42 protein-coding genes (1 of these 42 cut by a window edge) are annotated in these 57,671 nt (G+C 52.6%); 36 read left to right on the forward strand and 6 right to left on the reverse strand.

Going from position 1 to position 57,671, the window contains the following annotated elements; translation table 11 throughout:
- The 3 genes from IAE55_RS20120 to IAE55_RS20130 all read left to right on the forward strand — a co-directional run.
- On the forward strand, positions 1-2,553 hold the 3' portion of the coding sequence (locus tag IAE55_RS20120) for a X2-like carbohydrate binding domain-containing protein (RefSeq protein ID WP_200633699.1). The gene continues 1,803 nt to the left of window position 1, outside the view; only the last 2,553 of its 4,356 coding nucleotides appear in the window; the start codon falls outside the window, past its left edge; it ends in the stop codon at positions 2,551-2,553.
- A 168-nt stretch (positions 2,554-2,721) separates the two neighbouring features.
- Positions 2,722-3,306 (forward strand): TetR/AcrR family transcriptional regulator, encoded by a 585-nt coding sequence (locus IAE55_RS20125; RefSeq protein WP_145156616.1) that lies wholly within the window; start codon positions 2,722-2,724, stop codon positions 3,304-3,306.
- Between the two features lie 222 nt (positions 3,307-3,528).
- Positions 3,529-4,734 (forward strand): MFS transporter, encoded by a 1,206-nt coding sequence (locus tag IAE55_RS20130; protein WP_200633700.1) that lies wholly within the window; start codon positions 3,529-3,531, stop codon positions 4,732-4,734.
- A 196-nt stretch (positions 4,735-4,930) separates the two neighbouring features.
- Here IAE55_RS20130 and IAE55_RS20135 read toward each other — a convergent pair whose 3' ends face one another.
- Positions 4,931-5,893 carry a C45 family peptidase gene (locus tag IAE55_RS20135; RefSeq protein WP_145156618.1) on the reverse strand — a complete coding sequence of 321 codons (963 nt, stop codon included), beginning with the start codon at positions 5,891-5,893 and terminating at the stop codon, positions 4,931-4,933.
- A 286-nt stretch (positions 5,894-6,179) separates the two neighbouring features.
- Complete coding sequence (locus IAE55_RS20140) at positions 6,180-7,220, reverse strand: LacI family DNA-binding transcriptional regulator (RefSeq protein ID WP_200633701.1); 1,041 nt, start codon at positions 7,218-7,220, stop codon at positions 6,180-6,182.
- A gap of 520 nt (positions 7,221-7,740) precedes the next feature.
- On the opposite strand from IAE55_RS20140, the gene IAE55_RS20145 reads away from it, so the two are divergent.
- The 18 genes from IAE55_RS20145 (at position 7,741) to IAE55_RS20230 (ending at position 36,918) form a co-directional block, all read left to right on the forward strand.
- Positions 7,741-8,664: an ABC transporter permease gene (locus IAE55_RS20145; RefSeq protein WP_116231782.1), complete on the forward strand. Its 924-nt coding sequence runs from the start codon at positions 7,741-7,743 to the stop codon at positions 8,662-8,664.
- Between the two features lie 17 nt (positions 8,665-8,681).
- Complete coding sequence (locus IAE55_RS20150) at positions 8,682-9,563, forward strand: carbohydrate ABC transporter permease (protein WP_200633702.1); 882 nt, start codon at positions 8,682-8,684, stop codon at positions 9,561-9,563.
- 56 nt (positions 9,564-9,619) lie between these two features.
- On the forward strand, positions 9,620-11,218 hold the full coding sequence (locus IAE55_RS20155) for an ABC transporter substrate-binding protein (RefSeq protein ID WP_105443787.1): 1,599 nt from the start codon (positions 9,620-9,622) through the stop codon (positions 11,216-11,218).
- 154 nt (positions 11,219-11,372) lie between these two features.
- Positions 11,373-12,836 carry a glycoside hydrolase family 32 protein gene (locus IAE55_RS20160; protein ID WP_200633703.1) on the forward strand — a complete coding sequence of 488 codons (1,464 nt, stop codon included), beginning with the start codon at positions 11,373-11,375 and terminating at the stop codon, positions 12,834-12,836.
- Positions 12,837-12,922: 86 nt separating this feature from the next.
- Positions 12,923-13,813: an ROK family protein gene (locus IAE55_RS20165; protein ID WP_200633704.1), complete on the forward strand. Its 891-nt coding sequence runs from the start codon at positions 12,923-12,925 to the stop codon at positions 13,811-13,813.
- Positions 13,814-14,410: 597 nt separating this feature from the next.
- Complete coding sequence (locus tag IAE55_RS20170) at positions 14,411-18,244, forward strand: GH32 C-terminal domain-containing protein (RefSeq protein WP_442793342.1); 3,834 nt, start codon at positions 14,411-14,413, stop codon at positions 18,242-18,244.
- A 338-nt stretch (positions 18,245-18,582) separates the two neighbouring features.
- The gene (locus tag IAE55_RS20175; RefSeq protein ID WP_200633705.1) at positions 18,583-19,332 is read left to right on the forward strand and encodes an SDR family NAD(P)-dependent oxidoreductase; all 750 of its coding nucleotides are present in this window, start codon (positions 18,583-18,585) and stop codon (positions 19,330-19,332) included.
- A 135-nt stretch (positions 19,333-19,467) separates the two neighbouring features.
- Positions 19,468-19,887, forward strand: coding sequence for a MarR family winged helix-turn-helix transcriptional regulator (locus tag IAE55_RS20180; protein ID WP_076169578.1), 420 nt, complete (start codon positions 19,468-19,470; stop codon positions 19,885-19,887).
- A gap of 172 nt (positions 19,888-20,059) precedes the next feature.
- A complete protein-coding gene (locus IAE55_RS20185; protein WP_200633706.1) occupies positions 20,060-20,512 on the forward strand; it encodes a VOC family protein in 453 nt (150 codons plus the stop codon).
- 242 nt (positions 20,513-20,754) lie between these two features.
- On the forward strand, positions 20,755-24,666 hold the full coding sequence (locus tag IAE55_RS20190) for a hypothetical protein (protein ID WP_200633707.1): 3,912 nt from the start codon (positions 20,755-20,757) through the stop codon (positions 24,664-24,666).
- Positions 24,667-24,686: 20 nt separating this feature from the next.
- Complete coding sequence (locus IAE55_RS20195; protein ID WP_200633708.1) at positions 24,687-27,344, forward strand: RHS repeat domain-containing protein; 2,658 nt, start codon at positions 24,687-24,689, stop codon at positions 27,342-27,344.
- A complete protein-coding gene (locus IAE55_RS20200) occupies positions 27,317-29,965 on the forward strand; it encodes a polymorphic toxin-type HINT domain-containing protein (protein WP_200633709.1) in 2,649 nt (882 codons plus the stop codon). Before IAE55_RS20195 ends, IAE55_RS20200 begins: the two co-directional genes overlap by 28 nt.
- A gap of 12 nt (positions 29,966-29,977) precedes the next feature.
- On the forward strand, positions 29,978-30,376 hold the full coding sequence (locus IAE55_RS20205) for a YxiG family protein (protein WP_200633710.1): 399 nt from the start codon (positions 29,978-29,980) through the stop codon (positions 30,374-30,376).
- 417 nt (positions 30,377-30,793) lie between these two features.
- Complete coding sequence (locus tag IAE55_RS20210) at positions 30,794-31,342, forward strand: CPCC family cysteine-rich protein (protein WP_200633711.1); 549 nt, start codon at positions 30,794-30,796, stop codon at positions 31,340-31,342.
- A gap of 1,016 nt (positions 31,343-32,358) precedes the next feature.
- A complete protein-coding gene (locus tag IAE55_RS20215; protein ID WP_076168631.1) occupies positions 32,359-32,838 on the forward strand; it encodes a sigma-70 family RNA polymerase sigma factor in 480 nt (159 codons plus the stop codon).
- Positions 32,839-32,865: 27 nt separating this feature from the next.
- The gene (locus IAE55_RS20220; protein ID WP_200633712.1) at positions 32,866-34,323 is read left to right on the forward strand and encodes a DUF4179 domain-containing protein; all 1,458 of its coding nucleotides are present in this window, start codon (positions 32,866-32,868) and stop codon (positions 34,321-34,323) included.
- A gap of 180 nt (positions 34,324-34,503) precedes the next feature.
- On the forward strand, positions 34,504-36,303 hold the full coding sequence (locus IAE55_RS20225) for an ABC transporter substrate-binding protein (RefSeq protein ID WP_200633713.1): 1,800 nt from the start codon (positions 34,504-34,506) through the stop codon (positions 36,301-36,303).
- 159 nt (positions 36,304-36,462) lie between these two features.
- Positions 36,463-36,918, forward strand: a complete 456-nt coding sequence (locus tag IAE55_RS20230; protein ID WP_200633714.1) for a GNAT family N-acetyltransferase — start codon at positions 36,463-36,465, stop codon at positions 36,916-36,918.
- Between the two features lie 90 nt (positions 36,919-37,008).
- Here IAE55_RS20230 and IAE55_RS20235 read toward each other — a convergent pair whose 3' ends face one another.
- From IAE55_RS20235 to IAE55_RS20245, 3 genes are all read right to left on the reverse strand, one after another.
- Complete coding sequence (locus IAE55_RS20235; protein ID WP_200633715.1) at positions 37,009-38,415, reverse strand: sensor histidine kinase; 1,407 nt, start codon at positions 38,413-38,415, stop codon at positions 37,009-37,011.
- Complete coding sequence (locus IAE55_RS20240) at positions 38,405-39,076, reverse strand: response regulator transcription factor (protein ID WP_200633716.1); 672 nt, start codon at positions 39,074-39,076, stop codon at positions 38,405-38,407. Before IAE55_RS20240 ends, IAE55_RS20235 begins: the two co-directional genes overlap by 11 nt.
- Before the next feature lie 390 nt (positions 39,077-39,466).
- A complete protein-coding gene (locus tag IAE55_RS20245; protein WP_200633717.1) occupies positions 39,467-40,555 on the reverse strand; it encodes a low temperature requirement protein A in 1,089 nt (362 codons plus the stop codon).
- Positions 40,556-41,022: 467 nt separating this feature from the next.
- Here IAE55_RS20245 and IAE55_RS20250 point away from each other — a divergent pair, with 467 nt between their 5' ends.
- The 7 genes from IAE55_RS20250 (at position 41,023) to IAE55_RS20280 (ending at position 46,884) form a co-directional block, all read left to right on the forward strand.
- Positions 41,023-41,964 (forward strand): alpha/beta hydrolase, encoded by a 942-nt coding sequence (locus tag IAE55_RS20250; protein WP_145949272.1) that lies wholly within the window; start codon positions 41,023-41,025, stop codon positions 41,962-41,964.
- A 21-nt stretch (positions 41,965-41,985) separates the two neighbouring features.
- Positions 41,986-42,552, forward strand: a complete 567-nt coding sequence (locus IAE55_RS20255; protein ID WP_200633718.1) for an NADPH-dependent FMN reductase — start codon at positions 41,986-41,988, stop codon at positions 42,550-42,552.
- Positions 42,553-42,579: 27 nt separating this feature from the next.
- Positions 42,580-43,578 (forward strand): type I glyceraldehyde-3-phosphate dehydrogenase, encoded by a 999-nt coding sequence (locus IAE55_RS20260; RefSeq protein ID WP_145156635.1) that lies wholly within the window; start codon positions 42,580-42,582, stop codon positions 43,576-43,578.
- Positions 43,579-43,766: 188 nt separating this feature from the next.
- Positions 43,767-44,708 carry a ring-cleaving dioxygenase gene (locus IAE55_RS20265; RefSeq protein WP_200633719.1) on the forward strand — a complete coding sequence of 314 codons (942 nt, stop codon included), beginning with the start codon at positions 43,767-43,769 and terminating at the stop codon, positions 44,706-44,708.
- 237 nt (positions 44,709-44,945) lie between these two features.
- Positions 44,946-45,269 (forward strand): hypothetical protein, encoded by a 324-nt coding sequence (locus IAE55_RS20270; protein ID WP_200633720.1) that lies wholly within the window; start codon positions 44,946-44,948, stop codon positions 45,267-45,269.
- A gap of 29 nt (positions 45,270-45,298) precedes the next feature.
- Positions 45,299-46,252: an FAD:protein FMN transferase gene (locus IAE55_RS20275; protein ID WP_200633721.1), complete on the forward strand. Its 954-nt coding sequence runs from the start codon at positions 45,299-45,301 to the stop codon at positions 46,250-46,252.
- The gene (locus IAE55_RS20280) at positions 46,249-46,884 is read left to right on the forward strand and encodes a ferric reductase-like transmembrane domain-containing protein (RefSeq protein ID WP_234489717.1); all 636 of its coding nucleotides are present in this window, start codon (positions 46,249-46,251) and stop codon (positions 46,882-46,884) included. Before IAE55_RS20275 ends, IAE55_RS20280 begins: the two co-directional genes overlap by 4 nt.
- Before the next feature lie 83 nt (positions 46,885-46,967).
- Here IAE55_RS20280 and IAE55_RS20285 read toward each other — a convergent pair whose 3' ends face one another.
- Positions 46,968-47,870 carry a DUF4261 domain-containing protein gene (locus tag IAE55_RS20285; protein WP_200633722.1) on the reverse strand — a complete coding sequence of 301 codons (903 nt, stop codon included), beginning with the start codon at positions 47,868-47,870 and terminating at the stop codon, positions 46,968-46,970.
- A gap of 322 nt (positions 47,871-48,192) precedes the next feature.
- Here IAE55_RS20285 and IAE55_RS20290 point away from each other — a divergent pair, with 322 nt between their 5' ends.
- From IAE55_RS20290 to IAE55_RS20325, 8 genes are all read left to right on the forward strand, one after another.
- Positions 48,193-48,579 (forward strand): DUF5684 domain-containing protein, encoded by a 387-nt coding sequence (locus IAE55_RS20290; protein WP_076168600.1) that lies wholly within the window; start codon positions 48,193-48,195, stop codon positions 48,577-48,579.
- A 274-nt stretch (positions 48,580-48,853) separates the two neighbouring features.
- Entirely contained in the window at positions 48,854-50,458 is a 1,605-nt protein-coding gene (locus IAE55_RS20295) for a spore germination protein (protein ID WP_325168669.1), read from the forward strand.
- Between the two features lie 14 nt (positions 50,459-50,472).
- Complete coding sequence (locus IAE55_RS20300) at positions 50,473-51,690, forward strand: Ger(x)C family spore germination protein (RefSeq protein ID WP_200633723.1); 1,218 nt, start codon at positions 50,473-50,475, stop codon at positions 51,688-51,690.
- Positions 51,691-51,740: 50 nt separating this feature from the next.
- A complete protein-coding gene (locus IAE55_RS20305) occupies positions 51,741-52,832 on the forward strand; it encodes a GerAB/ArcD/ProY family transporter (RefSeq protein ID WP_200633724.1) in 1,092 nt (363 codons plus the stop codon).
- Between the two features lie 83 nt (positions 52,833-52,915).
- The gene (locus IAE55_RS20310; protein ID WP_200633725.1) at positions 52,916-54,193 is read left to right on the forward strand and encodes an erythromycin esterase family protein; all 1,278 of its coding nucleotides are present in this window, start codon (positions 52,916-52,918) and stop codon (positions 54,191-54,193) included.
- A 280-nt stretch (positions 54,194-54,473) separates the two neighbouring features.
- Entirely contained in the window at positions 54,474-55,154 is a 681-nt protein-coding gene (locus tag IAE55_RS20315; protein ID WP_145022235.1) for a response regulator transcription factor, read from the forward strand.
- A gap of 14 nt (positions 55,155-55,168) precedes the next feature.
- Positions 55,169-56,896: a sensor histidine kinase gene (locus IAE55_RS20320; protein WP_325168670.1), complete on the forward strand. Its 1,728-nt coding sequence runs from the start codon at positions 55,169-55,171 to the stop codon at positions 56,894-56,896.
- Positions 56,897-56,898: 2 nt separating this feature from the next.
- Entirely contained in the window at positions 56,899-57,588 is a 690-nt protein-coding gene (locus IAE55_RS20325; RefSeq protein ID WP_234489718.1) for a hypothetical protein, read from the forward strand.
- Positions 57,589-57,671 lie beyond the last annotated feature (83 nt).

A 57,671-nucleotide genomic window follows, 5' to 3' on the forward strand; every position in this document is an offset into this window, starting at 1 on the left:
GACCGGCCGGCGGGGGACTATAAAGGGGATGTTCATTTTACCGAAACGGACGGGGACTACTTCGAGTATTCCTTTAACGGCAGCGGTATTGACCTGATTACGGAGAAGGATCCGGAGCAAGGGGATGTAGACGTCTACTTGGACGGAGCGGCTGAACCGGAAACGGTCAGCACGTATACGGAAGGCAGCAAGCAGGCGCAGCAGGTGGTGTACACCGTATCGGGGCTTACGGAAGGTCCGCATACGATCAAGGCGGTTAAAAAAACGGGCACATATATGCTGCTGGACGCGCTGAAGGTGACGACAGGCCATCTGATCGCCCCGGTGTCCGCCAGCTATGACAGGGAGGCGGCTAATCCGTCCGACCTTACCGTGAATCTGACGCTGGGGAGCGGGTCGCTTACGGCCATTCAGAACGGCGCCGATGTGCTGAAGAACGGCAGCGATTATACGGTAAGCGGCGGCACGGTAACCATCAGCAAAGCTTATCTTGCCAAGCAGCCGGAGGGTCCGGCAGCATTGAGATTTAGGTTTGAAGGCGGGGACAGCGAGGCGCTGAGCGTGGACATCCGCGGCAAAGCGGCGCAGAACAGCTCGATCGACCCGAAGGAGGCCAGCTTCGACAAAAGCGCCGGCCAGCAGCAGGACTTGTCCGTGAAGCTGGGGCTTAACGGCAACACCTTGACCGCCGTAGAATACGACGGGCAGCCTTTAATGGAGAATGAGTATGCCGTTGACCAGGATACGGTGACGATCAAAAAGGAATTTTTGGCGGGGCTGCCGGGTGATGACATCACGCTCAAATTTATGTTCAGCGCTGGCGATCCGCAGACGCTGACCGTCCATATGACCGGTGCGGAGACGGTGCGCTATACGACTCTGAACGATGACGATCCGGGTATCGTCTATCATGGAGCCTGGAACCGCAGCACCGGAAGGAATTTCGGTGACTACAAGGACGATGTACACTATACGGAAGCCAACGGCGATTCCTTTGAGCATACGTTCCGGGGAACGGGCATCCAGTTCTTTACCGAGATCGACCCGTCGCAGGGAGACGTGGATATTTACCTGGACGGCGAGTTTCAGAAAACCGTGAGCTCATACAGCGAGCAGCGCCAGCCGCAGCAGAAGCTGTACAGCGTGAGCGGGCTGAAGGAAGGGTTTCATACGCTGAAAGTTGTGAAGAAATCCGGCCGCTTCATGCTGGTGGATATGCTCAAAGTCGAAATCCCCGACTTGATCAGCCCGGTATCGGCCGTGTTTGACAAGTCAGCGGTTAACCAGAAGGATGTGGCGGTCACCTTGCTGCAGCAGCCGCAATTGTTCAGCGGCATAGCGAACGGGAAGAACCGGCTCGTCGAAGGAACCGATTATACGGTTGAAGGCAGCCGGGTGATTCTAAGCAAAGCTTATCTGGCCGCCCAGCCGGCCGGAACGATGCAGCTGGCGTTCGCGTTCGGAGGGGATTATCAGAACGACGTCCATTATACGGCAGCAAACGGTGATGAACTCGCCTATACGTTCAAAGGGACGGGCGTGGAGCTGGTGGGTCCCGTTGGACCGGCGCTGGGAGACATCGACGTGTACCTGGATGGCGTGCTGAAGAATACCGTCAGCGCCCACAGCGATCAGCGCCTGGTATCACAGCCATTATACAGCGTTTCCGGTTTGACTGACGGAACCCATACGCTGAAAGCGGTGAAGAAATCGGGCGATCTGATGCTTGTGGACCAGCTGAAATTCACCGTGCCAGCGGCAGGCACAGGCACGGGCCCGGTAGATCCCGGCACGCCGAACCCGCCAACTGGGCCGTCCGGTCCAACAGCACCTGGCCCGGGATCAAGCTCCGGGGGACCTTCGTCAGGAGCGGCAGCGCCTCCGTCCACGCTTGAACCCGGGGATCAGGACGATAACCCGAATGAGCGGCATACCGCATATATTCAGGGATATCCGGACGGCACATTCCGGCCGGATCAGCCGGTTACGCGCGCCGAGATGGCGGTCATTCTGTCCAAAGCGCCTCCGCAGGCAGCAGGCGACACGGCCGGCACGGCAGCCAGCGCGTTTCGCGACGTGAAAGACGGCTTCTGGGCTGGGAAGGCTATCGCTGCCGTAACGGGTGCGGGCTTGATGAAGGGCTATGAAGACGGCACCTTCAAGCCGGATCAGGCCATCACGCGCGCCGAAATGGCTATGCTGGCCAGCCGGCTGAAGCCGGGTGCTTCCGCGGCGGGCAGTGGCTTCCGCGATACCGCGAGCCACTGGGCGGAGAGCGCTATCGCGAAGGCGCAGGGAGCCGGCATTCTGAACGGCTACCCGGACGGCACCTTCCGCCCGTCCAATGCGCTGACGCGCGCGGAGGCAGTAACGGCACTGAACCGCGCGCTCGGCCGCGGGCCGCTCTATGGAACGGCCGCGCTGCCTTGGAGCGATGTGCCTGCTGAATATTGGGCGTATAAGGATATCGCCGAAGCCTCGCTGGATCATCCGGTGAAGGCAAGAAAAGCAGGCGGGGAAGATTGGGCAGGGGAGACGGCTAAGCAGCCGTAAAAATACATCATCCAGGGGTCTGTATCCCAGATCCCTTGGAAAATGATCGGTTGAATGCAGCAGGCCGCCGAAACACCGGCGGTCTGCATGTTGTGAGGACGCTGCTAAAAAATACTGGACTACTCGTTCCAGTTCGTATATACTTGTGCTCAAAGGGAGGTGGCGCCGATGGGACGCACCAAAGAATTTGACCGGGATCAAGTGCTCCGCAAAGCTATGACGGTGTTCTGGAAGAAAGGTTACGAAGCGACGAGCATACCGGATTTGCTGGAAGCGATGGGTCTTAGCCGTTCCAGTTTGTATGAAACGTTCCAGGATAAGCAGTCCCTGTATTACGAGGCGATCCAGCACTACAAAAAGTTGTCGCAAAGAAAGCGGGATGTGTTAATCGCCGCTCCTACCGCCATTGAGGGCATCCGGCAGTATTTCGAGATTCATATCACGAGTGCTTTTGCCGCGCAGGACGAAGTCCTTCCCAATGGGTGCATGATTACGAACGCAGCCCTGAGTTTCGACGCCATGGACGAACCGCTGCAGAACATGGTCAAGAATAGCTTTGATGAACTGGAACGGCTGTTTTACGAAAAATTAAAGAGAGGGCAGGAGACCGGAGAAATTTCTCCCGACAAAGACATTCGTCTCTTATCGTTCATGCTGCTCAATCTCAACCACAGCGTTAACGTGGTGGCGAAAATTCAGCAGGACAGCACGAAGGCGCGGGAGATGATCGAAATGGTGCTGGGCATGCTGTAACGAAGCCTCCGCTTCCTGATCGGCAACAAAAACTTCCGCTAGCGGTCCGACTTCTGCGAAGAAACGTCGGCAGGCATTTTTTTTAGCCATACTGGAACGGGTGTTCCAAAAAAGAATTTTTGAGAAAAAATATTTTTTTGTTAAAAAACATGAGGCGGACTGTTCCTAAACTGGAACGATTGTTCCGAAAAAGGGATGCCTTACAAACAAAGGAGAAATGTTATGAGTACCATCGCAAAAGAAAAGCCTCACGCCGCTGCCGTTTCATCCTGGATCAACCTGATCCTCGCCGTCGCATGTGGCATCATCGCTGCCAACTTGTATTATGCGCAGCCTCTCGTAGGATCGATCAGCTCAGCTCTGGGATTATCCTCCGGGGCGGCGGGATTGATCGTCACCTTAACTCAAATCGGTTACGGAATCGGCCTGTTATTGATCGTTCCCTTAGGAGATTTGCTCGAAAACCGTAAGCTTGTGGTCACCCTGCTGATCTTTAACGTGGTCGTGCTTCTCATCGCTGCTGAAGTCCGTAACGCGGCTTTGTTTCTTGCTTCATCGCTGTTTATCGGCGTAGGGTCCGTTGCCGCCCAGATCCTGGTTCCGTACGCAGCTCATCTGTCACCTGAGGAAACGCGGGGACGCAATGTAGGGAATGTCATGAGCGGCCTGCTCCTTGGCATCATGCTCGCCCGTCCGGCTGCCAGCTTGGTGGAAGACTTCCTTGGATGGCACGCCATCTTTATTCTGTCCGCCGTTCTGATTCTGGTGCTTGCGCTGGTGCTGGCCAAGGCGCTTCCGGCAAGACGTCCGCAAACATCCATCAGCTACCCGGAGATCCTGTCGTCGATGCTGAAGCTGCTGAAGACGACGCCGATTTTGCGGCGCAGAGCTCTTTACCACGCGTTTCTGTTTGCTTCGTTCAGCCTGTTTTGGACAACGGTTCCTATGCTGCTGGTCAGCCCGGCATTTCATTTTTCCCAGACAGGGGTCGCCCTGTTCGCCTTGGTAGGGGTAGCCGGAGCGGCGGCTGCGCCGGTTGCCGGCCGTCTTGCCGATAAAGGGTGGATCCGCCCCGGTACAGGGATTGCCCTTGGACTCGCTGTCGTTTCCATGCTCCTGCCTATTGTGATCCATGGCGGTTCCCTGCTATCGATCATTAGCCTGGTCGTGGCCGCCATTGTATTGGATATGGCCGTTTCCGCCAATCTGGTGCTCGGGCAGCGCTCCATTTTCGCACTGGGTGCAGAGCTTCGCAGCCGGCTGAACGGCTTGTTCATGGCTATCTTTTTCGCCGGCGGGGCTATTGGTTCCGCAGTAGGCGGATGGGCGTATGCACAAGGCGGATGGGAAGCGGCCATATGGCTTGGCGTTCTTTTTCCGGTGCTGGCTTTGCTCTACTTCTTAACGGAGAAAAAAGAAGCGAGATAACAAGTTTGGTATCATCCGGAAGATCGCTGCTGGATTTCTCAAAAAAAGCAACCGTACAAGGGGAATGGCCCCGTTTATAAGGCAGGGATCAAAACACCTTGCACGTTTAAGCAGCCAGTCGTCGATAATGAATCGGCGACTGGCTATTTAGTTTCGCTTTTATACCTCCCTGAGAGAAATGCTATATCCTACCCGCCTAATTCTCGGACAATAGAATGTTAATCTCAGCCTCTGGCGACGCCGGCGTGGCGAAAAGCTGCTGTCCTTCAGGCCAGTGATAATGAACCGTTTCCGTTACAGGATCGATTTCGACCGTATAAAGCGTGCCGAAATGATTCGAAAACTTGCGATGATACAACGGCTCTTTATGAAAATCCTGAGGCGATACGGCACCGCCCATTCTGAGAAGATGGTCGAACCGCTCCACGGTCCGGTGTTCGTCGTGCGCGGAATCTTGAACTCGTCTCTGATGATTCGTGCAGCAAATGAGACCGTCAGCTGCGCTCACGCCTTCCGGCGAGGTGTAGACGACGCTGAAACGGCCTTCTCGATCCAAGAGCGAGATGTTTTGAACAAGCCGGTGGGGGATCGAGTACAGCCGTTCCACTGCCTCAGGAACCGTTGCCGAAGTGGCCAAGAGGTAGCGGACAATGAGCGGAATGCTGAACCCGTTACCTACCGTGAAGTCCCCGCCAAACGTGATAGCCGCTGCGAGACCGTGATGGTTCAGGCCATCGAGATAGCCCCAGCCGCCTTCGGCGGAACCCATGATCCACCCTCCATCAGGCAATGGCTCGTAACGGAATACGCCGCTGAACCCGGCCAAGCTGAAGTCGTAATTTCGGATTAAAGTATGATGGCCTAATCGGTGGGATATCGAGTTGCTGCAGCCGGAGAAGAAGGGAGGGAGGTTATACATAGCAAGCAGCTGAGCTTCACCGGGACGTTCTGGTGAAACGGACAGCAAGGCCTCGTATTCGGGGAGCAGTTCGGGCATGAAATCGCTGAGAGCAAGCCGCACTTTCTCGGGATCCATGGGGTTCTGGGGACGGAACGCCTCCATACTCCAGTGCTGGGCGATATGGGAAGCCCATACCGTAGGATGCGATGCAAGGACCGGCAGCCGCTTAAACCAAAAAGGTTTCGTTTCATTTACCATCTCTGAGTCTCCTTTTCATGAATCATGTTTGAAAAAATCCTTCACCTGTTACGTTATCTCAATCGAGCCCGTTCGGCCTGTTCTTTTGTGCGGTCTTTGGATAGCCCAGCTGCCGATAGGATCAAATGAATGGCTTTCACCGAAAAAAAGCCCGGCTGCTGTACTGCAAAGCGCCGGACTGCGGATATTCGTATGATGTAACCGGATTGGTTCTTCGATAGCGGCATTCAGGAGAAACAGACTGCTCTCTTGGCTCGTTCTTATGCCATGCTGCCTGGAGCCTGGATTATTGGGCGGCTTGCGTCGACTCCCGGAACAGCGGCTTGGTCTGGATATGCGTGACCTGGTAAGGCTGCTCCGGCTCCTTGATGCGGGAGAGCAGCATACTGGCGGCGGTAATGCCCATCTCGTCACTATAGATGTGCACAGTCGTCAAACGAGGCTCGACAATGCGCGACTCGGGCGCGTCGTCGAATCCGGCCACGACGATGTCCTCCGGAATGGCGATCTGACGGTTCTTCAAAGCCTTCATCACGTTGACCGCGATAAAGTCATTTGCGCATACAAAGCCTGATGGCGTGTCTGGCATCTTGTCCAGCCGCTGCTCCATCCAGTCGGACTCCGAGAAAAATTCGCGGTCCGGTTCCAGAACGCACTGGCTGCGGTCCAGCGGAATTCCCGCTTCTACAAGGGCCCGGTTAAAGCCGGCCCAGCGCTCGTTGAAGCTTTTGCAGTGATTGTAGTCGCCGATAAAACCGAGCGAGCCGCAGCCGTCATCGATAAGCCGTTTGGTCATAAAATAGGTGCTGTGTTCGTTTTCCATCAGTAGCAGGTCGGCTTCAAGGTCGGGATAAGACATGTCTGCCGCACAGTCGATGAATATGGTTGGGAGCCCCAGACTCGTGATGAGCTTGCTGTATGCCATGTCGAACAGTTCGATGCAGATGATGCCGTCCACCTTGGACGCTTCAAAATTGTTCGGAAGCTGGAGGGAGCTTCGCTCGATGTCCCTTACGATATGAATGGATAAATTGTACCCTTCGCCGCTGATGCGTTTCTCCAGTCCGCTGATCAGCTTGGCCCCGAAATGCGACATGCTAGGCATGTTTTGCGTCAGCAGGGCGATATTGCCGGGGTTTTTCGGCATCAGGCTTTCGGTTTCCATGTAAGCAAACTGCTTGTACTTCAGCTCGATCGCTTTCTTGATGACCCGGTTGCGGGTCTCGCCCGGTATGCTGTCGCTGCCGTTCAGCGCTTTGGACGCCGTGTTCCGGGAAATGCCCAGCGCATCGGCGATATCCTGAATGGTGACTTTCTCTTTCCCCATGTATTCGATGTTCACCTCTAACGATTATTAATACGGAAGGAAGTTCCTCTCATAAACCTGCATGCATTCGATCTCAGGTATCCTATGACCAATGTATACCAGATTGCTTCAAATAGCAATGTTAACTTTACAAATGCACAAATATATAATGCTTTCGCTGTGCAAAATGACATGCGACTGAAGTGGATGACTTTACATAGGCAATTTTTATGCACACATCGGAATCGGAATCGACAGACCACGCTTTGGAAAGACACAGTTGGTCTCTGAACTGACTGAAAAAGTGACATTTCAACAAAACAATGAACCTCTATGAACAAATTACATTGGTCAATTGCACAAATAAATATTTACAAAAGTTATTGACGAAGATTACATCGTCTGCTAAATTGTAAAAGCAGCGGCACCTTAAAGGTGCAGATGTAAGCCCTTTCGGTGAGCTGCATGTAAACTTTTTGCGCAAAGAACGGAGGTCACGGTTTTGGAAAATACGGTAGAAGTGGATCCAAGGGCGGCGGCAGTGAGGAGGAAGAGCTCTGCGGGGCGGGTGCTGCAGACGGTCAGAAAGCATTATTTTCTGTACGTGCTGTTGGCTCCGGCGCTTATTCTGACCCTGATTTTCAAATATGTCCCGATGTACGGGGCGATTATCGCCTTTAAGGATTTCAGCCCGATCAAGGGCATCATGGGCAGCGAATGGGTAGGACTGAAGCATTTTGAGAAGTTTCTCTCCTCGCCTAATTTCGACGTCATATTTATGAATACGCTTAAACTCAGTTTCTTCGGACTGATTTTCAGCTTTCCCGTGCCGATCCTGCTGGCGCTCATGCTCAATCAGGTCCGGAGGGCGGGCGTGAAGAAGAACGTTCAGCTGTTTCTGTACGCGCCGAACTTCATTTCGGCGGTTGTCATCGTGGGTATGCTGTTCATCTTTTTGTCCCCGACGGGACCGGTCAACCATCTGCTGACATGGATCACGGGAGAGCCGCTGATGTTTATGTCCGAGCCGAAATATTTCCGCTGGATCTACATCCTCTCCGACATCTGGCAGGGCGCCGGCTGGGCATCGATCATTTACGTGGCTGCTCTGGCGAACGTCGACCCGGAGCTGCACAATGCGGCAAGCCTGGACGGGGCGAACCTGCTCCAGCGCATCCGCCACATCGACCTGCCGACGATCCGGCCGATCATGGCCATCGTGTTCATTTTGGCGGCGGGAGGCATCATGTCGATCGGGTTTGAAAAAGCGTACCTGATGCAGACCTCGATGAACCTTCCGGCTTCCGAGATCATCGCCACCTATGTGTACAAGGTCGGTTTGCAGTCCGGCGACTATGCGTATTCCGCGGCGGTCGGCCTGTTCAACTCAGTGATCAACGTCGTGCTGCTGCTCACGGTCAACTTTATCGTCAAGAAGCTTAATGAGGGCGAAGGACTTTATTAGGAAGGAGCTTATCAACTATGGCTGTTAAACAATCGCCGTTCGACCGGTTTCTGCTGATTCTGAACGGCCTGTTCCTGACGGTGGCGGTGCTGCTGATCGTCGTGCCGCTCGTTTACGTCGTGGTGGCGTCATTTATGGATCCGACCGTGCTGCTGAATCAGGGCCTGTCGTTTCGCATCTCGGACTGGAGCCTGGAGGGCTACCGGAAAATATTGTCCAACCCGGCTATGCTGCGGGGCTTCGGCAATTCCGTATTTTACTCCGCTGCATTTGCCCTCGTTACCGTGACTGTATCGGTATGCGCAGGCTATGCCTTGTCTGATTCGCGGCTGGCGGGCCGGAAAATTTTTATGACGCTGTTTGTGATCACGATGTTTTTCGGCGGGGGCCTGATTCCTACATATCTGCTGGTCAAGCAGCTTGGCATGCTGGATACGGTGTGGGCCATCATCATTCCGGGTGCGGTCAATGTCTGGAACATCATCCTGTCCCGGACCTTTTTCAAAGGCGTGCCGAATGAGCTGAGGGAGGCGGCCAACGTCGACGGCGCGACGGAGGCGGGCATTTTTTTTCGGATCGTGCTGCCGCTTTCCAAACCGATTATTTTTGTGCTGGCTCTCTATGCTTTTGTCGGGCAGTGGAATTCCTATTTCGACGCGATGATTTATCTGGAGGATGCGAAGCTTCACCCGCTGCAGCTCGTGCTGCGCTCGATCCTGATCCAGAACCAGGCGGCGCCGGGCATGATCAGCGACCAGCTGGCGATGAACGAGCTCAAGCGCCTCTCGGAAATGATCAAATACTCGGCGATCGTCATTTCCAGTCTGCCGCTGCTCGTAATGTATCCGTTTTTCCAAAAGTATTTCGAAAAAGGTGTGATGGTCGGTTCCCTGAAATAGGGACGGCCTGAACATACATGGCACTGATCCATTTTAATCCTTTGGAGGTCATAACGATGAACAAAAAGAGAAATCGCAAGGCTGCTGCCATGACGGCATCCGTTTCAGCGCTCGCGGCGCTGCTGCTGCTGTCCGGCTGCGGAGGAAGCGGCGGAGACGCCAAGGAGTCGCCTGACGGGAAAGTCACCCTCAATTTTCTGACGCAGAGCTCGCCGCTGGCACCCGCGGACCCGAACGACAAGCTCATCAATAAGCGGCTGGAAGAGAAGACCGGCATTCATATCAATTGGAAAAATTACACGAACGACGTTTTTGCGGAGAAAAGAAACCTGGCCGTGGCGAGCGGCGATCTGCCGGATGCGATCTTTGACGCCGGGTATGGCGATTATGATCTGCTGAAGCTGGCCAAGGACGGGGTGATCATTCCCCTCGACGATCTGATCGAGCAGCATATGCCGAACTTCAAAAAGGTGCTGGAGCAGGCGCCGGAATATAAAAAGATGATTACCGCGCCTGACGGCCACATCTATTCTTTCCCCTGGATTGAAGAGCTGGGTTCCGGCAAAGAACGGATTCAGTCCGTGGACGACCTGCCGTGGATCAACGTGGAGTGGCTGAAAAAGCTGGGGCTGTCCATGCCGAAGACCACCGAGGAGCTGAAGAAGGTGCTGATCGCCTTCAAAACGCAGGACCCGAACGGCAATGGCAAGGCGGACGAAATTCCGCTCTCCTTTATCAACAAGCCGGGCGGGGAAGACCTGGCCTTCCTGTTCGGTTCTTTCGGGCTTGGAGAGAACTGGGACCACACCGTCGTAACCGATGACGGCAAGGTTGTCTTTACTGCAGCGGAGGAAGGTTATAAGGAAGCGATCAAGTACGTTCACGAACTGTACCAGGAAGGCTTGATCGATATTGAATCCTTCCAGCAGGACTGGAACACCTATTTGGCGAAAGGCAAGGATAACCGGTACGGACTGTATTTTACATGGGATAAGGCCAACATCACCGGCATGAACGATACGTATGACGTGATGCCTCCGCTGGCAGGACCAAGCGGCGAAGTCAACGTGACCCGCACGAACGGCATCGGGCTGGACCGCGGGCGCATGGTCATCACGAGCAGCAACAAACATTTGGAGGAGACGGCCAAATGGGTCGATCAGCTCTACGATCCGCTGCAGTCCGTCCAGGATAACTGGGGGACGTACGGGGATCAGACGCAGCAGAACATTTTCGAATTCGACGAAGCCAAGGGCATGCTGAAGCATCTGCCGCTGGAAGGCACAGCCCCTGTGGAGCTCCGGCAAAAGACGAGCATCGCCGGTCCGCTGGCTATCCTCGACGAGTACTATGGCAAATACACGACGATGCCGGACGACGCGGCATGGCGCCTTAAGCTGCTGAAGGACGTGATGGTGCCGCACATGAAGGCGAAAAATACGTATCCGAACGTCTTCTTCTCCATCGATGAGCTGGACCGGCTGTCCACCATCCAGACCGACATGTTTGCCTACCTCGAGCGGAAGCGCACCGAATGGTACCAGAACGGCAAAGTCGATCAGGAGTGGGACGCCTACCTCAAAGAGCTGAACCGGTTGGGGCTCCAGGATTGGCTGAAGATCAAGCAGGCGGGGTATGACCGCAGCGCGCAATAAAGGTTGATTAAAAAATCAAAAACAACATATCCGCACTTGCTTGGCGCATAAACGTTAGCAGTGCAGAATCCGGATGCGGCCGCCAGATGCCTTTGGGCAAAGATGCGGCCGGGTCCGCTGCAAATAAAACATGTAATTCAAAGGAGCACAGCTGATGTCCACATTCATATCGCACAACTACCGCGGGGCGTATCACTTTTCCCCGAAAGAACACTGGATGAACGACCCCAACGGAATGGTTTATTTCCAGGGGGAATACCACCTGTTTTACCAGCATCATCCCTTCGGGAACACCTGGGGACCGATGCATTGGGGACACGCGGTCAGCCGGGACCTGGTCGTCTGGGAAGAGCTCCCGATCGCCTTGGCGCCGGACGAGTTTGGCACGATTTTCTCCGGCAGCGCCGTGGTCGACTGGAACAACACGACCGGCTTTTTCGGCGGGGAGCCGGGGCTTGTCGCCATTTTTACGCAGCATGCCGAAGGACCGGAGGGCGGAGCGCCGGTGCAGCGCCAGAGCCTGGCATACAGCACGGATGCGGGACGGACCTGGACGAAGTATGCCGGCAACCCGGTGCTGTCGCATGACACCTTCGTGGACTTCCGCGATCCGAAAGTATTCTGGCATGAGGCTTCCTCACAGTGGGTGATGATTGTTGCCTGCGGCCAGACCGTCTGTCTGTACCGTTCGCCGAATCTGATCGACTGGACGCTGTCCAGCGAATTCGGGGAAGGCATCGGCAGCCATGACGGCGTGTGGGAGTGTCCCGACCTGTTTCCGCTGCCGATGGACGGGGACCCGGGCCAGACGAAGTGGGTGATGCTCGTCAGCATCGGCGATCATTCGGAGTTGGCGGAGGGGTCGCGCACGCAATATTTTACCGGGGACTTCGACGGGGAACGCTTTACGCCGGATGCCGTATCGCAGACCCGTGTGAGATGGATCGATTACGGCCGGGACAACTACGCCGGCGTCAGCTGGTCGGACGTGCCGGCCGAGGACGGCAGGCGCCTGTTCGTCGGCTGGATGAGCAACTGGAAATATGCCAATCAGACGCCGACCGGCGTGTGGCGGGGCGCGATGACCGTGCCGCGGGAGCTCAAGCTGGAGCTGCGCCAAGGTTCGGCCGAGCTGATCCAGCAGCCCGCCCGGGAATTGGAGGGATACCGCAAGGAGCTTCTGTCCCTGAAGCAGGTAACGGCTGCTCAGGCCTCCGCGCAGCTGGCCGATTTACAGCTGGAGAGCGGAGAGATTCGGATCCGCCTAGGATCCGGCCAATCGCTGGAGATGAAGGTACGGGCTGGCCGAGGTCAGGAGACGGTGATCGGTTACAGTGGTGGGGCGGGCGAAGTTTATATAGACCGGACCCGGGCGGGCTCGGCGGACTTTCATCCGCTGTTTGCCGGCAGGCATGCGGCAGCTCTCGATGCGGCGGACGGAACGGTGGAACTGCGAATCCTGATCGACCGGTCTTCGGTGGAGGTGTTCGCGGGCGGCGGCCGTGTGGTTCTCACCGACCTGATCTATCCGGATCAGGCATCCACCGGATTGTCCCTAAAGGTAGACGATGAGAAGGCGCTCGTTGAATCGCTCGACATTTACGATCTTTCTATTTAAATAACAACCTTATAAATACGAGCCTTGATCCAATGGAGAACCCTAATCCATCGACCGATAAAATTTGAAAAGAGAGGCACATCATCATGCGCATCGGAGCCATTGAAGCGGGCGGAACGAAATTCGTCTGCGGCATCGGAAACGAACACGGGCAAATCAGCGAAAGTATCAGCTTTCCGACGGGACGGCCTGAAGAAACGATGCCCCGGGTCATCGCTTATTTCAAGGATCGCCGGCCGGAAGCGATCGGGATCGGATCGTTTGGCCCGATCGACCTTCACCCCGGCAGCCCCGGGTATGGAAGCATGACGACCACCCCTAAGCCGGGCTGGGCGCATTATCCCTTGCTCGCGGAGCTGAAGCGGCACTTCGACGTCCCCTATGGCTGGGACACGGACGTGAATGCCGCCGCCTGCGGCGAGGCGCTGTGGGGAGCGGCCCGCGGGCTGGGCAGCTGCGCGTACTTCACGATCGGCACCGGCGTCGGTGTCGGCGTGTATGCTGGCGGCCGGCCCGTTCACGGGCTCGTCCATCCGGAAGGGGGGCATATTCCGGTCCGCCGTCATCCGGAGGACGGCTTCCCGGGCGCGTGCCCGTATCACGGGGACTGCCTGGAGGGGATGGCCGCCGGGCCGGCGCTGGAAGCGCGGTGGGGAGTGAAGGGGCCGCAGCTTGCCGCGGATCACGCGGCCTGGATCTTCGAGGCGTATTATGTCGCCCAGGCGGTCACGACAGCGGTCCTGATGCTCTCGCCGGAGAAGGTCATCCTGGGCGGGGGCGTCATGCAGCAGCCGCAGCTCTTCCCGCTGATCCGCCAAGAGGTTCAGCGGAGCCTGAACGGCTACGTGGACGCCTTGGAGCTCACGGACGGTATCGATGGTTACATCGTTCCGCCCGGACTCGGCGGCCAAGCCGGATTATACGGCGCACTTGCGCTAGGGTTTCAGGCGCTGGAGGCATCCGGACAGAAGGTATAGGAGCCTGCAGGGAAACCTGTTTCTAGCCCGCCTTCGCTTGGGGGCAGCCAGCCGCAGTACAGGCAGGCTGCCCGAAAGCGGGCGACGGTACAAACGGTACAGGTATACATATCGTGCTGAGCCGAATTAGGCTGGGAGGAACAACTGAGATGATGCTGGACAGGTTTTGGAGAGGCAGGGACAAGAAAAAGCCAAGGACAAGCTAAGGACAAGCTAAGGACAAGCCAAGGACAAGCCAAGGACAAGCCAAGGACAAGCCAAGGACAAGCCAAGAACAAGCCGAGGACAAGCCTTGAATATACTCGGCAGCCTTGTTCGGTTTCTCTCTAACCTAAGTCCAGCCTAGCTCAGTTCAGACATCGTTCATATCCGGTTTGAGTGTATTGCACTGTCGATTTGGTGTATTGCACTGTTTGTTTATAAGGAACACGCCAGTTTAACGCCGCGTAATGTAAGCGGTTACAATAAAGTTTTTTTTCATGCATCAGGCTTGTCTTCATGCACATTATTTTCATGCACAGATTTGTTTCATGTATAAGCTTGCAATCGTTTATATGTCATTTCTACACATTGTTCTGATGATAAGGAGGAGTGTTGATGAGATCAGCAAGAAAGATGCTGTCCGCGTGCCTGGCGGGAATTTTGGCATGTGCGTCCATCCTGCTGTATGAGTCTGACGAAGGGAGGGGATGGGCGATGCCTGCAGATTCCGAAGTTAAAGTTAACGGCGTGGCAGCTGTATTAACGAAGGAGGCGGACACGATGGCAGCGAGCGTCAATACGAACCTGGAAGGCTGGCAGGTCCAGGGCAAGGGCAAGCTTGAGCAGACGGCGGAGGGGCTGAAGCTGGCTTCCGATCCGCAGGAGAACGTGATGGCGGTCTCCAGCACGAAGGCGGACGATTTTATCTACGAAGCCGATGTCATGATCCAAAACGCCGAGGCCGATGCTTCGCTGCTTTTCCGCTCTAGCAGCGACGGCTGGTCTTCATACATGCTGCAAATCGTGCCGTCGTCGGGCATCATCCGCTTGAAAAACGCAGCCGGAGGAGGGCTCCATGAAGAACGTCAGGTGCCGCTGAAGGTCGGCGAAATCTATCACCTGAAAGTGAAGGCTGAGGGAACGAGCCTGCAGGTGTATTGGGGCAGCCAGTATCAGCCCGTCATCCGTGCGGTCGATACCGCTTATGCTTCCGGATATCTTGGGCTTCATGTGTGGAACGGTTCAGCCGTATTTCAGAATGTGAAGGTCGGAAGCCTTGCCGGCAATCTGGACGGTGTGCTCGCTTCAACCGGAAGCTGGCAGCCCGCTCTCAAAGGGCTTAAAGGAACGGGAACGACCGGACAACCCGCGCTACGGGTATACCAGAACATTGCTGCGGACGCCGTCTATGAAGGCAATGTCACACTGAGTGAAGCCTCATCCGCGGGACTGCTGATTCGGACAAATGCGGAGGGAACCGCCGGATATGAAGCTGTGCTGCGGAATCAAGGAAGCGGGGTACAGGTACTGCTGCGGAAAATGGACGGAACCAACATCGGCGCCTCGAGCCGCGTTTACCCCGATTCGCCAAACGCCAAGCATCATCTGGAGATCCAGGCCGTCGGGCCGAGGATTCAGGTGTTTGTGGACGGATATGCTCCCGCCGCCGTGGACGTGACGGATGATAGTTATTCGGCCGGATATACCGGACTGGTTGTAAGAGAAGGCACGGCATACGTCCAGGATGCCTATGTCACGCTTGAATCCGAATACTATACGGAAACATACCGGCCGGAGTACCATTACAGCCCGATCCGGGGGTCGGCAAGCGACCCGAACGGTCTCGTTTATTTTGAAGGGGAATATCATTTATTCCATCAGGATGGAGGACAGTGGGCGCATGCCGTCAGTCGTGACCTGCTGCACTGGAAGCAGCTGCCGATCGCCCTGCCCTGGAACGATCTGGGGCATGTCTGGTCAGGCTCGGCCGTGGCCGACACGACGAACGCTTCCGGATTGTTCGGAAGCTCAGGCGGCATGGGGTTGATCGCGTACTATACTTCCTTTTCGCCGGATCTGCCGAACGGCAACCAAAAGATCGGGCTGGCCTACAGCACCGATCAGGGACGGACCTGGCAGTACTCGGCGGAGCACCCGGTCGTGATCGATAATCCCGGCAAAAACGGTGCCGACCCGGGCGGCTGGGACTTCCGCGATCCGAAGGTCGTCCGGGATGAGGCGAACAGCCGCTGGGTGATGGTCGTCTCCGGCGGCGATCACATCCGTTTTTTTACCTCCCGCAATTTGATCGACTGGACGCTGACCGACAATTTCGGATACGGGGAGTACGTACGCGGCGGGGTGTGGGAGTGCCCGGACCTGTTTCAGCTTCCGGTAGACGGCACGGACCGGCGCAAATGGGTGCTGATGATCAGCACCGGCGCGAATCCGAAAACGCAGGGCTCCGACGCGGAGTATTTTATCGGGGAGCTGACACCGGAAGGTAAATTCGTGAACGACAATCCGGCGGGAACCGTGCTGAAGACGGATTGGGGCAAAGAATTTTATGCCTCAATGTCTTTCTCCGGCATGCCGGACGGGCGGCGGATTCTGCTGGCCTGGATGACGAACTGGGATTACCCGTTCAGCTTCCCGACGGAAGGCTGGAAGGGGCAAATGACCGTACCGCGGGAGGTCACGCTGCATACGACGGACAACGGCATCAGGCTGTTCCAGTCGCCGATCCGGGAGCTTGCCGGGCTGCGCAGCACCTTGTTCAGCGTGAAAAACCGTGAGGTTAGCGAATCGGCAGCGAACGTGCTTGGAGGAATTTCAGCAGGCGCCTATGAAATCGAAGCCGACATCGAGCTGCCGCAAAGCGGAGCCGCAGCTGAATTCGGATTTACGGTCCGCGAAGGCGGCGGGCAGAAGACGATGATCGGGTATAAGACTGCCGAACAGAAGCTATTCGTGGACCGCTCGTCATCCGGCGTTACCGATTACTCGAGCCTGCTGCAGACGAGGCATGAGGCCGCGCTCCAGCCGGACGGCAGCCACATCCGCCTGCGGATCCTTGTGGATGAATCCTCGGTGGAAGTGTTCGGCAATGACGGCAGGGTCGTCTTTTCCGACCTGATTTTTCCGGATCCGGCCCGGCGGGGCATGAGCTTCTATACCAAGGGAGGTAAAGTGAAGCTAGCGTCCTTGCAGGTGCATGCGCTGGACAATGTATGGCGTGAAGGGCGGAAGACGGGCTCCTCGATCATCCTGGATCGGAAAGAGCTGGAATTGTCTAAGGGTGATGAGGAGAAATTGTATGCATCTTACTTGGAATCCTCTGGAGCAAGCCATCCGCCGCTGGTATGGAAGTCCAGCAATCCCGGCGTCGTGCAGGTGACTTCCTCCAATCAGGGGGAATCTCCGGGGAAAGCGGTGCTTCGAGCGAATAAGGCGGGAACGGCCGTCATTACGGCCGTGTCGCCGAACGGGAAGGCTTCGGCCCGCTGTGTGGTAAACGTCACCGACGGGACGTTTACCACGAACCTGACGGGCTGGAAGCCGGATCTGTCGGCATCGCGGTGGGTTGTGACCGAACGTGGCATCCGGGGCAGCTATACAAGCGATGCGAACTACATGGCGCAGGAGCAGGCCGGGGATTTTGCCCTGGAAGCCGACATGACGTTGGGGGAGACAGGAGGCGCGGGCTCGATCCTGTTCCGGGCGAGCGCTGACGGCCGCAGCGGGTATTATTTCAATCTCGATCCGAACCTGAAGGCCATTCGACTTTTCTATAAAGTAGACGGGCGGTTTGAGGACAGGCAGGTGCTGGCCAAGGTCCCCAAGTTCATCCAGCCAGGCAAAACGTACCATGTCCGCATTGAGGCGAAGGGGCCGCAGATCCGGGCGGAAGTGGACGGGGTGCAAGTCTTCGACGTGAAGGACGGCACGTTTGCTGAGGGGCACTTCGGCGTGAACGTGTTCGGCGGGCAGGCGTTTTACCAGCAGGTGACGGTGAGCGGGATGGCTGATGCCAAGCTGGCCGAAACGACGCTGGTGAACGCGGCCTCCGGCCTTGCACTGTTTGCTGCGGAATCGCAAAACGGCGAACCGGTAACGGTGGGCGGCCCTGAAGGGGCTTCCCCGCAGGTATGGGTTTTCGTTCCTAACGGGGACGGGACATGGTCCATCCGGACCCAAGCGGGCAAAGCACTGGACCTCGACACGGGGCAGGGCCGGCTGCAGCTGTACGACTACCTCGGCTACAACAACCAGCGCTGGCGAGTGGAGTACCAAGAAGACGCTGTCGTTACGGTATACTCCGTACATAACGGCCAGGCGCTGGAGGTATCGACCGATGGGACAAAGCTGCAGCTGGGCGACCCGGCCGCCGGCGAGCCGCGGCAGCGCTGGAAGGTCCTGCCGGATGCCAATCTTCATCCGGGAAAATAAAATGCAGCAGCAAATGGGCTTATCGACTGCCCATGCAGAACAGACAGCGCAAATAGGGGCAACGCTGAGCTGATGTTCCATCACGCAACCGCAACCCGATGTACGGGGGGGCGGTTGCTTTGTTCTCTAGATTAATAGATTTTCAGCAGAGGGAAACATTCTATAACCGCGCCCGAATAACTCCTGCTAAAAGGCGGTCAGCCTTCTATGACATTACGTCGATAGACTTTTTTATGAGGGATGCAGTTTCTACCAACTTGCATGCCACTCTGAGGTTTGTTATTATTTAGATATGAAATTATTAGATGGCTAAATATATAACGAAAAGAGGAAGCAGCATGAAATTACAAGGGAAAGTCGGTATCATTACCGGCAGTGCATCAGGCATCGGCAAAGGCATGGCGCTGGCTATGGCTAAGGAAGGCGCACATATCGCGATCGTCGACGTGAATGAGGCGAAAGGGAAGGAGACGCTCGCCGAGATTAACCAATATACGGAGGGAATGCTGTTCATCAAGGATATTTCCAAGCAGGAGAGCGCGCATGAAATCGTGGCCGACGTGGTCAAGCGCTTCGGCAAGCTGGATATTCTGGTGAATAATGCGCATGTATCGAGACAGGCCCCTTTTATGGAAACAACGCAGGAGCTTTTTGATTTATCCTTCGAAACAGGCTTTTATCCTACTGTTCATTTCATGCAGGCGGCGTATCCGGAACTGAAGAAAACGAAAGGCAAGGTCATCAACTTTGCGTCCGGTGCGGGCATTGACGGGCAGGTCACGCAGACGTCGTATGCTGCCGCCAAAGAAGCGATCCGGGGCGTGTCGCGCGTTGCGGCCAATGAATGGGGTCCGGATGGAATTAACGTCAATCTGATTTCCCCGATCGCACTGACGCCGGGCGTGGAACAGTGGCGCGAAAATGCTCCGGAGCTATACGAGGCGATGCTGAATAAAATTCCTCTGCGCCGGCTCGGCGATCCCGAGCAGGACATCGGCCGTGTTGCGGTGTTTCTTGCCAGCAGCGACGCCGACTATATCACAGGTCAAACCTTTATGGTGGACGGGGGCTCCATTAAATTGCGTTAAAAGCGGGATCGTCCTGCGCCGCAGGCTTCACGGGCGGCCAGGAACGGTGGATTCCCGGCTGAAAAGCATGTATGATAATGAAGGCCTCTAATGCAGATTAGAGGCTTTGACTTGCAGAAAGCGGGGATTTGCCTGATGGAAGAACAAACGATTTTTGAAATCATTCACAATATGGATAAAGTAACGAACAACCTCATCATCCAGTGGGGCAAATTGTTCAACGAGGACCTTGGAATTTCCCATATTCTCGTTCTGGCTCACCTGCAGCACCATGGGAACAGCCGGCCATCGGATATCGCCAAGGCTCTGGGGCTGACCCCGCCGACGCTGACCCATTTATCGGAAAAACTCGTGCAGAAGCAGTTAGCCGTTCGAATCGTCGATGAGAAGGATCGCCGTATCATCTATTTGGGGATTACGGACAAGGGTCTCGACATCGTTCAAAAGGCGAATCAGGACGGGCAAATTTTGCGCAGAAATCTTTTTGAAAAATTGACCGAGGAAGAAAGGCAGCAGCTGCTGAAAATCTATGAAAAGCTGACCGGGTTTTTATGAGAATCCCCGAGGTGCAACGTGACACCTTCACATGATGACAGCCATGTCGTGAGATATGGACATCACCTGGAGGTGTTTTTTGCTTTATTAAAACCATGACGTACAGTTGTCAGATTTTTCTTCTTATAATGGCCTTAGAAGATGAGGGAACAAACGAAGGAGGAAAATGAACATGAGCGTAAAACAAACGTTAAGAGGCATGGCGACGATTAATTATTGGGCAGACGATATGGAGGCAGCGGTGTCGTGGTATTCGGAGGTGCTCGGCATCTCCCCGTACTTCAAACGCACCGGACCGTCTGGCGAGCTTGCCTATGCCGAGTTCCGGGTTGGGGACTACCAGCATGAGCTGGGTCTGATCAGCCGCCGCTATGCTCCTTCGCAAGCGGTGCCGGGTCCAGGCGGTGCCATCATGTACTGGCATGTTGATGATGTGGAAGCCACATTTACGAAATTGCTGGATATGGGCGCAAAGAAATACGAACCAATTACTCCGCGTGGCGAGGGATTCGTTACGGCTTCGGTGACGGACCCCTTTGGCAATGTGCTGGGGATTATGTATAACCGGCATTATTTGGAGATGGTGGAATGGATGAAGAGAGGGAGCGAGGTTACGAATGATTGATAGTTTGTTTAGAGAAAAATAAAAAGTGAATTAGTACCCACAAAACGAGTACCTGGAAGAAGGTGCTTCTTTGTGGGTTTGTTTTTTTATAAAGGAAAAATGTCCTAAGTTTTGAGGACCATTTCCCTATTACATCTTTTTGGAAATTCCCTGATAAAAGATGAGTATCTTTTTTTTACAAAGGAGGGATTTACAGGAATTATATTTATTTAAAAACTTTTTAAGGAGGCATTTATCATCAAATGAATTGGAAAAAGGCATTTTTAGTCATGCTGATTTTTATATTGTCAGTATGTACTGGACAAGGTTACTCTTTTGCTCAATCAAACAGTATGAATCAAACACCTGCTAAATCGTACTTTAATGATCCTAATATTCCTCTAACAACAGATCAGGATCACTCTAGTGAAACACCATCGAATTCAGAAGAGCAACCAGGTGAGCAGCCTGACCAACAACCAGATGAGGGCTCTTCGCCCGATGATTCTACCGATCCGAAACCAGCCGATCCTTCTGCAGGTGAGGAGGAAGATAATTCGCAATTACCTGTTGGTGAGGAACCCCCGGCTGAAGAACAGGCGATTTCACCGTTGGCTGATGTCAATGAAACAATAATGATATATCCTGGTGAATCCTATTCTTTTTTTAATAGTGCTTCGACATCGCGCACACTTACTACTGATGCCTCCTTATCAAAAGGTATCACCTATGACAGTGTGAGCTATAGGTCAGACGGGACTTCTACGAGTGAATACATGGATAAAACCGGAAATTATGCCGTTCTTGGAGGAGCTACAGCAGTTCTGACGGCTACCGGTGTAAATCCAATGACCGTTACACTTAAGCCGGAATTTTCATATTCGGTTTCGTCTGAACCCGCCTTGAATAAGGTAACCATGTCTCATGGAGATAGCTACCGCCTTGTTAATAAGAGCAGCGGATATGTCAATATCATCAGCGATTCATCAAGTTCGGAAGACAGGTATTATGATTACGCTAACTATAAGGAAACCGGTGAGTTGTATACTTCCGATTTTAAATCTGTAGGAAAACCCAATGTTCCCCCTGGCGGAGAACTGGTTCTTACAGCGGTAGGAAGTAATACAGTCACCGTAGGAGTTCCCTACAGAACATTTATAACAGAGGTGAGTGCCGAACCGGCCTACACCAGAGTAACTTTAAATCAAGGAGACAGTTATCAATTCACGAACATTAGCAGTAAATCGGATACCATTGAAAGTGATGGAACCACTCAGGATAAGTTTGATTATGTCATCTATTTACCGGATGGTACGGAGAGTTCACGTGGGACGAATACATCGACGGAACCAACGGTTGCATCTGGAAGATATGCTGTTGTTACCCTAGTAACAGCTACACCAGTTACTTTTGGAGTTCCCTATCGAACCTTTGATGTTGAGCGCGCTGGTGGAGTGGCGATTAGTAGAATTACAGTTTATCCGGGAGAATCCGTTCTTTTTCATAATAACGGTTCTCTGAGTAATCCCATTAAAAACGATGCCAATGCTTCTACTGGCGGCGGAGTATTTGACTATGCCATGTATAGGGCGGATGGATCATTATATTCTAACGGATTTAACTCAAAATCCGATCCGACGATTTCGTCTATGGGCTATGGTGTGTTTACTGTTGCAGGAACGGTTCCAGTCGTCTTTGACTATACGGATGATTTTTCGGTGGAGTATACATCAGACCCAGCATTCCACCGAGTTACCTTAAAGAAGGGTGAAAGCGTTACTTTTTACAATGTAAGTGAGAAAAAGGAATACCTGGATAGCGATGCATCGACTACATATCAACGACTGTTTGATTATGTTGTATATTATCCGGACGGAACCGAGAAGAGCCGGGGCAAGGGAACAACCGTCGAGCCTATTGTTGATTCTGGTAATAAAGTAGTGGTTACCGGCGCGTCTTATACTCCCGTTACCATAGGGGCCATCTACACAGTATTTACGGTGGAAGACCGTCCAAACGAAGCCATTAGCCAGATCACGGTTTCGCCAGGACAATCCGTAATCTTTCACAATGGCGGCTCTCTATACAACCCGATTAGTAATAATGCCAGAAGTGTTGGCGGTCTATACGATTACGTCATGTATTATGCTGATGGAACGGTTTATTCTGACAGTTTCAATCAAAGCAGCAGCGGCCCCAATGTCCCTAAAGGAGGGGAAGCTGTCGTAACTGTAGTTGGTGATCAACCGATCATTTTTGACTATACAGACGAATTTACGGTGCAAAATAGCTCCGAACCCGTCTATTTACGGGTCACCCTTAACCGTGGTGAGAGCTACGAATTTACCAATATTAGCAGTAAGGCAGAACGAGTTAGAAGTAATGCTTCCACTTCTCAAGTGCGTTTATTTAACGTAGTTATATTCAAAAAGGATGGTAGCGAGAAGGTTAGATACGAATCAACAGCAAATGATCCACTTGTGTATCCCGGTGAAAAAGTCGTTGTGACTACAGCAACCGATAATCCTGTTACGTTTGGTGCAATTTATCGTTCGTTCCGTGGCCAAGATGATTCCGGTGAGCATACCATCCGTACCACGCTTAAACCCGGCGAATCTTATGCGTTCATTAATTCGAGCTCGAACATATTGAACCTTGATAAGATCGACGGAAGCAATAATATGATCGATTATGCAGTTTATTCCAAGGGCGGAAGCTTGTCGTCCGATGGTTTCGGGTCATTATCAGTTCCTCGTATCTCATCCGGTAGCACGGCGATTTTGACTAATGTATCGAACAAAAGTATTATCCTCGAACATTCAGAAGTGCTTCGTGCCGAATTGTCCGCGGAGCCTGCCTTCCATCGGATAACGCTCAATAAAGGGATGAGTTATCAATTTAAAAATATCAGCGGCCAAAGTAAGGCTATTGAAAGTGATGCATCGGCTTCCGATAATCGATTATTTGATTATGTAATGTACAAGCCGGATGGTACAGAAAGAAGCCGGGTTGCCTCAACCGATGTTGAGCCGACTGTAATAGCTAAGGATACCGTAGTGGTCACAACGGCTTCTACTATCCCTGTAACTTTTGGGGCTGTGTACCGGCTTTTTGAGGCCTCACCTGCAGAAACCCCTAACGGTTCAGAGATTACGTTAAGCCAAGGGCAAAGCTATCTGTTTAAGAATACCGGAACGATTGAGGCTGCCGTAGAAAGTGATGCTTCGTTAGAAAAACCTACAACATTTGATGTAGCCGTCTATGGAGGTGCTAACCAGCCTGTGCTCGCTGAGATGGATTCGGAAACAGCATCCATTCAAATACCACCGACCGGAACGGCTGTTGTTACTGTGACATCGCCAGAATCCGTTACCTTCAAGTTTTCAAAGCCGATCGAAGCTCAAGCGAGCACGGAAACGGCATTGGCTAAGAAAACGTTAGAGAAGGGGGGAAATGTCTCCTTTCATAACAAAAGTTATTATCCAGGGGAAGTCATGAGTAATGCTGCGCTAAGTGATAGTACCTTTTACGACTATAAGGTTCTGGATGTAAACCACAATGTGTTGAAGCAAGGTGAGCACGCGGTTGGCGGCCAAACGGTTCCTGCTACGGCTGATATTCGCCTTTATAATACTTCCGAAGGCGCCATTACATTTGCCGGACCGTTTAGAAGTTTTTCGATCGAGGAAATTGGCATCGAATTCATCGATCTGATCGATTCGGCCGAACAAACCATTCCTGTTTCAAAAGAGAAGGCGATTTATTACCGTTTCAGACCTGCATTTTCCGGAACATATCGATTTGCCGTTAAGGAAACGGGAACAGAGGATACAACACCACAACTGGCTTTGTTCAATGACAAAGAACTACAAGACAAGCTCAAGTCTTCGACGGAAATTGAGCAGGTTTACGGGAAAGAGTACACAACACTTGAATGGGATCTGGAAGCAAGCCGTTATTACTATTTAAAGCTTGACGAGAAAGATGGCAAAGCTCTGATTGGGGCTATTAAGGCAGCGAAGATGAACAAAAAGCCAAAAAGTGAGTATGAATATGGAGCTGCCGACCAGCTGATGAAGATCACCTTGTTTACAGGCGATCAGATTATTTTTGAATACGATAAGAATGGTAATTTGACGAAAAGAACAAAAAATATATTTCCTTATTTTAAGTGAAACTTCCAGGAGTGATGATTTTGAAAAAATGGCTACCTTTACTTCTCTGTTTAACCATACTTATTGAACCCTTTACCTTTTTTGCCGATCGTGGACAAGTCCATGCCCAATCCCATGGGGAAGCGAAAGCTTCTTCCAGGGTGATCACGTTAAGGGACCTAATTGATCATTATGGTAAAAACGAGTCATGGCTGGACCAGCAGCTTGCTTCAGGTTATTCGTTATATCAAATATATAGAGCATTAGAAGCAGAGAAGAGTGGTGGAAACGCCGAGTCTTGGCTCAGCAAACTAGATCATGAGCAGCCTGTGATCGGTGATACTGGGGTTACAACTACTGTCCAAGGTGCTGTATACCAAGATATTGGAAGCAAAGGAGAAACAATTGCTGGGGCTGCCGCTTTGGCAGAAACAAAGGCTTTTGCTGCTGCCGATACGACGGTTGACGAAAGTGCCATCAAACATACTGGTTTACAGGATGATGCTACCCTTTATATGAATTCCTATGGAGAAGATTCCATCTCATCGGCAACAGGAGATCTTCGCATGAGCAGTATCGACCTCAGTTTGCCGGGATTGATTCCATTCGACCTTGTGCGGACTTATGACAGTTCACGGGCAAACGAACAAATAGGAGTTCTTGAAGAAGAAGGGACCTACCGAAACGCCGCTTCTATCCGAAAAGAGGAAACTACATCGGCATTGGGAAGGGGCTGGCGTTGGGAACTTCCGTTCATTACCACCACGGACTCAGGTATGCGTCGGGTATATATTCCTTCAGTAGGTACATTTAACTTGACGGATTCCTTACAGCTTGATGGTTATGAATGGAACGATATCTCGATTCAATCCGATTCCTCCGTGACTGTTCATGGGGTCGTGAGCGCTTATCGGATCTCCATTTTGAACGGATACGATTATTTTCTCAGTGGAGAAGGGGACCTGCTCCAAATTAAGGACGCTTATGGCAACACCATTGATTTCAAATATACAACAATAGATGGAGCACGGTTACTGGAACAGATTCAAAATAACGATGGGAACTCCTTTAGCTTTACGTATGACGGGCCTCAGATTACCGTTCAGCAAACCGGGACAGATCGTAAGGTGATTTATCAAAAAACCGTAGTCGACGGTTTTCCTGTTCTTAGTAAGGTTACCGATTCATTAAACCGCACAACTAAATTTATTTATTCGATACAAGACTCACGCTTTAATTTTTTGCCGGGTCTGGTTGGCAATCCGGAGGAACATGGAATAACCCATACAGCGTTACTCATGCAAATGATTCATCCGACGTCGGCTGTGACGGATATAAACTATGAAGCTTCATTGAAAAAAATCGGCACATCAGCCACGCAGTACGTCTTTAAAGTGCGCAGCCGCGAAAACCAGTATAGTACGACCTCCGGTGAAGAGAAATTAGGTAGCGTTAGTTTCGATTATACCGGACAAGATTTGGATTCTTACGGTAAATCAACCGAATGGACGACGACAGTAAAAAAAGAAAAGTCACAGGAAGTGTTCACACTTGAAAAAACCTTCAGTGAAGATGCTCAACCGGATTTTATCTGGTTAGAACAACATGCTGAAGCGGGCGACAACACAACGTTTAAAACGGATTATGCTTACGACAAAAGTGTAAAACGGAATACGCCAACCCAGGTGACCGAATGGGCAGAACAAGAGGGTACGGCATCAGAGAAACTGATTTCATCTTATACGTATGATGATAACGGTATGATGACAACCGGAAAATTAAGTACAGGCCAGGAGACCACCTATAAGTATCAAAGCTCCTCGGCGCCATACCATTGGAAACTTCCCTCCCGCACTGAGGTTAAAGTTAACGACACCTTAAAGCGAGTCGTGGAAGAAGGGTATAACCTTCAAGGCACTGAAACGAAATACACGGTTTATAATGGCTCCGGTGGGTTGGTGCTTGCCCAATCCGAATTTACAATTGACGATAAAGGGAGAGCTAAAACAAGTACCACAAAGGATTATACGAACGATATCGTTAGCACCTATGCATATGATTCGCCCTATGGCAGTCACTTGATCACTTCACGATCCGTTACCGTTCATGATGCCAATTCCAAACCCGAAGTCATTACCGAGAAGTTTAGTTATACTCCTGCCGCGCAAATCAAGACGCAAACGGATGGTTCAGGACAAGAACTATCTTATGAGTATGATGCAGGTGGAAGGCTGACAAAGACTGTTTACCGGGATGGAACGACGTCTACGAATGTTTACGATGATTTTAACAGCCGGATCACTCGAACAGCGGCGGACGGTATCGTCACAAAGGAACAATATAATCCTCTTGGTTTGCTGTTGGAAGAACAAACAGGCGAAGCCGTTTATAAGTTTACTTACGACAGTGAGGGGAATATCGCTGTCGCAACGGATGCCGAGGGTAACACCGTAAAATATACGGCAGATGCTTTTGGACGACCTGTACAGACGCTGTATCCAGACGGAACTACCGATACCACGGATTATAATGCAGCAGCCAATACCATCACGTATACGGATGCAGCAGGAAACAAGACAAGAGGAAAAACGGACTTGCTGGGCCGTTCCATCGCGACGGAGGAGTTTAAAGACGGGGCATTTGTTCCTCTGGAAAAAAAAGGGAATATGACTTGGATGGAAATGTTACCGCAGTCATAGATGGAAAGGATCAGCGGACCCAATACACGTATGATGCAGTTGGTCAAATCTCAACCGTAACGACTCCGGACCAGCAGATCACCAGGTACCAGTATAGCAAGACCGGAAACTTGCTAAGCGTAATGTACCCCAATACCCAGGTGATCTCAAAACAATACGACAAACTGGGCCGCTTGATCAAGGAAACGGATCCTAAAAGACAAGCCACGACTTATTTTTATGATCAGCGCAGCAATTTGGTCAAACAGATCGACCGGCAGGGCAGAACTACGGAATATACCTACTCAGATGAAGACATGTTAACCGGAATTAAAGGACCCGATACTTCCGTGACTTATACGTATGATGATATCGGCCGAAGAAAGTCTATGACGGACGATCACGGCACCACATCCTACAATTATTCCGACACGGACGGAGCTCTGCTTAACATGAGTTACCCGGATGGGGTCCGTATTGATTATGAAAACAATACGCAGCAGCGGATTGGTTATACGCTAACGGATACAAAAGGATCATCACTTAAAGTACATGGCGAACTGGACGAAATGAATAGGGTTATAGCCATGGACATTACCGTGGGTACGGGTGGAAATGCATTAAGAGCGGCGTCTGCGGCTTCGCCTCTGGATCACATGACATTTGATTACACCGCAAATGGTTTCCTGAAAAGCCAGGCATTCAGCAATGGACTGCAAACCGGATATGAATACAACAGTTATGATCTCTCTGGGATGACTATCCAGCAAGGCGGAACGACCCAGCACGACTTTGGATATTCGTATGATAATAATAAGAACATTATTTCCCGAACCCAAAACGGTGCTGTGGATCAGTATACTTATGATCCATTGAACCGGATTAAGAGTGAATCCGGCAGTCAGGAAGAAACCTACAATTATAACGCAAATGGCAACCGCCAGGACAACGGCAGCCAAAAAATTTATGGACTGAAAAATGCAGAGTATTCCTATGACAGCCAAAACCGGTTGACTCAAGTCAAGGGAGAAGGGAAAGAGGTATCCTACAGCTATAACGGTGACGGATTGCTGTATGAGCGTACCGAGGAAAATACGAAAACTCGCTATTATTATGACGATGAGGCGAAGCTGATCGCAGAAGCAGATGTTTCGTCGTCCGGCGATCCTAAGATGACTTATGTATATGTCTATGATCTGAATGGACAATTACAGTCTCGGTTGGATAACGCGAGCGGGAAGCTTCAATATTATCAATTGAACGGTCATGGAGATGTCATCGGGCTGACGGACGCGGACGGAAAAAGCCTGAACAGTTACACTTATGATATTTGGGGCGGGCCGCTTACAGAAGAAGAAACCGTGCCGAATGTACTGCGATATTCGGGCGAATACTGGGATAGTACCACAGGATTGCAGTATTTACGAGCCAGATGGTATGACCCAGGCACAGCGAGATTTATGGGAGAGGACTCGTACCAAGGAAATATTTCAGACCCATTAAGTATGAATTTATATACTTACGTGGCAAATAATCCATTGAAATATGTGGATCCGAGTGGACATCGTTACCAATCCAATTCTCTAGCAGAGCTAGAACATGTTATTAACGAAGCAATGAAAGTCCGTTCCACTAAGTCCGAGGAGTATTGGGGATTCAGGTCCTATTTGGAAACCAAATTTGATCCTGTCTTTAATGAAGCTAATAATAATCGGTTCAGGTACTTGTTTGGTCTTCTCACGCAGACAAGTCCATATAAGAACAGTGCAGGATCAGCTAGCTGGGCTAAAGAACAACTCCTCGATGCCTATGACAAATGGTATTACCAATATCTGTTGGAAGTAGCGGGTTCCTCTATGGCTTTTGGAATTGGAAACGCTAAAAACAACGGGCGTGTCGGAACCGGGTGTAACTGTTTTGTTGCTGGAACCAAGGTACAGACAGACGAAGGGGAGAAAAATATCGAAGACATTGAAGTCGGAGATAAGGTTCTTTCCAAGAATGAAGAGACTGGGGAAGTAGCTTATAAAGAGGTTACGGCTACATTTAATCATGAAACGGATGAGATTTACAAGGTTCACGTGGGTGACCAAGTCATTGAATCGACCTATAATCATCCGTTTTGGGTAGATGGCAAGGAATGGACATATGTTAAAGACCTAAAGGTTGGAGACTTGCTTGTTCAGAGTGGTGGAAATACACTCAAGATAGACAGCATTGAACTGGAAAATAAGCACGTTACGGTCTACAATATGACCGTTGATGAGTTCCATACTTACTTTGTAAGTGGTCTTGGGATTTGGGTGCATAATACGAATTGTTTTGACACGAAAGTAGTAGCAAATTCATTATCGGGTAAATTGGGTGGTAATGTAGTAGAAGCAAGTGGAAGTGGTTGGAAAATAACCAACATTGCTAATCCTATCTCTAAGAATCAGCCAATAATGGTGAGAGTTATGAATGCAGGTTCAGGAGGAAGAGATAAGGCATATTTTAGAGTTTCAGTTGGAAATAAAGGTGCACTTACTTTAGATGGTAAACTATCCAACGATATGGCTAAAACGCATATAGATTTATCTGATAACTATGTTAACCAAATTCAAAAAATGATTGATAATTATGTGAAAACAGGTGGAAAGTAGGTGAAAGGGAATATGGAGAATATTCAGAATTACTTAAACAGTCTATGGACCGGTATTATAGAAAATCATGCTTTTGATATATTTAACCACTCAATTAAATTTGATATTAAGGTAATTAGTAACGAGGAGGAAGTTTATCACCAATTGAGGTTTAATAATGTTAAGGCGTTCTATTATTTGAATGACCAACCTCCGTTTGAGCCGGAAGACGATGACTATTTAGAGCTTACAGCCATAACTTTCCTAAAAGAAAAAACAAAACAAATAAAGGTGAGTTGTGGTTCAAGCGAGTATTCCCATCTATCAACTAAAACAAACTTTAGCTTGGAAATTTGGGGAAGAGAAATGATAATTGAAGCTTCGGTTGTGGAGATCGATGGAAAGTTTTTTGATGTAGGATTTTCAGAATGAATTATCTAATGTCTTGAGGGGCGCAACTCTTCAAGACATTTTCTTTTTACTCACATGCAGTTTTAGAACGTGCTTATCCCACTTTTGCCTCAAAAGGATAATATTCTAATCTTAGTCGTGGGAAATTAAAGCCCCATTGGAAAAAGCACGGACATGAGTTCGGTGATATATCCCAAAATGAGTATCTCAAACTTGCAAAGGGGTTTGCAGTTGAGTCTAATTCCTCGTTTAAAGAACAGACTGTAGGAAATTTCCTTGTTAAATATGACCCTTCAACTAGCCGTGTACTTGTTGGCCATATTAAAGATCGGCAAATAAGATCATTCTATAAGGATGATGGACGATCTGCCAACCCCTTCCAAGCTGCAATTGATCTGGCGAAATCACTAGGTGGAGGTTAATAAGTGAGGTGAAAACGTGAATCGAGAAGAAGCGATAGCTATTATTTTAAAAACAACGATTGAAGATTTGTCTAAGGAAGAACGGGAAGAAATCTTAATTGACTGGTGGGGGATAGAACAAGACGATCCTGAATTTAATAAGTTGCCGGAAACATTCCAATCGGAGATACTCAATTATGATGAACCTCAGAAAGATATAATGCATGAAGTTTACAGTGCATTGTTGCTTGTGGCTTTAAGAAAAAAATATCATGGGGTCAGAAACGAGTATTTATCGAAAAGAGTGTCAGCTATCCTTGGTTCTAATCAGGAGGTTGAGGGTTTGCAGGAAGAACTTTATAGTTGTCCATGTTGTGAATTTAAGACACTTCCAACCAAGGGTGAATACGATATTTGCCCAGTATGCTTTTGGGAAGATGATGGAAGTACAGATCCAAGTTGCTACAGCTCACCCAACCATATGACACTTGCACAAGCCCGTGAAAACTTTATTGAATTCGGTGTAGTTAACAAGTCTTCGTTACAATCCCTTGAAACAGATAGACTTGACATGTTTAGTAAATGAAAATTTAATAAGTGTTCGGCCTTGAGGGATAAATCCTGCAAGGCTTTCTTTCTAACCCACCCAGCCAAACGAATCGGGGCGGCAACGTCTCAAGAACGGCGGTTATGGCAACTGCATTATCATTGAACATGGCGGTGGTCTCGTTGCCTTGTACGGCCAATATGCAGAGCCCTTAGCCCCTTTCGGTCGGATAAGAGGTCCAAGCCGGGCAACTGATCGGAAGATCGGGAATACGGAGAGCTCGCAAGAGGCTCCATTTTGAAATCGGGATCAGCGGCAGCCTGGTCGATTCCCTGCCGTATCTGATTATATTTGGGACGACGATACAGAGGACGGCGACATCCAGGATGATATTTAAAACCGTCCAAAACAGCCGACCCTATATATGAAACGGCTTTTTTGGTCGAGTTTAGTGAAGAGTACTGCATTTTATTTAATGTTTTGAATGCCGTATACGAATAATGCTCCGAATGATGACCAGCAAGATAAAGAGTACCAATATCGAGTCTATGTTCTCTCACTAGCCCTAGGTCGTACTTCAAATGTTCCTCCTTCCCCAATCCAAAAAATAAGGCCAGTCGAATAAAGACTGGTTACAACAGGTTCATCTGTATTTAAATCCAAATAAAATCTGTCCGGTAGTTGCATCAACTACAATATTTTCTTCGGTTAATAATAATCTTTGTGTCGTTTTGCGCTTCTACACGGTTAGGCAGGATGAAGTACCATGGCTTGATACATCTAAATTAGAATCTTATTCGGATGGATTAATGCTCATCGAAATATAAGTATCCCATCCTGGAATTCTATCGGTCTTGAGGACTTGTCCTCAAGGCCATTTCTTTTACTAATTGACCTAAATCAGACGTCTTTTTAAAAAAATTCAATCGATTTCTCAATCTCACGCGTCTATATTATAGAGCGGCCGCCAAGAGGCCCGTCGGTGAACGGGTTGTAGAGATACAGAGGGGGGAGTGGGGACGCTGAATGCTGATAGTACATGGAGCGAGATCCATATGAATAGAACCACGCTGACGGAAGCAGAAGCGTTTTTTGAGCGTCTGACCGCCGAGCAGCGAAAATTGTATTCCATTGCCTACAGCTATTTGCGCAGTGAAGCCGATGCGCTGGAAGCCGTGCAGGAGGCGTCATACCGGGCGTGGGTGAAGCGGAAGAAGCTGAAGGACCCGCAGTCCTTCACCCCGTGGCTCATCCGCATCACGATCAACTGCTGCATGGACGAACTGCGGCGGAAGAAACGGGTGTTTCCGGTGGAGGAGCCGCAGGAAGGGGCCGTGCAGGAGATGAAAAGCAGCGAGCGGATCGACCTGCAGCGTGCGCTGGAGCGGATGAAGCCGAAGTACCGGCATGTCGTCATGCTGAAATATTATCAGGACATGACGTCCGTTGAAATCGCGAAGGTGCTGGGCAAGCCGGAAGGAACGATCAAGACATGGCTGCGGGAAGGCCTGAAGCAGCTCCGGAAATATATGTAGAGGCTGAGCAGAAGGGAGGGACAGGTTATGCCCGAAAAAGAACAGCGCATCCTGCTGCAGGATGCCTATGAAGTAAACAAGCATGCGGAAACGTTGCCTGAGATGAAATTGACTCTGGCTATGCGCAAAGGAATGGAGAGAGGAAAAATGCGTGAGAAGCGGCGTTTCTATTTTTGGAGTACGGGGACGGTTATGGCGCTAGCGGCGGCTCTGCTAATTATCAATTACTCGATCGGCAGCTTGGCCCATCGGGCGGAGCCGGTGCCGAAGCAGACTGCGGGGATTCCGAGCCAGGCTATGCTGGAGCCGTACCGATCGACCACTGTGGAGGGTCTGGCGAGCGCAATGGACCGGGGGCTCGTCAAGCCGATTGCCCAGAGCGTCGAACAAAAAGGGTATCGTGTAGAGGTAGACGGTGCCGTCACGGATGGCCGGATGGCCTATGTGCTGTTCGGTGTCCGCAACCAAACGGATAAAGAGGTCATCAACGCCGACGTATCCCTTGAGCTTGGCGGCGTGGAAGCCCCGTCCAAAGGAGCGTCGGTCGAATTGGCGGGAAGCAACAGCAACAGAATTCCGGCGAATGGAGCCAATCATTTTATTTACACCGTGCCCCTGAACCCTTCTGTTCAATATACCAAGGATGCCAAGTTTCATGTGACCTTGACGGAGACGTCAAACGAAGCACTGATGTCCAGCTCCAATAAATACCGGACGGCGTTCGACATTTCGTTTGAGCTCGATCTCGGCATGTTCAAGGACAAAGAGCGCGTGCTGCACCCAGACCGGACCCTGACAGTAGACGGCCAGAGGGTTCGTGTGACTCAGGTCATCTATACGCCGCTGCACACGTACGTCGATCTGGACTATGATCAGTCGAACGCGAAACAAGTATTCCGGCTGCTCAGTCCGGTGCTCATCGGGAAAGTCGGGGACGAAATCGAAAAGCTGTATTATCCGAAGTGGTACTCTCGGGACAATTCGGAGGCCCTCACGGAGGGTACAGATGCGATGCTGATGTACGGCAGCGGCCAGAAATACGCCGAGTATGATTCCATTAGGCTCAAGACGGAGGGCACCGCTGCGGTGGACAAGGACCAGCTGCAAATCGTGATCGACCTGAAAAAGAAGCAGATTGTGGAGGCGCCGGACTCCCGCTTTACCCTGATTTCATACACCCGGACGGCTGGCCCCGGCGAGGTGCTGATTCACCGCGAGCTCGAACACGCCTATGCCGGCGAGAGCCTGTCGCTGTCGCTGGATGACAGCTTCACCGATGCCGACGGCAACGTCCACAAAAGGCAGTCTCCTGAAGGATACTCCCAAGGTGGACATAGCTGGTCCAACAAGAAGGACACGATGGGAGACGATTACGATTACAACTTCGGCAAGGATGCGGTAGACTATCCGCAGCCGCTGACCATTAAGGTGAAGCAGATATGGATGCCGAATCGCGATACGCAGGCGGTGGAACTGCTAAAGTAGCCAGCGTACAACCGCGTACAACCACAAAATATACAGACAGGCAGTCTGAAGGCTGAGGGGCCAGAAGGCTGCCTTTTTGTTTCCTCAGAAAAGCCCGACCGGTGGGATTGAAATGCGCCAGCAAAATTTGTATGTTGGATGCATACCATTTTTTCAACAGAACAAAAGGGGCTATGTCCGGTGAAATTGGCAGAAGATTACCTTCGGCTGCGAAGCGCTTATTCCGGTGAAAAGGAAGGGGAGCCGTTCCGGGTGACGATCGACGGGCTGGCCGAGGTCCTGTACTGCACGCCCCGTAACGCCAGGCTGATCCTGCGCAAAATGGCCGACGCCGGCCTGATCCGGTATGCAGCCGGGCAGGGCAGGGGCCATCGGTCGGAGCTGATGTTTCTGGCGGACAAGCGGGAGCTCGTGATCCGGGAAGCGCAGCAATACGTGAAGCAGGGGGACGTGCAGGGCGCGCTGCTATGGGTAAAAGAGCAGGCGGGCGAACCCGAAGTGATGCAGCGGTTTGTGGACTGGCTCACCGGCTATTTCGGATACCGGATGGAAACGACCGGGGAGGGCCGTATGGTGGAGACTCTCCGCCTGCCGATATACCGGCCGATCGTGACGCTGGACCCGGCGGACGCGATGTATGCTTTCGATACCCATCTGATCCGCCAAATCCATGCGACTCTGGTCGAGCTGGAAATGGACACCGGCAAGGTTATTCCAGGCGTCGCACATCATTGGGAATCTAGTGCTGATGCTTGTTGTTGGACGTTCTATTTGCGAAAAGGCGTGACGTTTCACGACGGCACGGAGCTTACGGCCGATGACGTCAAATACAGCCTGCTGCGCGTGCAGCAGGAATCCAACAATCATTCCTGGCTGTGCAGGGACATCGTTGAGATCTACGCGGAATCGCGTTACACCATCCGCATGAAGCTGCGTCAGCCCAACGTCCTGTTTGCGTTATTTATGTCGCATACGGCGGCAGCCATCCTTTCCCGCGCCAGCGGGGAGTCCGGGGCCGTAACGGTTCCCGGCAGCCTGCCCGTCGGGGCCGGGCCTTACCGGATCGCTAAGCTTATGCCGGGGATGTGCGTGCTGGAGGTTTTCCCGGATTATTATGCAGCCCGGGGCCTGATCGATCGAATCGAAGTGATGATCATCCCGGACACCGGCGGAGAATGGACGGTGGAGACCAATCCGGGCGTACTGGTCGTCGAGACGGGAGAAGCGCGCCGTCAAGAGCTGAAGACGTGGCGGCGCAGCCGTCTCGTCACCGGATGCAGCATGCTGACGATAAACCTTGCGAAACCGGGGGTTTTGCAAACCGGTTCCTTCCGCAGGGCGCTTGCACTCGCGGTTGACCGGAGCCGGATGGTCCGGGAACTGGGTTACCCGCATGCTTCCCCTTGCCTCGGGTTTCACCTTGAGCCGCAGCCGGATGCCGCTGATCCGCTGTATGATCCGGAAGAGGCATCGAGGGAATTGAAACGGTCCGGGTACGGTGGAGAGGCTCTGAAGCTGTATGCGTATCGTCGCCATGAGCAGGCGGCTTACTGGCTTCAGCAGCAATATGGTCAGGCCGGAATCCGGCTGGACGTGCATATTGTGCCCTGGGAGGAATTAATGAAGGAAGAGCGGATCTGGGAGGCAGACCTGATCCTGTTCGAGGCGCTGCTGAGCGAGGGGCTGCTCCGGCAGATCGAATATTTGCTGTCCCGGTACAGCTTCATTCGCAGCATGCTGGATCCCGGAACGCAGGCGGAAGTAGACCGGCTTGTGGGGCAGCTGCTTCAGGAGGCGAAACCGGAAGCCCGGGACGAGGCGTTTCAGCGGCTGGAAACCTGGTTGATCGACAGCAGCACGGCCGTCTATTTGACCTACAACGAAGCCCGGGTGCTGTCCCATCCGGCGCAGCAGGGCGTTCGGTTGAATGCTGCCGGGTGGGTAGATTTTAAGGACATCTGGTTTAAAGGGGAAGGTTAACAGCGGCTGGTCAATCGCGATTGCGGTACGGGAAAACATGACATCTGACGAAAGGGGAAAGGTTTTCCGGAAAGATTGCCTTTTTCAAAGGGCTCGCCTGGCTGTACAATGATCACAGCACATGAGATGAAACTTACCAACGGAGTGAAGGTGAACGGTATGGAAATTATGCTGGACGATTTAAACGGGCCGGAAATAGCCGCGTTGATCCGCGAGCATCTTCAAGGCATGGCGGAGGAGTCGCCGCCGGAGAGCGTACACGCCCTAGATCAGGACGGGCTGCGGCGTCCGGATGTGACATTCTGGAGCGCATGGGAACAGGGAGAGCTGCTAGGCTGCGGGGCGCTGAAGGAGCTCGATCCCAGCCACGGCGAGATCAAATCGATGCGGACCTCATCCGCCCACTTGCGTAAAGGCGTGGCTCGATCCATCCTGGCGCACATCATTGAGGAGGCCCGGCGGCGAGGATATCGGCGGCTGAGCCTTGAGACGGGCTCAATGGCGTCGTTCGAGCCGGCCCGACGGCTGTACGCGGCCTTTGGATTTGAGGAGTGCGGCCCATTTGCGGATTATACGCTCGATCCTTACAGTACTTTTATGACCCGAGAGCTGTAACCTAATTATGCAGAGCTTGACGTGAAAAAAGGACATGCTTCCTGTCATCGACAGGGTGGGCATGTCCTTTTACTTCATGTGCAAGAAAACTTAGCAAGGAATGACAGCGGTGAAGGTACTGCCTTGGCCGGGCGTGCTCTGCACGCTCAAAGTGCCGCCGTGGGCTTCGGCAATCCATCTGCCGATGGACAGCCCAAGGCCGTGGCCGCCCAGCTCCCGGGCGCGGGATTTGTCCACGCGGTAAAAGCGTTCGAAGATGTGCGGCTGCTCCTCCGGTGGTATACCGATTCCGTTGTCACTGACGGTCATGTGCAGCATTCTCCGTTTGTCCTCCCGGATCTCCAGGGCAAGGGAGACGGTGCCGTCCTCCGGCGTATACTTGATGGCATTGTCCAGCAGGATGACCATCAGCTGCTGCAGGCGCTGGGCATCGCCATGAACCGTCATGCCGTCCTCCGCATGTAGCTTCAACGCAATCTGCTTGGCCTGCGCCAAAGGAAGCAGGGATGCTACCGTCCGTGAGGCTTCAGCCGCCAGATCAAAGTCGGTTATGCTCAGCTGAACCTCATCCGAATCGGAGCGTGCCAGCGTCAGGAGGTGGCCGGAAAGGTCGGTCATCCGCTTGGCTTCTTCCCGCATGTTGTCCAGCACCCTCCGGCTGAACGGATCGTCCTTCAGGCTGTTTTCCATTTCGAGCACCTCGATGGAGGACAGGATGACGCTGAGCGGCGTGCGCAGCTCATGTGAGGCGTCCGCGACGAACTCGCGCTGCCTCGTATACGAGCGGGCGATCGGAACCATCGCCTTGACCGACATGTTCCGGCTGAGAAACACGGCCAGGACACAGAACAGCAGCGCGAGCCCGATCAGCACGAGCAGGAGCCAGCCGAACAGCCGGTACTGGCTGCCTACCTCCTTGGCCACGTACAGCGTGCCTATAAAGACCCCGTTATCGTAAACGGCCTTGCCGGCCAGAAGCATGCGGACATTTCCGGGAGCCGCCTTGCGGGGATCGTTCCCGTGTCTTGGCGGCCCTGCATCCCGGCCGGTTTCCTTGATCGTAACGGTCTTGTACTCCGTCTGATCGCCTTCGGGCGTCCACTCCGCCACCGCACTGCCGACCGCTGCGCTCAGTCCCATCCGCTGCTGCGCTTCGTACAGAAAATTCCCATGAGGGTCCTTGAAGCAGCCCACCGTCTGGTTCGCTAACGATGGATAGCTGCTGCCGAGATTACCTTCAATATTATAGGAGCCGGTATGCTCCATCGATTCATGAAACGCATAGGACATATCCTGAATCCAGTCGTTCAGCTGACTTTTCTGGTCGTTGATCAGCAGAAAATACAGCAGCCCGTACACCGTTCCAATGAACAGGGCGAGAAAAGCGATAAGCACCGCGGTATACTGCAGCGTCAATCGGTTCTGGGTTCTTATGAACAGGTCACTCCCCTGCCGGGGCCAGGCGAAGGGGGATTTCCATTTCCATTTAGGCTTCAATTTTATAGCCGACCCCCCGGATGCTCTGAATCAGCTCTTGATCCAGTCCGCTGAGCTTCTTGCGGAGCAGCTTGATCATGGCGTCGATCGCTTTGGGGCCGACATCGGCGTCGAGTCCCCAAATCCGGTCCAAAATGACTTCCCGGGTCAAGGTGATGCCCTTGTTCTGAATCAGCAGGTCCAGCAGCTGAAACTCCCGCGGCGTCAGCTGGACGAGTTCTCCCGCGATGCTTGCCGTCTGGTTGGTCCGGTTCAGGATAAGGCCGGGGACCTGAACTTCCTCACCTTGAATGGGCGCAAAATTTCGCCGCGACAGGGCGCGGAGCCGGGCGAGCAGCTCCTCGATTTCAAACGGCTTGACCAAATAGTCGTCGGCGCCAGCGTCCAGTCCATTGATCCGGTCCTGCAGCCCGTCCTTGGCGGTCAGCATCAGGATGGCGCCCATGTATCCTTCCTTCCGCAGCTGCCGGCAAGCCCAGACGCCGTTGCCCTCCGGCATCATCCAGTCGAGAATCAGAACGTCGTAATTGGTGGCCTCGGCATACTCGCAGGCTTCCCTGCCAGTAGTGACCCAATCCGCGGTATGGCCGCCTTTTTTCTTCAGCATGTGCACGACCAGCTCTCCCAGCCGCATATCGTCTTCTGCCAGCAATATTTTCATCCATATCCGATCCTTTCCCGCATCTATATAGATTGAACTAAAGTTTTGCATCAAGCTTCCTGCTAAAAAAGTCTAATTCGGCCTGAAACATTTCTTTCTTTAGTTCATTCGATCTAGCTCCTGAAATAGTGCCGGTGTTAAAGTTTAATAAGAGCATACTTCCGGCGGATAAACCGAGTCAAGAATCGGTGGCCGGCGGGTGCTTCAACCTGCCCTTTCAGCTTGGGTGCAAGCCATGGTTTGGGGGCTAAGCACGATTTTGAGGACTCTGCATATCACAAAAGCCCCAAAACCCAAGGCTTTGGAGCTCTTGAAGGTTTGGGGCTGATGACGAAGGTTGCATACCCCCGTTATACAACGGAGAGATGCGCTTTTTGATAATACGACGGGTTATGTAGTTAACTTCGCGTAGACGATGAAGAAAATCATGATCTCTCCGACGATGGCGTAATTGGGGACGGGGAAGATCAGGTCAATCACGAAGCAGCAAGCAAGAATCCCGAGCATAATAGCCAGATGATAGGGCTTCAGCCGCAAATGTTTGTGTCTGTACCGGTGAAACACCACAGAGGTCGATAAGAAATACAGGAGCACGGACCCAAACACGAATGCAAGCAAGAAGGAGTAATCCATCTGGTCTTTGTATAACAGCTGAATGGCTGCCGCGATCATGCTCATCGACAAATACACAAATAAGTGACCGTAAATAATCATTTGGCCGGCCGTGTGGATTTCCCGGCTTACCTTTTTGTCGATGTTATCGAAGTACTGCCACCACATGGCAATGACCAGAAGGCTGGTAAAAGCGACGAACAAGACGGACGGCAGATCCCAGTGATTAAATTGCAGCACGGCAAGGATACTAACGACCGATTCGCCTAGAAGAATCAAGGTAAACAGGGCGAAGCGTTCGAACAAATGGTGCGTATTGATTGGCGTTCTGACCAAGTGCCGGCGCCCCATTAAGGGAAGCAGAATATCTACCGCGATCCCCGCGTACAAGATGGCATACCGGATCCAGGAGTCGAAGAACAGCGAGCAGGCCGAGATCAGAATGCCGATCAAAAAGTGGGTGCCCAAATAGGAGGCGGTCACTTGCTGATGCGCCGCTTTGGCCCGATGGACGAAAAGATACTGCAGGGCCGTCAGCACCCTTGAGCCAATGTATCCTACAAAGAAGGGAACATAGTATTGGTCAAAAGCTGGGGATAAACTCGCCGTCATGACGAGAACGAACAACAGCTGAAGGATCATGAAGACCCTGTGAATTAAAATATCCTGGCCGAACCGGTTTACAAAGAGCGTTTGTCCTACCCAACCCCACCAGATCGGGATAAAAATCAACACGAATTTGCTCAGGTACTCCAAGGGAATGGTCCCGTGTTCCGCATGCAGCAGGACATGCGTTGCTTTGGACACGGCTGCGACTAAGAGAAGATCGTAAAACAGCTCCAGCCAGGTCACCTTTTTTTCAATCATAGCCTTATAGATCCTCTCCTTGATGTGATAAATGCCGTCAAATGAGTCAAAAGCGAATCCGCCGCTCATCTGAAGAATCAATTTATTATATCAATTTTCAAATCCCGGTCTACTACATTTTCGGAAATAGGACTGCAGGCTGTAACCGAAGTCCCGGATTGTTAAGCAGGGGTAAATACAACGGTCTTTTTTACTGATTTTTTGTACATTAAGGAGAAAAATATAGTTAATATAATTTTATATACACGAATAACATTATGTGCTATTCTAACGTTGCCAAAGGGATGTTATGCGTCAAGCATCGTTAGTCGATTGTCAATACGCTTCTTGGCTGCAGGGAGCACCGGATCAACATTGGACGGTCCTTAGCCTGATGGACGGGCATCATGGGATGCCGTGGTCCTTACCGGGTGATTTCATGCTTTTTGAAACTACGCATTGTAGTATAAATTATGGGAGGAATACATATGACAAAGAAGGTTGTTTTGGAACCCGCTGCTTTGAAATTTGCACAAGATACCGCCAATCCGCCGTATTTGTTTGATCTTGGACCGGAAAAAGGACGCGAAGCCGTAGACGAGGTTCAATCGGGCGACGTCCCGAAGCTGCCGGTTGAAATTCAGGATATCACCGTTGAGGGAGGGCCGAGCGGACAGGTTTCGGTCAGACTGCTTCGTCCCGAAAACGTTACAAATAAGCTGCCGGTCATTCTTTATATCCATGGCGCCGGCTGGGTGTTCGGTAATGCGCACACCCATGATCGCCTGATCCGGGAGCTTGCAGTCGGTGCCGAGGCCTGCGTCGTATTCCCGAATTACAGCCTGTCTCCGGAAGCAAAATATCCAACGGCGATCGAAGAAATCTATGCGGTTCTGACCTGGATTGCGGAACATGGGGAGGCTTACGGCCTGGATACGGACCGCCTTACCGTGGCTGGGGACAGCGTTGGGGGAAATATGACCGCTGCGATTACGCTGATGGCGAAAGAGCGCAAGGGTCCCGCCATTCATAAACAGTTACTGTTCTACCCGGTGACGGATTCAGGCAACGACACGGAGTCCTATCATCAGTTTGCGGAAGGTTATTTCCTGCGCCGGGACGCCATGGCCTGGTTCTGGGAGCAGTATATTACGAAGCCGAGCGATAAAGAGGAGATCTATGCTTCCCCGCTGCGGGCAACGCGCGAGCAGCTCGAAGGCTTGCCTCCTGCACTGGTCATTACCGCTGAAGCGGACGTTCTTCGCGATGAAGGCGAAGCTTACGCCAACAAACTGCGCGAAGCCGGCGTCCGGGTGACCGCTGCCCGTTTCCAGGGGGCCATTCATGACTTCGTCATGCTGAATGCCCTTGCGGACACGGCGGCGGCTAGAGGCGCGATCGCGCTGGCGAACGCTTGGCTCAAAGAATAGCAGGGGCGGTGAAAATAGCAAATGGCGACAACCATAGGCATTATGGTGGGGAGTTTAAGGGATCATTCGTATAACCGGATGATTGCGGATACGATCCCGGAGCTTGTAGATTCCGCACAATATGAATTCATCTCGATTGCGGATCTGCCCTTGTACAACGCGGATTTGGACCGGGAGGAAAGCCCGGAGTCTGTCAAGCGCTTCCGCGAAGCGGTTCAACAGGCGGACGGTATCATTATCGTGAGCCCGGAATATAACTCGGGCATCCCGGGTGTGCTGAAAAATGCGCTGGACTGGGCTTCAACCCCGACCAAAACCGCGGTCCTCATTCATAAACCGGCCGGGGTCATCGGTGCGACGCCGGGCGTTAAAGGGACGATTTTGTCGCAGCAGCAAATCCGGCAAACCTTGGACGCCGTTCAGTCTTATGTGATGCCGTTTCAAAAAATGTATATATCGCAGGCGATGGAGAAGGTTGATCCGGAGAGCGGTAAGCTGACCGATGAAACGACCCGCAGGTATGTACAACGTTATGTGCGGTCGTTCATTCAATGGGTCGATCAGGTACAGCAGATGAACGGGCAATAACCATTTTAATCAGGAGCTGAGGCTATTATGGGTAACATTGCGGTTTATGGATTCGGTCGGATCGGAAGGCAGCTGCTTCGGGCGGCGTTGGAACAAAACTTGTTTGTTCCTTATTCCATCTCCGATATCAAAGATGAAGCGACGCTGGCGGCGCTGTTTGAAGTGGACACCAACTACAAGCGCTGGCCTGAGAACGTATCGGGCGGCGAGGGCGCGATCGTGATCGGCGGCCGGGATATCCGGTATTTGAATTCGGCCAAGGAAGTGCCTCATTGGGGTGAGCTCGGCGTCGACCTGGTCGTCGACTGCACCGGGCGGGCCGTGACGCGGCCTGTGGCCGAACAGCACCTGGAGCGGGGAGCCAAACGGGTGCTGGTCAGCGGACCAAGCAAAACGCTTGATGACTGCGACGCCGTTCTGCTGAAAGGAATCAACCTCGACAGCTTCGATCCGGAAAAGCATAAAATCATCAGTATGGCGAGCTGCACGACGAATGCGCTGGCTCCGGTCGTCAAATTGGTCCGGGAAAACTACGGTATCAAATACGGCTTATTTTCCACGGTACACTCGTATACGAACACGCAATCGTTAACCGATCAGCCGATGAAGGACCGCCGGGATTCCTGGGCTGCGGCTGAAAACATCATTCCGTCATCTTCCGGCGCCGCCAAAGCGCTCAAGTTCATCTGGAACGATCTGCAGATTACCGGCAAAGCGTACCGCATTCCGACGCGTACAGGCAGCATTGCCGAGCTGAACCTGATCACGGAGAAGCCTTGTACCGTTCAGGAGATCAATGATATGTTCCGGCAGGCTGCAAGCGAAGGCGATCTGAAGGGTGTGCTCGACGTTTTGGAAGGGGAATGGGCATCGTCACGCATCGTTGCCGATCCGCATTCCTCAATTATCGACCTGCCGTTAACCCAGGTGCAGGGGGAAATGCTGTCCGTCGCCACCTGGTACGATAACGAATGGGGTTATGCCTCCAGATTGGCGGAAGTTGCTGCTTATTTGGCAGGGAAATAGGATTGCAGTTACAGAAGACAAGGGCTGCCGGTGAGTGCCGGCGGCCCTAATTTGCTTGAGAAAGGGATGGATCGGATTCGCTCCGAAAAAATGGATTGACAATGAGAAGAACATCATTTATCTTTAATTTAAGATAAATAAATTCGAAATAAAAACCCGGATCCAAAAATCCTAAAGGAGCGATACAGATGTTCACACGCACGGCAGGTATTCATCACATTACGGCATTTTCAAGAAACCCCCAGGAAACGATTGATTTCTACAGCGGTATCCTCGGACTCAGCTTGGTGAAGAAGACGGTTAACTTCGATGATCCTACGGTGTATCACCTGTATTTCGGCGACCCGGCGGGGTCTCCGGGAACAATCCTGACCTTTTTCCCCTATCCTCGAGCCCGGCAAGGGCAGATTGGGGGCGGTCAGGTGGGCATCGTGACCTTTGTCATTCCGCCCGGGTCCATCGATTTTTGGCAGGAACGGCTGTCTTGGTTCGGACGGGATGCAGCAAGCAGCAAGCGGTTTGGCGAGAGCTATCTGCAGTTCTCGGATCCGGACGGACTACGCCTGGAGCTGGTGGAGCGGGAAGACGGAGCCGGGGGCGCAAGCCCGCTTGAAAGCATTTCGGATGACCAGGCCATCGAGGGATTAGGCGGTGCGGTTCTGTTCAGCGAGGCTTATGCCGACACGATCGACGTGCTGGAGAACCTTCTCGGACTGGCCAAAATCGGGGAAGACGACGGATACGCCCGTTTTCAAGCGACGGCCGAGCTCGGCAACCTGATCGATGTCCGTATGGAGAACATGGATGCGGGACATGGCACTGCCGGAACCGTACATCACATTGCCTGGCGGGCAAGCGATAACGCGGAGCATGAAGCGTGGAGGGAACGCGTGTCGGTCAATGGCTTTGACGTTACTCCGATTAAGGATCGCCAATATTTTAAAGCCATCTATTTCAGGGAACACGGCGGAATCCTGTTTGAGATTGCGACGGATCCTCCCGGATTCGCCCGGGACGAAGCCCCGGATGCGCTGGGACGCAAGCTGATGCTGCCGGAATGGTTTGAACCGCAGCGCGGTGACATTGAGGCCCGGTTAGAGCCGGTTACGACCGAGAAAGTATGGAATTGACCGCGAAACAGGCGGTGTGCGATATCGTGAGACAATCAGCATTTGGCTATAGGGCGGTGTAGTATCGCCGGCCATCGATGATCCCTGCAAGGACAGGGGTCATCTTTTTTTTAGCAATCTTTTGCCTGAACGCTAGACTTTATTGTGAGACATTGGCTTTTCACCATCTTTTCACCATCGCCCCGTACAATGACAGCATAACGGGAATGAACATACTTGAAACAAGGTGGACTGTATATGGCAAATTCCAAATGGATCAAATGGACGGCAGGCATGGCGGGTGTGGTCATGTTTACAGGTTTCGTTGGATATATCTCCAAATTTAATCCGGCCGACACTGCTAAAGGGAATGTGGCGAGCGCTTCCCCGATCTTCGGAGCGGGACAAGACGACTCAAGCGGCGATGTCGAGAACCAATGGCGGAGCGAAGATTCCGGCGGGGACGCAGGGTTCTCCGGGCAGGAACGCGGATTTATGGGCGGCCGCTCCCGGTCGGGCATGGATTTCGGCTCCGGGCAAAGCGGCAGCGGGGAAGGCTCCATGCGCACCCACGCTTCCTAGCGGCAGGCGCTGGACGGAGGTGATTGAAGATGCATACATTCAGAGCGATGAACACAGAATTCGTCACGCATGGACTGCCTGAGGCGGAGCAGAGGGAAGCGGAGTCCTGGTTTGCTTTTGTGGAAAAGCATTTGACCCGTTTCGATCCGGGCAGCGAGCTGTCCCGTCTGAACCGTTCGGCAGGCAGGCCGTTTATGGCGACGCCGATCCTGTTCGAAGCCGTCAGCGTGGCGGTGGATTATTACCATAGGGCCGACGGGTTGTTTAACCCTTTTCTCGGACAGCTCCTGTCTGATCTGGGTTACGGCCGAAGTTTCGGAGAGACAGCCGCGGAAGAGGAGGTTTCTTCACAGGCACCGGACCGAACGGAGGCTAATCCAAGGCCGCTGGGCGCTTTTGGCCCGGAGATCGGGGCCAAGCTGGACCCGCTGCTTCGCAGCATCGAGCTGCCACCGGCATGGTCGGTGGATCTCGGCGGCATCGCCAAGGGCTGGAGCGCCGAGAAGTTCGCGGGCATGATGCGCAGAAAGGGCATTGCGCACGGGGCGGTCAGCGCCGGCGGGGACATGATGCTGTGGGGCGGGGAGGACCGCCCGCAGCAGGTTAACATAGCGGATCCATTCGCTTTGGACCGCGACATTGACTCGCTCGTCATCCGCAGGAACGCGGGCGTTGCCACAAGCAGCCGGTTAAAGCGGAAATGGCTGGACAGGGAGGGACAAGAGCGGCATCACATCCTCGATCCCCGCACCATGATGCCTAGCCTGACAGATGTGGTGCAGGCGACGGTCATCCATCCGTCGCTGACGGCAGCCGAGGTCTATGCCAAATGCCTGCTGATCCTTGGCCTGCAGGCCGGGATTGCATGGCTTGAACGCAAACATCCCGCCGCGGCGGCTGTACTTGTCTGCGAAGACGGTTCCGTCTGTACGGCGGGATTCATCGAATCATATCGACAGGAGAATGGAAAGGAGGCGGGATGATGGCGGTCTTTCATCATTTCGGCAGCAGCATCAGTCAAATTTTATCGGTGTGGGTCACGACGAGGGCGGCGGGGCTGACCTCTTATATGCTCCTGTTCGCTTCTGTTGCGGCAGGACTGCTGCAGGGAGGGGCGTGGGCCAAAGGGCCGGTTAAAGCGAAGCTGAACATGGTGCATCAATGGTGCGGCTGGTTCGGTCTGTTATTCGGTATGGTTCACGGACTCGTTCTCCTGTTCGACCGGTATGTCGGGTATTCCTTGGCGGATCTTTTGATCCCCTTTAAGGTGAGCGGCGACCGGTTGTGGATGGGGCTGGGGATTTTGTCGCTGTACTTGATGCTGCTGCTGATCATCAGCTCGGATCTGATGAAGAAGCTCGGCAAAAAGGCTTGGCGCTTGATTCATTTTCTGGCGATGCCCACCTATTTGATGGCGCTGGTCCACGGAATCATGCTGGGAACGGACAGCCGGCAGGCTCCCGTGATTGTGCTCTATGCGGTGACCGGTGTGACGGCGCTGGTCCTGCTGGTGAACCGGATCGCCGCTTCGCGCAGAAAGGGCGGAGGGAGAATGATCGTGGTGCAGGAAGGCGGGAAAACCGGCATTAAACAGATCCCTTCTTCACGCTTATAGGACAGGCGGAGTGCTTCTGCGCTCCGCCTGTTAAGCATGATTCGGATGTTTTCAAGAGTTCATATTCGCGGGGTTCGGGCCATTTAGCGGCTGTTCGCCTGCCGTCCGGCGTAGTAGGGGGCGCCTGGATCGATGTCGAGCACGACGCGCTGCGGCTCGGCCAGCGCATATTGATGCTCGCAGCGCCAGCGCATCTCTTCGGTGAAGCCGATCGTTTCGCCGTCTTCGATCACGTCTCCCTGCCGGAATAAATAGTACGCCACATCCATCAGCTGGCCGGCCAGCTCGGAAGGGTCGAGGTCAAAGTAGTGGCATTGGACGTCGGGAATCCCGAGCGCCGCCAGCCCAAGCGAATCCATCAGCCCTTCATTGCGCCCGCTCCCGGTCCCTTCCACGTTATAGAAGCGGATGTTCATCGCGCCGTACAGCAGCTCGCCTTGTTCCACCGCCGCCAGGTACGCCCGCGGCTCGACAAGCTTGTCGCTGGCCCGGAAATAGACGGCGTCGCATGGAGCCGCCTCCAGCACGGCCCGCAGTACGCCGGTCATCAGCTGCAATCTGTCTTGGGGCATAAGGCCGGAAGCCATCAGGTCGGTGAGCAGCAGCGTATAACCGCATCCGCTGACGACTTCTCCTGCTTCTCTCCAGTGCCAGGACTGCTGAACGGCGGTGGCGTAGTCGCCTATCGGGCGGTTTTGGACCGGCATCAGGCTGGTTTGCGCCGGCATCTCGCCTTCCGAATAGGCAACCTTATAGTCCAGGTGAAAAAAGTGAAGCAGATCATCCGGACCGGGCTCATCCGGCTCCCACACCGCAAGGCCGGCATGTTCGCGTTCTCCGGCTTGCTGGGTGGAGCCGGTGTAACGCTCCATGCTTGCAAACAAACGGCTTCGGTCGATTTCCGGCTTGTGCCGATATTTCAGTTCGATCGCATATACCCGCGAGAAGCCAAAGCTTTGTTCTTCCTGAGCTACCTCACTCGTCATGTTCCTCTTCTCCTATCGATGTACTGTTCTCCATTCCTTATTGTAACGAATCTTTCCAATACGTTCCAGCTCATGCTCCGTATCCCGCCGGACAGGGAGAAGGAAATTTATTAATTCGGCGAATCGCTGGATGGCATAAAACCGCTGGCCGGCAATAAGTTATAAAAGGCCCGGCTGAAATCGGAATGCTCCGAAAACGCATCGGTCCCGGGACGTAGTTTTATGTCGAAAAAAGCACAATTAAAGAAGGGATATGATAAAACGCATCGAATAAAGAGAAGTGCATTTTTACCTCTATACCCAATTTTCAGGAGGATGTTTAATGATCGTTGTCATGATTGTGCTGTACCTAGCAATATATATCGCCATTTGCGGCGCGTATTTCCAGCTTGCCAAAAAGGCGGGCCGGGACGACATCGCGTGGTTTGCGTTTGTCCCGATTTTGAATTATATTCTCCAGTTGAAGCTGATCAAGGAGAGTGCATGGTGGATCCTGATCACACTGGTGCCGATTGCCAATATCGTGTTCGCCATTATCTGGCAGGTGAAGCTGCTGAACGCGTTCGGCAAGAATGGGGCCTATGTTCTTTTTGCCATTTTCCTGTCCCCGGTATATGTGATTCTGTGGATGGTTTGGGGCTATTCCAGCAAGACGACTTACCAGCTGTACAATCCGCCGGTTCCCCCAGGGCCAACAGCCGCTTTTTAAGCAGAAAACGTTCTTGGGCTCTGACCGGATCTTTGCTTACATACCGACAGAACTGAAGCGTGATTCTAAGATTTAACAACGAAGGGCATGATTCGTAATCGGGTCGGCCCAAATCATCGAGGTAAAAATGCACACAATGACCGTGACCGCTCCCGTTAGGGGGCGGTTTTGCATTTTCGGATATCGGAGGTGTTACCGGGCAAGGGAGCCCGATGCATAAAAAACAGGGGAAACAGCAAAATAATGGTAATCATTTCTCGAAGGAGTTTTCCCATTGTTTATTCAGCGGCTGAAAAAGTTTCTGTATACCTATCCCCGGCCTGAGCGGGAGCAACAACATCAGGATTCTCCTGAGGGGAAGCCCCTGAGCGAAGAACTATCCGACAGTCTAGAGCTGCTCAAACAATCCATGGGCAAAAATACGGATTTTGTCATCCATCATCTCGCAGACGATCAAGAATCGGACTATAAAGTCATCGTCAGCTATATCGAGGGCCTGGTAGATCCGCTGCTCCTTTCCAAATTGCTGGAAAACCTGAATCGCTTGAAGTTAGATCATTTGCTTCGGGCGGACAAGGCATCTGCCGATTGGCTCAAAAACCAGCTTGCCATGGGGAATGTTCAGGTCATCTGCACACAGGAAGATTTAATTCATTCGGTCCTGGACGGGAGGGCCGTCATTGTCGTTCAAGGCATGCGGGAAGCCTTCGCCGTATATATCGAAGGAGGTTCCCGGCGATCTGTAGAGGAGCCTTCCTCCCAGACGGTGATCCGGGGCCCGAAAGAAGGGTTTACGGAAAATATCACGACCAATATCGCCCTGCTCCGGCGAAAAATCAAATCCCCGCATTTGACCATTGAATCGCATATCATCGGAACCTATACGCGCACCAACGTATCCATCGCCTATATCGAAGGGATCGCAAACCCGGAGGTCGTCAAGGAAATGACGTCGCGGATCCAGAGTATTGAAATCGACGGGATTCTGGAGAGCGGGTACATTGAGGAAATGATACAGGACGGCGTTCAGTCGCCCTTCCCAACCATATATAATACCGAGCGGCCCGACACGGTCGCCGGCGGGCTGCTGGAGGGACTGGTCGCCGTCTTTGTGGACGGTACACCTTTTGTTTTAACGGCTCCCGTCACCTTTTACCGTTTCTTGACCTCCAGCGAAGATTATTATCAACGATTCGATATTTCTTCCTTTCTTCGCCTCGTCCGGATGATCTCGTTTTTCACCGCCCTGCTTCTCCCATCGATTTTTATTTCCTTAACCACCTTCCATCAGGAACTGCTTCCCATGCCGCTTTTGATTTCATTGGCCGCACAGCGGGAAATTACGCCGCTGCCGACGCTGGTCGAAGCGCTGCTGATGGAGCTGACTTTTGAAGTCATTCGTGAAGCAGGCGTCCGGATGCCGAGAGCGATAGGCCCGGCCATTTCTATCGTCGGCGCATTAGTGCTCGGTCAGGCCGCGGTCCAGGCGGGACTGGTATCGGCAGCCGTCGTGATTGTCGTCTCCTTTACGGCGATTTCCAATTTTGCACTTCCAGCGATTAACTTTGCTTCGTCCGTCCGCCTTCTCCGATTTGTACTGATGATATTTTCCGGAAGCTTCGGGCTGGTCGGGGTGCTTGGGGTATTGATTCCGCTGATGGCGCATCTGGCCTCACTCGAATCGTTTGGCGTACCTTATCTCATGCCGTCATCGCCTTTTAACAAAACGAACCAAAAGGACCAGATGATTCGGGCGCCCTGGTGGAAGCTGCGCACGCGTCCAGTAGGCATCGGGGACCAGAACCGGATGCGCCAGCCGAAAGACAAGAAGTCGTTCGCAGAACGTGAGGTCGGGCGTCCAAGGGATCCATTGGCCTAGGAAGGGGGATGGAGATGAAGAGAGGGATTGCCTGCTTGGTGCTGTTGGCTTGCCAGCTGCTTACGACAGGCTGCTGGAACCGGGCTGAGCTGAACGACCTGAGAATTACGGTAGCCGGCGGCATCGACCGAATAGGGGACAAATGGGAAATCAGCTATCAGACGATCATCCCGTCCTCCATGGCCTCCGGTACGGGCGGCTCGACCGGGATGGGCTCACAGCCGGCCATTTATGTGTTTTCCATGGTTTCCGATACTATTTTCGGCGCCCGAATGAAGAGTAATTTGGAAACCTCCCGAAAGCTGTATGTCGCTCACGCCAAAGTCATTGTGGTCGGCAGGGAAGCGGCAGAACGGGGGCTCGGCGAGCTGGTTGATTTGTTCCTGCGCAATTCGGAATCGCGTGAAAGCGTAGAACTGCTGATCACCGACGGTAGGGCGAAGGATCTGCTGAAGAAAATGGTTCCTCCCGAAAAGCTGCCGGGTGCGAGCTACAGCGATATTATGGGAAAAGAATCAAAATTTATATCGATTTTTCCGAAAAAAACGATCTTTGATTTGGCGCTCAGCCTGCATTCGGATGCCAAAAGCATCGGCATACCTGTAGCTACTTTTGTGGGTGAGGACACGGAAGAGAACAAGGCAAAATTGCATTCGCTCGATGTCCTCAAAGATACCTCCCCTCCGCTTTCCTTGAGGCTGACCCGCCTTGGCGTATTCAGCGGGGACCGGTTGGCGGGTTATCTGAGCGGCAGAGAAAGCATGGGTCTGTCGTGGCTTACCGATCAAGTGAAGGGGACCGAGCTATCCTTTCCTTGTCCCCAAGCGAAAAACAAGCATAATTCGATCATCATCACCTCTGCGAAAACGAAGCTCAGGCCCGTCCATGCCGGCACGCATTATACGATGCTGGTTAACGTCAAACTGAACGGAAATTTGATGGAATCCACGTGCAACAAGGATTTGTCCAAACCGGATGTCATCCGTGAAATGGAGAAGAGCATCGAAGCGGAAGTCCGCGACCAGATGTTTACCGGTTGGGATGCCGTGCGGCAAATGGGGATTGACGTGACCGGTTATGCCGACATCATTCACCGCAGTTTTCCTAAAGAGTGGAGGAAGATGCAGACCACCTGGCCTGATCAATTCAAACGCATGGATATTCAGGTTCAGGTCAAGGCAACCATCCGCCGGCCGGGTCTGATCCAGAAGACGATACAACAGATGAAATAACGTTTGCCGTAGGCAGCCCTAGTGAACTGGGTATGCAGAAGGAGTATCCTATGATTCGAACGACCCGTGCTTCTGAAATTGCCATATCGTTGTCTTTGTATGAAGTAGGAAGCACTACCCTGTTCCTGTTAGGGGGAGAGGCCAAGCAGGACGCCTGGATCGCCATGCTTCTTGGCGCCGGGGCAGGGCTGATACTGCTTCTGGTTTATTTGCTGATGTACCGCCTGGATGCGGAAAGGGATCTGTTCGAGATGTGCCGGCATTACTTGGGCAGCATATTCGGCTGGGTTGCTGCGTTTGCACTTACCGCTTATTTTGCTTATGAAGCCTCCCGAAATTTTCGCGATATCGGCGAATTGGCCGTTCAAACGATGCTGAACCGGACACCGATGTCGATCATTATTTTCATTTCGGTGCTTATCGGGTCGTACATCACCTATCTTGGGCCACGGGCGGCTTTCAGACTGGGCGTGATTTATGCCTATGTCATGGCGTTCGGATATGTATTGATCTTAGTCATGGTCCCTTTGACGGGGCTGCTGCACACTAAATTCATGTTTCCTGTCCTGGAGAACGGATTCGCTCCAGTGTGGCGGGCGGCCATGCCTAACATCGTATCGTTTCCTTTCGGGCAGACGGTCCTGTTTCTGGTTTATTTTAAATATGCTCAGAAGGGCAAACATCTCGGCAGGCTCACCATCGTATCCTTTCTGGCTACAGCTGTTTTTTTGACCGTTCTAAACCAGCTGGTTATTCTCGTTCTCGGTCCCGAGATTGCCACCATCGGCACGTATCCGCTGTTTATGGTCGTACAGATGATGGAGGTGGCCAACGTGATTGAGAGAGCCGACGCGCTGTTTGTCCTGCTCTTGTTCATGGGCATCGGCATGAAGGCTAATTTCTTACTGATTGGGGCAGGCATCGGCCTTCAGCGCATCACCGGAATCCGCTACAAGCTGTGGATCATCCCGCTAGCATTGACGGTATTTGGCCTCACGTATTTATCACCCACGTTTACGGAATATTTCAGGGCAGGTCTCAAGCTGACCATAGAGCAGCTGATGCCGATTACGCAGTTGGTGATTCCCGGGATACTGGTCATTGCGATGCTGATTGGCAAAAAGAAGCGGAAGCCGGCCTAGGCGAAGATTTCATTGGGATATGCACATAATCCCGCTGCGGAGGTGGATACCCTATCCGTATCTTTCCTAAAGGGGGATGAAAAATGGAACAACTGCTGCAATCGGAATCTTCAGCCCGGCGAATCCGCCGCGAGGCCATGCCTTACCACAGCCCGGAAGATTTAAACCGGGTGGTCGAAGCCGCCAAGGATGCGAGGTTAGCATTGCTCGGCGAGGCTTCGCATGGGACGTCCGAATTTTATACGACCCGCGCCGAGATAACGAAGCGGCTGATCGCAAGCAAGGCGATCCGGTTTGTAGCTGTGGAGGGCGACTGGCCTTCCTGCTACGAAGTCAACAAGTACGTCAAGGATTTGGAGGATAACGAAGCCAAAACGGCGGCAGAGGCGCTGCGGGCATTTCACAGATGGCCGTCCTGGATGTGGGCCAACCGGGAAATGGAAGCGTTCATCGAATGGCTCAGAAGCTATAACTTGGAGCGGCCCGCCGGGGAACGGATCGGCTTTTACGGCCTCGACGTATACAGCCTGTGGGAATCCATGCAGCATATCGTCGATTATTTGAAGCAAACGGAGTCGCCTCTCCTGGATACGGCGCTGCAGGCGTTCGGCTGCTTTGAGCCTTATGGGGACGACTCGCAGTCCTATGGCATTTCCGCCGGACTGATCGGGGAAGGCTGTGAGGAGGAGATCGTGGCGCTGCTGCATGAAATGCAGCGCACCAGGCTCGGCCATCCGCAGAGCGAAGCGGAGCTGAACGCCATGATGAACACGATGGCGGCCGCCGACGCGGAGCACTATTACCGGACCATGGTCCGCGGAGGACCCGATTCCTGGAACGTCCGGGACCGTCATATGGTTCGGGCGCTCCGGCAGCTGCTCGATTATCACGGGCCGGATGCCCAGGCTGTGCTGTGGGAGCATAATACCCATATCGGGGACGCCCGCGCAACGGACATGGCGGCTGACGGCATGGTCAACGTAGGTCAGCTCGTCCGCGAATATTACCGTCCGGCCCAGACGTTCAGCGTCGGCTTCGGCACCCATCACGGGCATGTACTGGCAGGCTCGGCCTGGGGTGCGCCCGTGGAAGTCATGGAAGTTCCGGCCGCCATCCGGGGCAGCTGGGAAGACCTGCTGGCCCGTGCAGGCGGAGGCGAGAACATGCTATTGCTGTTCGACGCCGATACCCAGCCGGAGCTGCGGGAGGTATTCGGTCACCGGGCGATCGGCGTCGTCTATGACCCCGGGTATGAGCTGGGGAATTACGTTCCGTCGCGCATGTCGATGCGTTACGATGCGTTCGTCTTTATCCATGAAACCCATGCGTTAGAACCGCTGGCACTGCCGCTGATGGTTTGAAGGTTCATATTAAAATATGCAAAAGCCGCCTATGATGGATCAAAGGCGGCTATTTTCATAGACACCCCAAGTTCATTCCGTGTTCACACGAAGTACACAGGGTGCCTTTATAATGACGGATGTAGAGAGAAATAAAAAGGTTAGGCAGGGTCCAAGCTGCGATGTATACGGAGCATTCCCGTACCGGATCAAGAACATGTGATAACATGGAATCAACGAAACCGATCCATGGATAAGCAGCGACATCACACAACATAGATACAGATGCGGAGTGAACGGGATGAGACGTAAAATCTTGCTGGTAGAAGACGATATGCTGATGCGCGAATTTATTACCGACTATTTCAAAAAGGAGCAGTGGGACGTTTATGAAGCGGAGAACGGGAAAATCGCGCTGGAGAAGTTCGAGGAAGTAGCCGTCGATCTGGTCGTGCTCGACATTATGATGCCGGAAATGGACGGCTGGTCGGTATGCCGCCGAATCCGCGAGAAGTCGGATGTACCGATCATCATGATTACCGCCCGGTCCGATGATGACGACCAAGTGATGGGCTTTGAGCTCGGAGCCGACGAATATGTGACCAAACCGTTGAGTCCCCGGGTACTCGTCGCCCGGGTAACCGCTTTAATGAAACGAACGGAAGGAACTGTTGGGCTGAGTCCTGATGTGCTGGTATATGGAGCAATAACGGTAAACCGTGCGGCACATACCGTAACCGTAGAGAATGTCAAATTGAATCTGTCTCCGAAAGAGTACGAGCTGCTGCTTTACCTCATCAAGAACTATGGCAGGGTTCTGGCCAGGGAATCGATTTTGGATGCGGTGTGGGGATACGATTACTTGGGGGATGTACGGACGGTGGATACCCATATTAAAAAATTAAGAGCCAAATTGGGAGACGAAGGACGGTATATCCGGACCATGATTCGTGCGGGCTATAAATTCGACATGGACGAATGAGACGTCGCAGCGTTGTGTTTAAACTGTTTGCCGTCACATCCGTGCTGATTTTGCTGGTGTTTTCCTTGGTTATGCTGGCGGAAGGATTGTTCTTCGAGCGGTTTTACCGATCCTCGAAACTGGAGGCATTGGATCGCGGGATGAGTCAGTTCGCCCGGCAGTTTAAGCAGATCGAAGCGGACGAATTCAAGGTCTCGCGGCTTCTCGGTGAATTTATGAACGAACATGATGCGAGTGTCTGGGTTCTGACACGTCAGTTTCAGCGGAACGCTATCAATCCGTACTATATAGTGCTGCAGGCGGCCAACAAAGTGGTGACCCTTCCCATTCCGGCGGAAGGGATGACAACCGACGAGATTCCGGGCGGGATTCGGTTCGGAGGGATGCTGACGGTCGACGGCATTTTCATGGACGAAGACGACACCATTATGCAGCCTGTTGATTTTCAACCAGTGGATCAAGAACCGGAACAGGGGTTGACACGGGTAACCGGCAAGGTGACGGACTTCATGCTTCCTGAGCAGCGTTCATACAATCCGTTGTACCAGGACGCTTTGGCCGATGACGTACTAAAGGATTGGAACGGCCAGGGGGTTCCGTATGAGCAAAAACTGCAAAACGGATCGAAGTTTCAGCAGAGTTGGAAAGATCCTTGGAGTGGAGTTCAGTATGCGGTCATGATGCAGCCCTTGACAGACGGAGGAGGGAGCCGGTATTTGATGGCGATGACATCGATGCAGCCCGTCGGGGAAGCGGTGGATATTTTAAAGAAATATTACATTGTCATCGCGCCGATTATTCTTGTTCTCGTGATTCTATTTTCACTGATCTATTCCAGGATGATCGCCCGTCCGCTCATCACGCTGAGCCGGACCGCTTCCCGCTTGGCGCGGCTGGATTTCACCGGACAGCCGGAAATCCGGTCCAGGGACGAATTCGGGGAACTGTCCCGTCACTTGAGTTCGTTATCCCACAACCTGGATGCGGCCTTGAGTGAGCTGAACCGCACGAATGAACGGCTTCAGGAGGAACTGACGGAGAAGCTAAGGTCCGAGGAGCTGCGCAAGGAGCTGGTCGCTAATATTTCGCATGAGCTGAAGACGCCGCTCGGCATTGTGAAGGGATTCGCGGAAGGGCTTCAGGACGGAGTCGCGGCCGAAAAAAGGGAGAGGTACCTGTCGCTCATCGTGAACGAAACCGATCGGATGAACGCGCTTATCATGGATATGCTGGAGCTGACCAAATTTGAAGTCAAGGCTGTGAAGCTGCATCCGGTAAATCTGTCCCTGCCGGATTTGGCAGAGAGGGCGTCCGCTTCTTTTGCAAGGCAGCTTGAACAAAAGCGGCTTGAATTAAAGCTGGAGACCGATTCCCTGGAAATATGGGTGCAAGCGGATCCCAGGCGGATGGAGCAGGTGCTGCTCAATTTGCTGAGCAACGCGATACGTCATGCCGTAGAAGACAGCGTGATTACTGTGAGGATTCACCGGTCTTATCCGGAGCAAATTACGACAGTGATCGAAAACGCCGGACCGCATATCGCGGCAAGCGATTTAGAGCGGATCTGGGACCAGTTCTACCGGGCCGAGCGCTCGCGTGACCGCAAATCGGGAGGAACCGGTCTTGGGCTTGCGATCGTGAAGCATATTCTGGAGCTGCATGGCGCAAATTTTGGCGCCGTGAATACCAACGAAGGCGTTGCATTTTATTTTACATTAAACGAATCCAAAGGAGACGCGTAGTCATGACCATTAAATCGATCTATTTGGCTTCTGCACTACTGTTATTACTAATGACCAGTGCGTGCGGGGCGAAAAATACGGCGGCACCGGATAGCGGATCTTCGTCTGCCGGAGCAGGTCAGGAAAGCTCTTCTGCGGCTCAGGTGCCGTCAGCAGGAGATGAAGATGAACAGGGCAGCGATGCAGGGGACCAATCGGGGACGGAAAATCCAGCAGGTAGCGGAGAGAGTGAGAATGCTGCCGGAAGCTCTGACGATCACTCCGGCGCCGATTCGGGCGCCGCAGGTAACACGGAGGCGCAGACGCCGGCTAATTCCCAAGATGAAGGATTAAAAGACGGCGGGCCGTCTGGAGAGGAAGACGCGGGTAAAGCCATTCTGATCATTATAGATCAAACTGCGAAGCCGACAACGGGCAACAGCTTCGATTTCGTGATCAACAAGCTGCCTGAAGGTTATATGCTTACAGAGATGCAGTGGGTATCGGCTAAGCACCAAATCAAGAATACGCTCCAGGAGGCCATAGAACATGGGCAAAACGGAGAGGATGGTTTTTACATCAGCGGCGATGGTCAGTTCATGGGCTTCTTCTATCCCGATGAATTGAAGGGAGAAGAAGGCCAAGTGAAATTTGCATTCACGAACGATCAGGGCAAAACATTAACCTGGCAGAAGACCATTACGTTGAAATGATCCGATGAAGCGTTCGAAAACTAGAAATGGACAATTGTAATGGTTTGATGGATCAGAAAAGCGGCCCAAGGGGATTTCCCGGC

It is taken from the genome of Paenibacillus sp. S28 (assembly GCF_016624415.1).
GTDB classification, from domain to species: domain Bacteria; phylum Bacillota; class Bacilli; order Paenibacillales; family Paenibacillaceae; genus Paenibacillus_AQ; species Paenibacillus_AQ favisporus.

Excerpts from the sequence above, each read along its gene's own strand:
- IAE55_RS20135 (WP_145156618.1), bottom strand. The coding sequence starts at position 5,893 with ATGGTAAATGAAACGAAACCTTTTTGGTTTAAGCGGCTGCCGGTCCTT.
- IAE55_RS20215 (WP_076168631.1), top strand. The coding sequence starts at position 32,359 with ATGAATAGAACCACGCTGACGGAAGCAGAAGCGTTTTTTGAGCGTCTG.
- IAE55_RS20245 (WP_200633717.1), bottom strand. The coding sequence starts at position 40,555 with ATGATTGAAAAAAAGGTGACCTGGCTGGAGCTGTTTTACGATCTTCTC.
- IAE55_RS20220 (WP_200633712.1), top strand. The coding sequence starts at position 32,866 with ATGCCCGAAAAAGAACAGCGCATCCTGCTGCAGGATGCCTATGAAGTA.
- IAE55_RS20190 (WP_200633707.1), top strand. The coding sequence starts at position 20,755 with ATGAATTGGAAAAAGGCATTTTTAGTCATGCTGATTTTTATATTGTCA.
- IAE55_RS20290 (WP_076168600.1), top strand. The coding sequence starts at position 48,193 with ATGATCGTTGTCATGATTGTGCTGTACCTAGCAATATATATCGCCATT.
- IAE55_RS20125 (WP_145156616.1), top strand. The coding sequence starts at position 2,722 with ATGGGACGCACCAAAGAATTTGACCGGGATCAAGTGCTCCGCAAAGCT.
- IAE55_RS20300 (WP_200633723.1), top strand. The coding sequence starts at position 50,473 with ATGAAGAGAGGGATTGCCTGCTTGGTGCTGTTGGCTTGCCAGCTGCTT.
- IAE55_RS20305 (WP_200633724.1), top strand. The coding sequence starts at position 51,741 with ATGATTCGAACGACCCGTGCTTCTGAAATTGCCATATCGTTGTCTTTG.
- IAE55_RS20205 (WP_200633710.1), top strand. The coding sequence starts at position 29,978 with ATGGAGAATATTCAGAATTACTTAAACAGTCTATGGACCGGTATTATA.
- IAE55_RS20160 (WP_200633703.1), top strand. The coding sequence starts at position 11,373 with ATGTCCACATTCATATCGCACAACTACCGCGGGGCGTATCACTTTTCC.
- IAE55_RS20325 (WP_234489718.1), top strand. The coding sequence starts at position 56,899 with ATGACCATTAAATCGATCTATTTGGCTTCTGCACTACTGTTATTACTA.
- IAE55_RS20155 (WP_105443787.1), top strand. The coding sequence starts at position 9,620 with ATGAACAAAAAGAGAAATCGCAAGGCTGCTGCCATGACGGCATCCGTT.
- IAE55_RS20315 (WP_145022235.1), top strand. The coding sequence starts at position 54,474 with ATGAGACGTAAAATCTTGCTGGTAGAAGACGATATGCTGATGCGCGAA.
- IAE55_RS20285 (WP_200633722.1), bottom strand. The coding sequence starts at position 47,870 with ATGACGAGTGAGGTAGCTCAGGAAGAACAAAGCTTTGGCTTCTCGCGG.
- IAE55_RS20180 (WP_076169578.1), top strand. The coding sequence starts at position 19,468 with ATGGAAGAACAAACGATTTTTGAAATCATTCACAATATGGATAAAGTA.
- IAE55_RS20170 (WP_442793342.1), top strand. The coding sequence starts at position 14,411 with ATGAGATCAGCAAGAAAGATGCTGTCCGCGTGCCTGGCGGGAATTTTG.
- IAE55_RS20185 (WP_200633706.1), top strand. The coding sequence starts at position 20,060 with ATGAGCGTAAAACAAACGTTAAGAGGCATGGCGACGATTAATTATTGG.
- IAE55_RS20310 (WP_200633725.1), top strand. The coding sequence starts at position 52,916 with ATGGAACAACTGCTGCAATCGGAATCTTCAGCCCGGCGAATCCGCCGC.
- IAE55_RS20230 (WP_200633714.1), top strand. The coding sequence starts at position 36,463 with ATGGAAATTATGCTGGACGATTTAAACGGGCCGGAAATAGCCGCGTTG.
- IAE55_RS20270 (WP_200633720.1), top strand. The coding sequence starts at position 44,946 with ATGGCAAATTCCAAATGGATCAAATGGACGGCAGGCATGGCGGGTGTG.
- IAE55_RS20280 (WP_234489717.1), top strand. The coding sequence starts at position 46,249 with ATGATGGCGGTCTTTCATCATTTCGGCAGCAGCATCAGTCAAATTTTA.
- IAE55_RS20265 (WP_200633719.1), top strand. The coding sequence starts at position 43,767 with ATGTTCACACGCACGGCAGGTATTCATCACATTACGGCATTTTCAAGA.
- IAE55_RS20165 (WP_200633704.1), top strand. The coding sequence starts at position 12,923 with ATGCGCATCGGAGCCATTGAAGCGGGCGGAACGAAATTCGTCTGCGGC.
- IAE55_RS20255 (WP_200633718.1), top strand. The coding sequence starts at position 41,986 with ATGGCGACAACCATAGGCATTATGGTGGGGAGTTTAAGGGATCATTCG.
- IAE55_RS20140 (WP_200633701.1), bottom strand. The coding sequence starts at position 7,220 with ATGGGGAAAGAGAAAGTCACCATTCAGGATATCGCCGATGCGCTGGGC.
- IAE55_RS20150 (WP_200633702.1), top strand. The coding sequence starts at position 8,682 with ATGGCTGTTAAACAATCGCCGTTCGACCGGTTTCTGCTGATTCTGAAC.
- IAE55_RS20130 (WP_200633700.1), top strand. The coding sequence starts at position 3,529 with ATGAGTACCATCGCAAAAGAAAAGCCTCACGCCGCTGCCGTTTCATCC.
- IAE55_RS20275 (WP_200633721.1), top strand. The coding sequence starts at position 45,299 with ATGCATACATTCAGAGCGATGAACACAGAATTCGTCACGCATGGACTG.
- IAE55_RS20260 (WP_145156635.1), top strand. The coding sequence starts at position 42,580 with ATGGGTAACATTGCGGTTTATGGATTCGGTCGGATCGGAAGGCAGCTG.
- IAE55_RS20240 (WP_200633716.1), bottom strand. The coding sequence starts at position 39,076 with ATGAAAATATTGCTGGCAGAAGACGATATGCGGCTGGGAGAGCTGGTC.
- IAE55_RS20175 (WP_200633705.1), top strand. The coding sequence starts at position 18,583 with ATGAAATTACAAGGGAAAGTCGGTATCATTACCGGCAGTGCATCAGGC.
- IAE55_RS20250 (WP_145949272.1), top strand. The coding sequence starts at position 41,023 with ATGACAAAGAAGGTTGTTTTGGAACCCGCTGCTTTGAAATTTGCACAA.